At 65.5% G+C, this 57257-nt stretch carries 48 protein-coding genes, 3 tRNA genes and 2 pseudogenes (1 of these 53 running past the window's edge); 32 read left to right on the top strand and 21 right to left on the bottom strand.

The window, feature by feature from the left end; genetic code table 11:
- The 6 genes and pseudogenes from KHP60_RS12755 to KHP60_RS12730 all read left to right on the top strand — a co-directional run.
- On the top strand, window positions 1-838 hold the end of the coding sequence (locus tag KHP60_RS12755; protein WP_213564625.1) for a FecR domain-containing protein. The gene continues 2801 nt to the left of window position 1, outside the view; only the last 838 of its 3639 coding nucleotides appear in the window; its start codon lies beyond the left edge, outside the window; it ends in the stop codon at window positions 836-838.
- A 66-nt stretch (window positions 839-904) separates the two neighbouring features.
- Window positions 905-2818, top strand: a complete 1914-nt coding sequence (locus KHP60_RS12750; protein ID WP_213564624.1) for a CHASE2 domain-containing protein — start codon at window positions 905-907, stop codon at window positions 2816-2818.
- A gap of 201 nt (window positions 2819-3019) precedes the next feature.
- Complete coding sequence (locus tag KHP60_RS12745) at window positions 3020-3907, top strand: cation diffusion facilitator family transporter (RefSeq protein ID WP_213564622.1); 888 nt, start codon at window positions 3020-3022, stop codon at window positions 3905-3907.
- A gap of 215 nt (window positions 3908-4122) precedes the next feature.
- Window positions 4123-5166, top strand: a complete 1044-nt coding sequence (trpS, locus tag KHP60_RS12740) for a tryptophan--tRNA ligase (RefSeq protein ID WP_213564620.1) — start codon at window positions 4123-4125, stop codon at window positions 5164-5166.
- 346 nt (window positions 5167-5512) lie between these two features.
- Window positions 5513-7289, top strand: a pseudogene (locus KHP60_RS25840) (methyl-accepting chemotaxis protein).
- 278 nt (window positions 7290-7567) lie between these two features.
- Complete coding sequence (locus KHP60_RS12730) at window positions 7568-9259, top strand: methyl-accepting chemotaxis protein (RefSeq protein ID WP_213564618.1); 1692 nt, start codon at window positions 7568-7570, stop codon at window positions 9257-9259.
- Window positions 9260-9757: 498 nt separating this feature from the next.
- Here the strand turns inward: KHP60_RS12730 and KHP60_RS12725 are convergent.
- From KHP60_RS12725 to hemC, 7 genes are all read right to left on the bottom strand, one after another.
- A tRNA-Gly gene (locus tag KHP60_RS12725) sits at window positions 9758-9832 on the bottom strand.
- Between the two features lie 25 nt (window positions 9833-9857).
- Window positions 9858-9933, bottom strand: a tRNA-Ala gene (locus tag KHP60_RS12720).
- Between the two features lie 41 nt (window positions 9934-9974).
- A tRNA-Thr gene (locus KHP60_RS12715) sits at window positions 9975-10050 on the bottom strand.
- An 81-nt stretch (window positions 10051-10131) separates the two neighbouring features.
- Entirely contained in the window at window positions 10132-11730 is a 1599-nt protein-coding gene (locus tag KHP60_RS12710; RefSeq protein WP_213564616.1) for a heme biosynthesis HemY N-terminal domain-containing protein, read from the bottom strand.
- 15 nt (window positions 11731-11745) lie between these two features.
- Entirely contained in the window at window positions 11746-13413 is a 1668-nt protein-coding gene (locus tag KHP60_RS25655) for a mitofilin family membrane protein (protein WP_213564614.1), read from the bottom strand.
- 209 nt (window positions 13414-13622) lie between these two features.
- Window positions 13623-14318 carry a uroporphyrinogen-III synthase gene (locus KHP60_RS12700; RefSeq protein WP_213564613.1) on the bottom strand — a complete coding sequence of 232 codons (696 nt, stop codon included), beginning with the start codon at window positions 14316-14318 and terminating at the stop codon, window positions 13623-13625.
- Window positions 14318-15244: a hydroxymethylbilane synthase gene (gene hemC, locus KHP60_RS12695; protein ID WP_213564611.1), complete on the bottom strand. Its 927-nt coding sequence runs from the start codon at window positions 15242-15244 to the stop codon at window positions 14318-14320. Before hemC ends, KHP60_RS12700 begins: the two co-directional genes overlap by 1 nt.
- A gap of 284 nt (window positions 15245-15528) precedes the next feature.
- Here hemC and tsaD point away from each other — a divergent pair, with 284 nt between their 5' ends.
- From tsaD to KHP60_RS12680, 3 genes are all read left to right on the top strand, one after another.
- Window positions 15529-16584, top strand: coding sequence for a tRNA (adenosine(37)-N6)-threonylcarbamoyltransferase complex transferase subunit TsaD (tsaD, locus tag KHP60_RS12690; protein ID WP_213564609.1), 1056 nt, complete (start codon window positions 15529-15531; stop codon window positions 16582-16584).
- Window positions 16585-16782: 198 nt separating this feature from the next.
- Window positions 16783-17778, top strand: coding sequence for an NAD(P)H-dependent glycerol-3-phosphate dehydrogenase (locus KHP60_RS12685; protein WP_213564607.1), 996 nt, complete (start codon window positions 16783-16785; stop codon window positions 17776-17778).
- Between the two features lie 69 nt (window positions 17779-17847).
- Window positions 17848-18261, top strand: a complete 414-nt coding sequence (locus tag KHP60_RS12680; protein ID WP_213564605.1) for an EVE domain-containing protein — start codon at window positions 17848-17850, stop codon at window positions 18259-18261.
- 263 nt (window positions 18262-18524) lie between these two features.
- Here the strand turns inward: KHP60_RS12680 and KHP60_RS12675 are convergent, their stop codons facing one another.
- Entirely contained in the window at window positions 18525-18680 is a 156-nt protein-coding gene (locus tag KHP60_RS12675; RefSeq protein ID WP_213564603.1) for a hypothetical protein, read from the bottom strand.
- Window positions 18681-18885: 205 nt separating this feature from the next.
- On the opposite strand from KHP60_RS12675, the gene KHP60_RS12670 reads away from it, so the two are divergent.
- The 4 genes from KHP60_RS12670 to KHP60_RS12655 all read left to right on the top strand — a co-directional run bounded on the left by KHP60_RS12670 (window position 18886) and on the right by KHP60_RS12655 (window position 22693).
- On the top strand, window positions 18886-19128 hold the full coding sequence (locus KHP60_RS12670) for a hypothetical protein (RefSeq protein ID WP_213564601.1): 243 nt from the start codon (window positions 18886-18888) through the stop codon (window positions 19126-19128).
- 549 nt (window positions 19129-19677) lie between these two features.
- On the top strand, window positions 19678-21636 hold the full coding sequence (gene acs, locus KHP60_RS12665) for an acetate--CoA ligase (protein ID WP_213564600.1): 1959 nt from the start codon (window positions 19678-19680) through the stop codon (window positions 21634-21636).
- A 202-nt stretch (window positions 21637-21838) separates the two neighbouring features.
- On the top strand, window positions 21839-22102 hold the full coding sequence (locus tag KHP60_RS12660; RefSeq protein ID WP_213564599.1) for a DUF6356 family protein: 264 nt from the start codon (window positions 21839-21841) through the stop codon (window positions 22100-22102).
- 84 nt (window positions 22103-22186) lie between these two features.
- Entirely contained in the window at window positions 22187-22693 is a 507-nt protein-coding gene (locus tag KHP60_RS12655) for a L,D-transpeptidase (RefSeq protein ID WP_213564598.1), read from the top strand.
- Window positions 22694-22875: 182 nt separating this feature from the next.
- Here the strand turns inward: KHP60_RS12655 and KHP60_RS12650 are convergent, their stop codons facing one another.
- The 4 genes from KHP60_RS12650 to KHP60_RS12635 all read right to left on the bottom strand — a co-directional run bounded on the left by KHP60_RS12650 (window position 22876) and on the right by KHP60_RS12635 (window position 25925).
- Window positions 22876-24189, bottom strand: a complete 1314-nt coding sequence (locus KHP60_RS12650) for a class I SAM-dependent methyltransferase (RefSeq protein ID WP_213564597.1) — start codon at window positions 24187-24189, stop codon at window positions 22876-22878.
- Between the two features lie 82 nt (window positions 24190-24271).
- On the bottom strand, window positions 24272-25165 hold the full coding sequence (locus KHP60_RS12645; RefSeq protein ID WP_213564596.1) for a sigma-70 family RNA polymerase sigma factor: 894 nt from the start codon (window positions 25163-25165) through the stop codon (window positions 24272-24274).
- Window positions 25152-25613, bottom strand: a complete 462-nt coding sequence (locus KHP60_RS12640) for a carboxymuconolactone decarboxylase family protein (RefSeq protein WP_213564595.1) — start codon at window positions 25611-25613, stop codon at window positions 25152-25154. Before KHP60_RS12640 ends, KHP60_RS12645 begins: the two co-directional genes overlap by 14 nt.
- A gap of 87 nt (window positions 25614-25700) precedes the next feature.
- Window positions 25701-25925 carry a DUF1674 domain-containing protein gene (locus KHP60_RS12635; RefSeq protein ID WP_249688744.1) on the bottom strand — a complete coding sequence of 75 codons (225 nt, stop codon included), beginning with the start codon at window positions 25923-25925 and terminating at the stop codon, window positions 25701-25703.
- 218 nt (window positions 25926-26143) lie between these two features.
- On the opposite strand from KHP60_RS12635, the gene htpX reads away from it, so the two are divergent.
- From htpX to KHP60_RS12605, 6 genes are all read left to right on the top strand, one after another.
- On the top strand, window positions 26144-27094 hold the full coding sequence (gene htpX, locus KHP60_RS12630; protein WP_213564592.1) for a zinc metalloprotease HtpX: 951 nt from the start codon (window positions 26144-26146) through the stop codon (window positions 27092-27094).
- Window positions 27095-27149: 55 nt separating this feature from the next.
- Entirely contained in the window at window positions 27150-28418 is a 1269-nt protein-coding gene (locus KHP60_RS12625; RefSeq protein ID WP_213564704.1) for a transcription antitermination factor NusB, read from the top strand.
- An 89-nt stretch (window positions 28419-28507) separates the two neighbouring features.
- Window positions 28508-30265, top strand: a complete 1758-nt coding sequence (locus KHP60_RS12620; RefSeq protein ID WP_213564591.1) for a heparinase II/III family protein — start codon at window positions 28508-28510, stop codon at window positions 30263-30265.
- 142 nt (window positions 30266-30407) lie between these two features.
- Entirely contained in the window at window positions 30408-30971 is a 564-nt protein-coding gene (locus KHP60_RS12615) for an AAA family ATPase (protein WP_213564589.1), read from the top strand.
- 126 nt (window positions 30972-31097) lie between these two features.
- Entirely contained in the window at window positions 31098-32690 is a 1593-nt protein-coding gene (gene purH, locus KHP60_RS12610; protein ID WP_213564588.1) for a bifunctional phosphoribosylaminoimidazolecarboxamide formyltransferase/IMP cyclohydrolase, read from the top strand.
- A gap of 222 nt (window positions 32691-32912) precedes the next feature.
- Window positions 32913-33233, top strand: coding sequence for a heavy metal-binding domain-containing protein (locus KHP60_RS12605; protein ID WP_009493654.1), 321 nt, complete (start codon window positions 32913-32915; stop codon window positions 33231-33233).
- Window positions 33234-33240: 7 nt separating this feature from the next.
- On the opposite strand, the gene KHP60_RS12600 is transcribed toward KHP60_RS12605, so the two are convergent.
- From KHP60_RS12600 to KHP60_RS12590, 3 genes are all read right to left on the bottom strand, one after another.
- Window positions 33241-34620: an MFS transporter gene (locus KHP60_RS12600; RefSeq protein ID WP_213564587.1), complete on the bottom strand. Its 1380-nt coding sequence runs from the start codon at window positions 34618-34620 to the stop codon at window positions 33241-33243.
- Window positions 34621-34841: 221 nt separating this feature from the next.
- Entirely contained in the window at window positions 34842-39665 is a 4824-nt protein-coding gene (locus KHP60_RS12595; RefSeq protein WP_213564586.1) for an NAD-glutamate dehydrogenase, read from the bottom strand.
- A 264-nt stretch (window positions 39666-39929) separates the two neighbouring features.
- Window positions 39930-40271 carry a helix-turn-helix domain-containing protein gene (locus tag KHP60_RS12590; protein ID WP_213564585.1) on the bottom strand — a complete coding sequence of 114 codons (342 nt, stop codon included), beginning with the start codon at window positions 40269-40271 and terminating at the stop codon, window positions 39930-39932.
- Between the two features lie 95 nt (window positions 40272-40366).
- On the opposite strand from KHP60_RS12590, the gene KHP60_RS12585 reads away from it, so the two are divergent.
- The 3 genes from KHP60_RS12585 to KHP60_RS12575 all read left to right on the top strand — a co-directional run bounded on the left by KHP60_RS12585 (window position 40367) and on the right by KHP60_RS12575 (window position 43397).
- Window positions 40367-41383 (top strand): zinc-binding alcohol dehydrogenase family protein, encoded by a 1017-nt coding sequence (locus tag KHP60_RS12585; protein WP_213564584.1) that lies wholly within the window; start codon window positions 40367-40369, stop codon window positions 41381-41383.
- A gap of 506 nt (window positions 41384-41889) precedes the next feature.
- The gene (locus KHP60_RS12580) at window positions 41890-42270 is read left to right on the top strand and encodes a DUF2794 domain-containing protein (protein WP_213564583.1); all 381 of its coding nucleotides are present in this window, start codon (window positions 41890-41892) and stop codon (window positions 42268-42270) included.
- A gap of 131 nt (window positions 42271-42401) precedes the next feature.
- Complete coding sequence (locus KHP60_RS12575; protein WP_311925027.1) at window positions 42402-43397, top strand: SDR family oxidoreductase; 996 nt, start codon at window positions 42402-42404, stop codon at window positions 43395-43397.
- Here KHP60_RS12575 and KHP60_RS12570 read toward each other — a convergent pair whose 3' ends face one another.
- Entirely contained in the window at window positions 43398-43931 is a 534-nt protein-coding gene (locus tag KHP60_RS12570; RefSeq protein ID WP_213564579.1) for a GNAT family N-acetyltransferase, read from the bottom strand. It lies immediately after the preceding gene.
- 113 nt (window positions 43932-44044) lie between these two features.
- Here KHP60_RS12570 and KHP60_RS12565 point away from each other — a divergent pair, with 113 nt between their 5' ends.
- Together KHP60_RS12565 and KHP60_RS12560 are read left to right on the top strand one after the other, a co-directional pair.
- Entirely contained in the window at window positions 44045-45550 is a 1506-nt protein-coding gene (locus KHP60_RS12565; protein ID WP_311925026.1) for an MFS transporter, read from the top strand.
- A 120-nt stretch (window positions 45551-45670) separates the two neighbouring features.
- Window positions 45671-45997, top strand: a complete 327-nt coding sequence (locus tag KHP60_RS12560) for a GYD domain-containing protein (protein ID WP_213564573.1) — start codon at window positions 45671-45673, stop codon at window positions 45995-45997.
- A gap of 80 nt (window positions 45998-46077) precedes the next feature.
- Here the strand turns inward: KHP60_RS12560 and KHP60_RS12555 are convergent, their stop codons facing one another.
- The 3 genes from KHP60_RS12555 to KHP60_RS12545 form a co-directional block, all read right to left on the bottom strand.
- Window positions 46078-46860 (bottom strand): Bax inhibitor-1/YccA family protein, encoded by a 783-nt coding sequence (locus KHP60_RS12555; protein WP_213564565.1) that lies wholly within the window; start codon window positions 46858-46860, stop codon window positions 46078-46080.
- A 233-nt stretch (window positions 46861-47093) separates the two neighbouring features.
- Entirely contained in the window at window positions 47094-49682 is a 2589-nt protein-coding gene (locus tag KHP60_RS12550; protein WP_213564558.1) for an ABC transporter permease, read from the bottom strand.
- Between the two features lie 13 nt (window positions 49683-49695).
- Complete coding sequence (locus tag KHP60_RS12545; protein ID WP_213564556.1) at window positions 49696-50388, bottom strand: ABC transporter ATP-binding protein; 693 nt, start codon at window positions 50386-50388, stop codon at window positions 49696-49698.
- A 72-nt stretch (window positions 50389-50460) separates the two neighbouring features.
- On the opposite strand from KHP60_RS12545, the gene KHP60_RS12540 reads away from it, so the two are divergent.
- The 7 genes from KHP60_RS12540 (at window position 50461) to KHP60_RS12510 (ending at window position 55612) form a co-directional block, all read left to right on the top strand.
- Window positions 50461-51123: an arylesterase gene (locus KHP60_RS12540; RefSeq protein WP_213564555.1), complete on the top strand. Its 663-nt coding sequence runs from the start codon at window positions 50461-50463 to the stop codon at window positions 51121-51123.
- Between the two features lie 63 nt (window positions 51124-51186).
- Window positions 51187-52230 carry an aldo/keto reductase gene (locus KHP60_RS12535; protein ID WP_213564554.1) on the top strand — a complete coding sequence of 348 codons (1044 nt, stop codon included), beginning with the start codon at window positions 51187-51189 and terminating at the stop codon, window positions 52228-52230.
- A gap of 178 nt (window positions 52231-52408) precedes the next feature.
- A complete protein-coding gene (thpR, locus tag KHP60_RS12530; RefSeq protein ID WP_213564546.1) occupies window positions 52409-52945 on the top strand; it encodes an RNA 2',3'-cyclic phosphodiesterase in 537 nt (178 codons plus the stop codon).
- A gap of 36 nt (window positions 52946-52981) precedes the next feature.
- The gene (locus KHP60_RS12525) at window positions 52982-53572 is read left to right on the top strand and encodes a histidine phosphatase family protein (protein ID WP_213564544.1); all 591 of its coding nucleotides are present in this window, start codon (window positions 52982-52984) and stop codon (window positions 53570-53572) included.
- 244 nt (window positions 53573-53816) lie between these two features.
- The gene (locus KHP60_RS12520; protein ID WP_213564543.1) at window positions 53817-54833 is read left to right on the top strand and encodes a YeiH family protein; all 1017 of its coding nucleotides are present in this window, start codon (window positions 53817-53819) and stop codon (window positions 54831-54833) included.
- Window positions 54834-54900: 67 nt separating this feature from the next.
- Window positions 54901-55203 (top strand): 4a-hydroxytetrahydrobiopterin dehydratase, encoded by a 303-nt coding sequence (locus tag KHP60_RS12515; protein WP_213564541.1) that lies wholly within the window; start codon window positions 54901-54903, stop codon window positions 55201-55203.
- A gap of 4 nt (window positions 55204-55207) precedes the next feature.
- The gene (locus KHP60_RS12510; protein ID WP_213564539.1) at window positions 55208-55612 is read left to right on the top strand and encodes a GFA family protein; all 405 of its coding nucleotides are present in this window, start codon (window positions 55208-55210) and stop codon (window positions 55610-55612) included.
- 7 nt (window positions 55613-55619) lie between these two features.
- Here the strand turns inward: KHP60_RS12510 and KHP60_RS12505 are convergent, their stop codons facing one another.
- Window positions 55620-56405 carry an SDR family NAD(P)-dependent oxidoreductase gene (locus KHP60_RS12505; protein ID WP_213564537.1) on the bottom strand — a complete coding sequence of 262 codons (786 nt, stop codon included), beginning with the start codon at window positions 56403-56405 and terminating at the stop codon, window positions 55620-55622.
- An 80-nt stretch (window positions 56406-56485) separates the two neighbouring features.
- On the opposite strand from KHP60_RS12505, the gene KHP60_RS12500 reads away from it, so the two are divergent.
- Window positions 56486-56872 carry a YkvA family protein gene (locus KHP60_RS12500; RefSeq protein ID WP_249688731.1) on the top strand — a complete coding sequence of 129 codons (387 nt, stop codon included), beginning with the start codon at window positions 56486-56488 and terminating at the stop codon, window positions 56870-56872.
- A 208-nt stretch (window positions 56873-57080) separates the two neighbouring features.
- Here KHP60_RS12500 and KHP60_RS12495 read toward each other — a convergent pair.
- Window positions 57081-57257 (bottom strand): annotated as a pseudogene (locus KHP60_RS12495) (IS630 family transposase); the annotation flags it as partial.

The raw sequence follows: 57257 nt of genomic DNA, 5'->3' as shown, positions 1-57257 counted from the left end.
CTTCCGCGGCGGTCGCGCCTATGCCGATGTTCTATGGCGCCCGAACGACTGGTTCGAGGCTCAGGCGGGCATCCATCGCACCTTCCTGGATGTGAAAAATGCCAAACCCGATGTTTGGGCATCGCCCCGCTTCGGCATCGGCATCTCGCCGCTGGAAGGACAATGGCTCCGCGCCGCTTACATCGAGAATGCCGATACTTTCCTCAGCTACACTCTCGCACCGACGACGACTGTCGGACTGATCCCGAACGATACGCCGGCAAGCGGACCGACGAAGAGCCTCGTGCTGCGCTGGGACGCGGAATGGACGCCCCATGTGTTCACGGCCCTGGAATATCAGCGCCAAACACTGAACGATCTCAACGTTCCAAGAATCAACACGTTGACCAGTTTCGAAGACATCGACCGGGCCCGTGCCGAATGGCTCGCCGCCACGGTCAATGTCTGGCTCGGTCACGGCATCGGCGTGTTCGGCACCGTTGGCGGAGCGACCTCGAAGATCCTGGCAACATCGGAAGATCGGGACGGACAGGGCGTGGGAGAGCCGGTGCCCTACATTCCGGAGCGCTTCGCCCGCCTCGGAGTGACCTTCGTCCATCCGAGCCGCCTGCGGTTCACCCTGACCCAGAATTTCATCGGCGAGCGTTCCGGCTCCTATGACAACGACCGCCTGGATTCCTACTGGACGACCGACGCGGCGCTGACCTGGGAGACACCGGACCGGCGCTTCCAGGTCGGGCTGACGGCGCTCAACCTGTTCGACCAGAGATATGATTTCGGGTTCGACATTCCGGCTCCGGGCCGCACCGTCGCGGCCAGCGTCAAGGCTCGGTTCTAGGTGAACGGAAAACAGACAACATCAACCGATCATGCCAGGGGGGAGCCTCTCTGGCGCCATTTCGCCATGGCCGGGCTCATTGCGGCTCTGCTGATGCCGGTTCTGTTCTTCCCGCCCTTTCGCCTCATCGAGGCGAGGCTCTACGATATCCTCTCGGTCATCTCACCGCCTCTGCCCGCGCAGCCGGGCGCCGTGGTCGTGGCCATCGACGAGCCGTCCATCGGCGAAATCGGCCAGCGCTGGCCTTGGTCCCGGGAGCTTCACGCCAAACTGGTCGAGAGCCTGCGGGCGGCGGGTGCGAAGGTGATCGTCTTCGACATCATCTTCGCCGACCCGACCGCGGAGGACGCGGATGCGGCTTTCACAAAGGTGCTCGGCCCGGACGTGGTGCTGGCCGCGGACGACGTGACCACTCCGCTGGCGCAGGGAATCCAGGTCACCCGGGTCAGCCCTCTCGAGCCGTTCCTGGAGGCCGGCGCGGCAGTCGGCGTGGCTTCCGTGCACCTCGACGGGGACGCTTATCTGCGCCGCATGCCGCCGGTGCAGGACAGCTTGGCCGCCGAAGCGCTTCGCCTGAAGGGTGAACCGCAAGCGGCCGCTCCGGATGGGGCCCTGATCCAATATTTCGGGCCGGCCCGCTCCTACCCGACCGTTTCCTACTACCAGGCCCTGGATCCGGAAGAATTTCTGCCGCCGGGATTTTTCAAGGATCAGACCGTGCTGGTGGGCCTGAGCCTGAAGCAGGCGACCTCTGCCGATATCGGCGCGCCCGATACCTTCCCGACACCCTATACATTGACCGAGGGCACGCTCATGGCGGGCGTGGAGGTCCAGGCCACGATCCTCGACAATCTCCGTCATAATCTCTACGTGCTGCCCGTGCCTCGGCTCGTCATGGTGCTTCTGGTGATCGCCGGCGCTTTTCTGGCCGCAGCCTTCTCCACTCATGGCGTCTCCTGGCGAACCGGGCTGGCAGCGGCCTTCCTGATCGCCTTCTTCTTCGTCGGAGCATGGGCCGTGCTGCGCCTCGGCCGTGTCTGGGTACCGCCGGCCCTGCCGGCAGCGACGGCGCTCGCCGTCTTCGGGACACGATTCGGGCTCGATTACGCGCGAGAGCGGCATCTGCGCCGCACCGTGTCGGAAGCTTTCTCGCGCTATCTCTCGCCGGATCTGGTGGCACAGCTTGCGCGCGATCCGGGCGCCCTGAAGCTCGGGGGCGAGCGCCGCAATCTCTCGATCCTGTTCTGCGACGTGCGCGGCTTCACGACTTTGTCGGAGACGCTGAAAGATGAGCCGGAGCGGCTGACCACCCTCATCAACCGCCTGCTCGATCCGCTCTCAGAAGCGGTGCTCGCGGAAGGCGGCACCATCGACAAGTATATCGGCGATTGCGTCATGGCGTTCTGGAACGCGCCGCTGCCGAGCCCGGACCATCCCCTTCGCGCCGCGCGCGCGGCCATGCGCATGCTGGAAGCGGTAGAAACGTTGAATGCCGAGCTGCGGCAGGAACAGGGCGAGGATGCACCTCGCTTTGCCATCGGCGTCGGCATCAACACCGGCGATTGCGTGGTCGGCAATGTGGGCTCGCGCTGGCGCTACGACTACTCGGTCCTCGGCGATACGGTGAACCTCGCTTCACGCCTGGAGAGTCTGTCGAAGGAATACGGTGTCTCCATCGTGCTCGGCCCCGCGACGGCGAAAGCGCTCCAGGAGCATTTCGTGCTGATCGAACTCGACCGCATCGCCGTGAAAGGACGCGCCGAGCAAACGGCCATCTTCACCATTCTGGCGCCCGCCACGCAGGGGCAGGATCCGGCGCTAGCGGAGCTGATGGAGCTGCATCCTACGGTTCTCGACAGCATCGGCGCGGGACAGCGGGTGGAAGCCCTCGAGCTTGTCCGGCATTGTCAGACGCTCGCTCCCTCCTTGTCGAAATACTATGGGAAGCTTCTGCTCAAGGCGACAGCCATCCCGGAATGACCGGCTCCCTGCCGAAGTCAGATCTCAGTGAAAGCAAACTGTTCATCCTGCGCGATCAGGCTTGACCTGGAAAGGGAATGTCTTTCCGCAAACGTGAATTTGCGAACGAATTGCAAGTAAAAACAAAGTCTTGCGCTTGAAGAAACACCGTCTATAAGGTCGCCTCGTTTCCCGCAGAGCCCTCTTGTTGCGCATCGCCCCATGGACAAGATTCAAAAACTTGCCCTCGGCAGCATATTCGTCGGAACCGTTGTTTTCGTCCTGAAATATGCCGCCTATTACATCACGGGCAGCATTGCGCTCTATTCGGATGCGCTGGAGAGCGTCATCAATGTGGTGACGGCGGTCGCAGCCTTCATGGCCGTGCGCCTGAGCGCCGCGCCGGCCGACGCAAACCATCCCTACGGACACCACAAGGTGGAATATTTTTCTGCCGTCCTTGAAGGCGTGCTGATCATCGTGGCCGCGTTGGCGATCCTGCGGGAAGCCTATTTCGGCTTCTTTGCTCCAAGGATCATCGACGCCCCCATGCAGGGGCTTGCCGTCAATGCGCTGGCCGGTGTGATCAATGCTGTTTGGTCTTGGCTCCTGATCAGCCGGGGGCGACGCCTGCGCTCGCCCGCGCTGGTGGCCGACGGTCGCCATCTCCTGACCGATGTGATGACGTCGGTGGGCGTCATCATCGGCCTCCTGCTCGTTCCCTTCACCGGATGGATCTGGCTCGACTCCGCTCTCGCGGCCTTCGTTGCCCTCAACATCCTCTGGTCCGGCTGGGGCCTGGTCAAGGAAAGCATCGGCGGCCTCATGGACGAGGCTCTGCCGGAGACGACGCTCGCCCGTGTCCGCGAGATCATCGCCGTGAACGCGGAAGGCGCCATCGAAGCCCACGACCTGCGCACGCGCCATGCGGGCCGGATGACCTTCATCGACTTTCATCTCGTGGTGCCGGGCCGCATGAGCGTGACCGACGCCCATGACATCTGCGATCGCCTGGAGCGGGCGCTCAAGGCCGATGTGGAGGACGCGCTCATCACGATCCATGTGGAGCCCGACAACAAGGCCAAGCACGCTGGAATTGTGGTTCTTTAGGGCGTCGGGTTCTTGCGCGAGCACGACTCTCGTGGCATTCCTGGGCGCATGAACGACCGCGCGACCCCGACCAGAACCCTTTGGTGGCGCTCCTGACAGGAGCGGCACGTCGTCATGTTTTTTCGCAACGAACGTAGCCGCCGTGTGCGGCAGACATCGTTCGTTTCTATCGACCCAAGTCCTTCGTCACGGCGGCTCTCATCTGGAGAAGCCCTATGTCCGTCGACATTGACCAGCGCCCCATCATTCTGACCGGAGACCGGACCACCGGTCCGCTTCATCTCGGCCATTATGCCGGATCCCTGAAGAACCGCGTCGCCCTTCAGCACAGCCACCGGCAGTATCTGCTGCTCGCCGATTGCCAGGCCCTCACCGACAATGCGTCCGACCCGGCCAAGGTGCGCCGGAACGTGCTGGAAGTCGCACTCGATTATCTCGCCGTCGGCATCGATCCGACGGAGACGACGATCTGCGTGCAGTCCGGTCTGCCGGCGCTGGCCGAACTCACCCTGCTCTATCTCAACTTCGTCACCGTCGCGCGGCTCGAACGCAACCCGACGATCAAGGACGAGATCCAGGTGCGCGGCTTCGGGCGCGACATTCCCGCGGGCTTCCTCTGCTATCCGGCAGCGCAGGCCGCCGACATCACGGGGTTCAAGGCGACTGTGGTGCCCGTGGGCGAGGATCAGGCGCCTCTGATCGAGCAGACCAATGAAGTCGTACGCCGCCTCAACCGGCAGATCGGCCGCGACGTTCTGCCCGAAGCACAGGCCCTGATCCCGTCCGTCGGGCGCCTGCCCGGCATCGACGGCAGGGCGAAAATGAGCAAGTCGCAGGGCAATGCCATTCCCCTCTCTGCCACCCCCGACGAGATCCGGGACGCCGTGCGCCGCATGTATACGGACCCCAACCATCTGCGCGCCGCCGATCCCGGCACGGTGGAGGGCAATGTCGTGTTCACCTATCTCGACGCCTTCGACGAGGACCGAACGACCCTCGAAGAGCTGAAAGCGCGTTACCGGCGCGGCGGCCTCGGCGATGTGGTCGTGAAACGTCGTCTGGAAGAGATTCTACAGGCTCTCCTCGCCCCGATCCGGGAGCGCCGCGCCGCTTTGGAAAAGGATCCCTGCCATGTCCTCGATCTTCTGCGTGCGGGCACCATGGCCGCTCGGGAGAAGACGCAGGCAACCCTGGACGACATCCGATCCGGCCTTGGATTGTTCTCCTTCGAGCAGCCTGAAAATCGGCTTGCGTCGTGACCTTAGGACCTGGCAGCCATCTGCGACCTTCGCCTCGCTTGAGCACCGCCCCAACCTCAAGGTTGGGGCGAATGGTTTCTGCGGCGGAATATCCTTCCGTCGCGCTGCGATAGGGCTTGTGGGAAGGAACCTCGCCACGCCTAAACATTAACAACAAGTAAATACTGAATATCAGGTTAATAGATATCTATAAATGGAGATCATTTTATTACAAAAATTTTGCCCTACTAAGTAATTCCCGTAATGTGCGGTGCAACATAGAACGATTATAAGCGAGGTACCTGTTGCAAGCGCGTCGTGGGGGCGCGCGCCTCCCGCGGCGATGCGGGCAGGTCATCGAAGGACCATGCGTTTTCTCAATAATTCGAAATTGATCGTCAAGCTGGCGATTCCCGCCATCATCTTTGTTGCCATCACCATCGGATTGGTTGCCATTGCGAAAACCGGCCTCGATGCATTGACGGCCGACACCACGGAACTGACCGATGTCGAGATGGCTCGTCTGACCAAGATCCTGCAGATCAATGCCGAGGTGAATGAAGCGAGCATCCAGGAAAAGAACCTGATCCTGTTTTCCTCGACGGAGCCAGACCGTCTCAAGAGTTCCGAGGGTGTCTATCACCAGTACAAGGGTTTGGCGTTGCAGCACATGGACGAGCTGACTGCCCTTTCCGGCACCGCAGAGCGCCGCGCCATCAACGAGAATCTGAAGACCCATCTCGTCAATTACTTCAATCTGATGGACAAGAGCGTCGCGTTCGGTGCGAAAGATGACGATTTCTCTGCCCTTCAGGTCTCGAATGGTGAAGGGCGCGATGTGCGCAGGAAGGTCCGTGATCTCTTGACCGAGCGCATCAACGCCAACCAGCAGGGTCTCGACAGCGCTGCAGAGGAAGCGGAAGCCATGGCGTCCAGCACCTCCACGACACTCATCGTATCGTCTGTCTTCGGCCTGACCCTCGCGATTGCTCTTCTCGGCTCGATCGTCGTGTTTGCCATCGCCCGTCCGCTGTCCGGTATGACCTCTGCGATGGGGCAGCTGGCGAATGGCGACCTGGCGGTCGAGGTGACGGGTGTGGAGCGCAAGGACGAGGTGGGCGCGCTCGCTCGCTCCCTGCAGGTGTTCAAGGACAATGCCGTCGAGGCCCGCCGCCTCGCCGCCGCCCAGGAAGCCGAGAACCAGGCCAAGATGCGCCGGGCTGAGGTTCTGGACCAGCTCACGAAGCGCTTCGAGCTGAACGTGTCGGCCCTGACCCAGGGGCTGTCCGCGGCGGCCACCGAGATGGAGGCCACGGCCCAGTCCATGACGTCGATCGCCGGCCAGACCACGCAGCAGTCGGTCACCGTCTCGTCGGCCGCCCAGCAGACCTCGGCCAACGTGCAGACGGTAGCGGCGNGGCCAGACCACGCAGCAGTCGGTCACCGTCTCGTCGGCCGCCCAGCAGACCTCGGCCAACGTGCAGACGGTAGCGGCGGCCACCGAGGAGCTGTCGATCTCGATCCGCGAGATCGCCAGCCAGGTGAGCCAGTCCTCGCAGATCGCCGAGCGGGCCGTGCAGGGCGCCCGGCGCACCGATGCGGCGGTGCAGGACCTGGCCGCCACCGCGGCCAAGATCGGCGACGTGGTGCAGCTGATCAACACCATCGCGGGCCAGACCAACCTCTTGGCCCTCAACGCCACCATCGAGGCGGCCCGCGCCGGCGAGGCCGGCAAGGGCTTTGCCGTGGTGGCCACCGAGGTCAAGGAGCTGGCGAGCCAGACGGCCAAGGCCACCGAGGAGATCTCGGCCCAGATCGGCTCGGTGCAGCAGGCGACGCAGCAGACGGTGGCGGCGATCCAGGAGATCGCCCGCACCATCACCGAGATGAGCCAGATCTCGACCTCGATTGCCGCCGCCAGGGAGGAGCAGGGTGCGGCCACGGCCGAGATCGCCCGTAACGTCCAGGAGGCGGCGCGCGGCACGGAAGCCGTGACCGGCAGCATCGGCGACGTGCAGCAGGGCGCCGGCGAGACCGGAGCGGCCGCCTCCCAGGTGCTCGGCGCCGCCCAGGAGCTCTCCCGCCACTCCCACGATCTCGGCCGCGAGGTCGAGACCTTCCTCCACGGCGTCAAGGCCGCGTAGGAGCGAAGCCTCGTCACGCCAAGGGACAATCGCCGGGAAGGGCCGCCGCAGACAGCGGCCCTTTTCCGTGGGCGCGCAAGGAATGCCGGGCGTCCGTCGCATGGCTCCCGAAGACGAGATGGGCCAAGGCGAATTTTGGTTCTTAGCCAGCACAGTATCGGCAGCCGCCGGCCAGCCTGGCACAAGCTACAGGAGCTAATTCCTGCGAACCTGAAATTGGCGCGTCGTAAGGACGCGCGCAGCGTGCGCGGGAATGCGGACAGGATAACGAGACGACAATGAATGTGCTCGACAACTTCAAGCTGATCACGAAACTCGCCATTCCGGTGGCATTGTTCATCGCCGTGACAATAGGACTGATCGTTTTCGCCAAATCCAGCCTCGATACGCTCGCGAGCGAGACTCAGCTGATCGTCGACAACCACGCGGCACGGCGCAGCACGGCGCTCAGCGCGAAAGCCAATGTCAATGACGCGGCCATCCAGGAGAAGAACCTGATCATCGAGACGCGGGTCGAGCAGATCCTGGCCTATGATACGCTGTTCAAGGGCGCGAAAGAGGCCGCCCTTAAGGACTTCGACAATCTCATCGCACTCTCCGATACGCCCGATGTCCGCCGTTCCAACGAGGAGCTGAAGAAGACCATCGAGGAATACTTTGCCGTCATGGGGCGCAGCATTGCCCACACGCAGCTGAACGAAAGCGACGAAGCTTTCAAGCTGTCGACCGGTGAGGGGCAGATTCTGCGCGACAAGGCGATGCATGCGCTCGATCAAAGAATCGATACAAGCATCCAGGCCCTCGATCGGGAGAAAGCCGAAGCCGCCGAACTTGCTTCCAGCACATCGACGCACCTGATCACCGCATCCGTCCTCGGCCTGACGATCGCCATCGGCCTGCTCGGAGCGATCATGATTTATGGTGTCGCGCGTCCGCTGAACGGCGTTGCCGATTCCATGAGTCACCTGGCGAACGGCGACCTGTCCGTGGACGTGACCGGCACGGAGCGCAAGGATGAGGTGGGCGCGCTCGCCCGCTCTCTGCAGGTGTTCAAGGACAATGCCGTCGAGGCCCGCCGCCTCGCCGCCGCCCAGGAGGCCGAGAACCAGGCCAAGATGCGCCGGGCTGAGGTTCTGGACCAGCTCACGAAGCGCTTCGACGCCACGGTGTCGGCCCTGACCCAGGGGCTGTCCTCGGCGGCCACCGAGATGGAGGCCACGGCCCAGACCATGACGGCCGGCGTGGAGCAGGCCGCCGATCAGCTGGTGACCGTCTCATCCGCCGCCCAGCAGACCTCCTCGAACGTGCAGACGGTGGCGGCCGCCACCGAGGAGCTGTCGATCTCGATCCGCGAGATCGCCAGCCAGGTGAGCCAGTCCTCGCAGGTGGCGGAACGGGCCGTGGCCGGGACCCAGCGCACCAGCGCCACGGTGCAGGACCTCGCGGCCAGCGCCGAGAAGATCGGCAATGTGGTGCAGCTGATCAACACCATCGCGGGCCAGACCAACCTGTTGGCCCTCAACGCCACCATCGAGGCGGCGCGCGCCGGCGAGGCCGGCAAGGGCTTTGCCGTGGTGGCCTCGGAGGTCAAGGACCTGGCCACCCAGACGGCCAAGGCTACCGAGGAGATCTCGGCCCAGATCGGCTCGGTGCAGCAGGCGACGCAGCAGACGGTGGCGGCGATCCAGGAGATCGCCCGCACCATCACCGAGATGAGCCAGATCTCGACCTCGATTGCCGCCGCCATGGAGGAGCAGGGTGCGGCCACGGCCGAGATCGCCCGCAACGTCCAGGAGGCGGCGCGCGGCACGGAACAGGTCACCGGCAACATCGTGGGCGTACAGCAGGCGGCCCAGGAAAACGGCGCCGCCGCCTCCCAGGTGCTGAGCGTCGCCGAGGAACTCGCCCGCCACTCCCACGATCTCGGCCGCGAGGTCGAGACCTTCCTCCACGGCGTCAAGGCGGCGTAACTGCGGCCTTTTCATTTGAAGCGGTTCACGGCTACCGGAGCCCGGCAATTGTCAGCCGGGCTTTTTTCTTTTCCGCTACGCTGAAACAAGCAGCGTTCGAGATCCTTTTATCTCTGACGGCGCGCGATCTCACTCCTGGAGAAAAGCCCGTCGCAGAGAGCGGAGCGGCATGCTTGTTCGAGCGGGTTCCTGACCGAAGCCGGCTCCGCAGCGTCGATGAACCGGGCACCCGCCCCGGCTTGAACGGATGGAGGCTCGCATAGCGATATCGCCTGGGCTGAAGACCCCCTCCGCGTCGAGACATTGAGCGTTGGAGACACCCTTCAGCTCGACAATTTACATCCTATGACCGGTTTATCCGGATGAACGTCAATGACGTGTGACCTCGAGTCACCACGGGCCCGTTCCACTAAATGGAACGGGCCCGTTTAATGACCGCGCGCAAAAACACGAAAGGCGCCCGAAGGCGCCTTGTCGATGAATTCCTCTTCAAGGAAATGGAGCGGGCGAAGGGATTCGAACCCTCGACCCCAACCTTGGCAAGGTTGTGCTCTACCCCTGAGCTACACCCGCACGCTCCGTCTCAGTCTTGGCAGGATGGTGGAGCCAGGCGGAATCGAACCGCCGACCTCTTGAATGCCATTCAAGCGCTCTCCCAACTGAGCTATGACCCCCTGCCATGCCTTCCAGCCTGACACTGCCGCCAGGAGTGGAATGGTGCCGCAAGAGGGATTCGAACCCCCGACCCCCTCATTACGAATGAGGTGCTCTACCAGCTGAGCTATTGCGGCATCGCAACTGTTGCGATCCGAGAGGCCGCCCTCTTAACCCCTCCCCCGCCGCTTGGCAAGGGAGGGAAGGGCCGGAAGGGCCTACCAGACCGAAAAAACGCTGCGGCGTGCGGACGCCTGTTCCTTCGGCTTCGGCACGTCGGGCGGCGTGGTTGGGAAGACGACGGGTTCGGGCTGGGGCACCGAAGCTTCCTCCCGCATCTCTTCCTTCACCGGCTCGGCAATGACGGTCTCGGCCCTGACCTCTGCCTCTGCCGGCAGAGGCTCGGTCACGGAAGCGGGTTCGCTGACGGGAGGCGCAGGAGCAGGCTCCTCCACTGCCGCAATGGGCAATGCCCTGACCTCGTCGTCGAGGTCCGCGGTCACGTCGTCATGAAGGGTGAGTTCGGGAGCGATCAGAACGTCCGGCGGCGCCTGCCAGACGAAGGCGTCGAGACGCCCGGTGACCGGCGAGATCGGCGCCCAGTGATCGGACACGACCCCGTCGGCAATCCATGCCGGATCCCGCGGCGCGCGGGTGGCGCGGGCGAGCCATTCACGCCCCTTGCCGGTGGAGCCGTGCTCCGCCTGCTCCAGGTCGGACATGAGCAGGCAGACCCGCATGCTCGGCCGGTCCTGCAGCAGGGGCTCCAGTGCATCGCGGGCCCGGTCGAACTCGCGCGACTCGAGGGCGGAACGCGCCACGGCGAGCCGGCCCTCCGGCGCGCCCTTGGAGAGGCGGGAGAGGGTTTCCGCCCGCTTGAGACGGTCGAGGCCCGAATCACCGGGGCGCAGGTTGAGATAGACCTCCGCCAGATCCGGATGCGGCAGACTTTGCCACGCGGTCTCCACCACCTTGGCCGCCTTGCGCAGATCACCCTTTCGCGAGAGCAGGCGGCCGGCAAGCGCCGCCGCCGGCACGAGATCGGGAGCGAGCTTCGCCGCATCCTGGGCGCTTCGGAGCGCGCCCTCCGGATCGCGGTCCACCCGCTCCAGGGCATCCGCGGTCAGAAGCACGGCACGGTGACGTCTGGCCGTCTTCTTGTCGAGGAGGCCGAGCGAGGTCCGCCGCTCGATGGTCTCGAGCGCTCCGCGCCAGTCCCGGTCGGCACAGCGCGCCTCGAGAATCGCGTCGCTCGCCCAGGCCGCGGCCGGCGCAAGGCGCACCGCCTCGGAGGCATATTGATGGGCCGATGCCGGATCGCCCCGGCGCCGGGCCTCGACGAAGAGGCCGCGCAGTCCGAGCACCCGGGTCTCGTCCTCGTCCATCATCTGCGTGAAGGCGGCTTCGGCAGCCTCCCGGTTGCCGGAAACCTGGGCGGCCTGCGCCTTGAGCAGCAGCGTCAGCGGCTCCCGGCCCAGCAGGCGCTCGGCCTCGTTGGCATAGCGCCGGGCCGCGATGGTATCGCCCGCGCCCACGGCCACCATGCCCCTGGAGACGGCCTGATAGCCGCGAGAGCGGCGGCGCGCCCGCGAGGCGAAGGTCAGGCGGGAGGGAAGCTGGATCAGGCCCGTGACCAGGGACCAGAGCACGGCCAGGGCGAGGGCCAAGCCGGCCAGCGCGATGGCGGCCACCGCCACCGACATCTGAATCTCGTAACCGCCGAAGGTGATCAGAACCGTCCCCGGCCGGTCGGCCAGCCAGACCGCGCCAAAGGCCGCGACGCAGAGAAGACCGATGAAAACAAGAGCGCGCCACATGCAGGGCTGATCCTTTTATTGCGTCGTACGGTTGAGGGTGGCGAGAGCGTCGGTGCTGATCGCCTGGGCGGCCTTGTGCGCCTCGGCGACGCCCCGGACCTGCCGACCCCAATCTTCGGAGACCCTCCGCGAGGGCTCCGGCAGGGCATCCCAGGCGGCGGCGGCTTCCACCACGTCGCCGCGCTCCAAGGCCTGCCTGATGCGGACGATAAGAGCCGGAACGCCGGTCGAGCCCGGTTCGTTCACCGGCTTGACCGTCACCACGCGGTCGGCCATGCGCAGGAGCCGGTCGGTCCAGCCCTCGGCCGGGCCGCGGCTCTCGCGCAGGATCGTCGTCTCGACCGGCTCGAAGCCTTGGGCGAGTTCGGTCGCCGTCGGAGCTCCCTGCTGGGCAAAGGGCTCAAGAGGCGCCACGCGGCCGGCATCGGCCCCGGCCTTCTTCACGCCGTCGAGCACTTCAGCATACGGCGCGCCGCTTTTCAGGGCATCGTCCAGGCGCCCGGCGAGGACGACCTTGGTTCCGATCTGGCCTGCCTCCTCGGCGTTCCGGGTGTTCTCCGCCGCCTGCTGGGAGAGCGTTGCAAGGCGCTGCTCCTGCTCGGTGAAACGGCGGTCGCTGTCCGTGAACCGACGCTCCGTCTCGGAAAAACGCCTTTCCGCCTCGCCGAACCGACGGTCCTGATCCGCAAAGCGCCGGTCCAGGTCCGCGATGCGGCGATCGAGCTCCTGCGTGACGTTTGCGGCGTTCGTCGCGTTCTGGGCATTCGCCCGGACCTGCTCCTCCAGGGCGGACAGACGGTTCGACAGGTCCGTGAGCGCGGCCTCGTTCTGCGGCGCCGGCTGCGGGACCTCAGGGGGCGGACGGTTCAAGGCCTCCTGAGCCTGACTGGCGGCCTGCTGGGCGGTGTTCTGAATCGCCTGGAGCTGCTGATCGAGCTCTCCACGGGCGGTTTCGAGCGCCTGGAGGCGGCCCTCCAGCGCCTGCGTGCCGGCCTGCGGCTGCCCGGAGGGAGCCGGCTGCTGCCTGAGCGCATTCACGCGCTGCTCCAGTTGCGCGAACCGCGGGTCGTCCTGCGCCGGAGAGCCCTGCCAGGCCTGCAATCCATAGAGGAGGCCGGCTCCGACGAGGCCCCCGAGCAAGCCCGAACCGATGAGGGCACCGGCTGAGCTGCGCCGCTCCTGAGCGGGGGGCGGTACGATGTCTTCGCGCGTCCGGGATGCGGAAGGCTCCTGGAAGGAGCTGTCAGACGAGACGGTATCCTGCCTACCAACCCGTTCGCCGGGCTCGTCGACGGAAGCCCCGATGGGAAGCGTGTCGGTGCCGATCCCGGAATCGAGGCTTGCTTCCGGCGAGGCCACCAGGTCCTCGGCCGGAGGCTCGCTGCCGCTGGCGATGGTCTCGTCGGGCCTCGCGTCCGCCGTCTCGCCTGCGGGAATCGTCTCCTGGGTGGGAGCCCCCGCAAGAGCGTCCTGCCCGACCGTGTCGTTTCCCGGAGCGTCGTTTCCCGGAGCGTCGTTTCCCGGAGTGTCGTTGCCCAGGGTATCCTGGGTCTCGGGGCCTGGGCCAGGGGCCGGGGCGACGCCGTCGTCGATCACGGTCGCTTTCAGGTCGATGGTCGCCGGCTCGCGCGAGGGCTTCTTGCGGGACGATTTCGGACGTCGAGGATCAGATGAGTCGGTCACGGGTCACTCTTGCACGGGTCGCCAGGGGGATTCGCCTGGCGCGAGATCTTCAAAGGGTCAGTGTGAAATGCAATTGAGGCAAGCTTGGGCGCAGCGTTTCGTTCCCTCCTGCGATACGATCGCAAATCGGACGGCCCCATCGGACCACGATCCCCTTCATATGGCAAAGCTCCCTATCGCCAAGGATCCTGACAAAGCGGCGACCGGCTTCATGGGGGCGGTTCGAGGAGCCTGAGAAGCGCATCCTCGGAAGGGTCTCCCGCCACAAGGGTTGCGGCGCCGGCCGCGGTGAGGGGCGCGGCCACGTCGGCCGAGAGGCAGAGGTGGAGAAAGGCTCTCAGGTGGGATGCCACGCCCGCCTCCTCCGCCAGCCGGACGACGAGATCCGCGCTCCGTCGTGAATAATGGAGCGCGGCGCCGATTTGGCCAGTGCGCAGGGCCGCGATGGCGGCCTCAGGCAGATGCTCGACGGCTTTCGCCTCATAGGCTTGCCATTGCAGCACGGTGAACCCGGCCGCGCGCAGGGACGCCGCCGGCTCCTCCTTGTGATGACGGGCCGTCACATGAAGAAGAGCAAGGCCGGGCTGCAATCGCCCGCGAATCAGCCGCGACAGAGACACCGCATCGCCCTCGGCCATGGTCACGTCGGCGAACCCTTGCGAGCGCACCGCCTCGGCCGTGCGCTCGCCGACAGTGAAGACGGGCTTCCCTCGATCCAGAGCCGCCAGGGCCTCCGCCGCATGGGCGCTGGTCACGATGAGAGCACCGTAGCGCGCGTCAGGCGCAGGATCGCCCGTCGGCACGATCCGGGTCACGGGCGCAAGGCAGGCCCGGTGGCCGAGCGCCGCCAGCCTCTCGGCCGTGCGCCGGGCATCCTGGGCTGAACGGGTGACGAGAACCCGCATCAGGCTTTCAAGAAGTCGGCCGGCATGCGGGCGCGCAGCTCCGAGCCGGCCTCGCGCCCGAGCGCCACCGCGTCGTCGGGCGAGCCGCGGCGAACGGCCTCCAGGCTCTCGGACCCGTCCGGGCGCAGCACGAGACCGCGGATTTCGAGCTCCCCGCCGATCAGCCGCGCGTGGCCCGCGATGGGCGTGCGGCAGGAGCCGTCGAGGATGGTGAGGAAGGCCCGTTCGGCGGCGAGCGCCTGGCCGGTCGGCCCGTCGAGGATGGGGTGAAGCGCTTGGCGCACCCGCTCGTCCTCGGCGCGGATCGCGACCGCGATGGCGCCCTGCCCCACGGCCGGGAGGAAGTCCTCCGTCTCGAGAACGGTCGTCACGTGATCGGTGAGCCCGAGGCGGCGCAGGCCCGCCATGGCGAGGAGTGTCGCGTCGACCTCGCCGCGCTCGAGCTTGGCGAGCCGCGTCTGCACGTTGCCGCGCAGGAGCGTCACCTGGAGATCCGGCCGCAACCGGCGCACCTGCGCCTGCCGCCGCAGGGAGGCGGAGCCCACGACGGCTCCTTGCGGCAGATCGTTCAGGCTCTCGAAGCGATGGCTGATGAAGGCATCGCGCACGTCCTCGCGGGGCAGGAAGCCGGCGATGACGATGCCCTCCGGCAGGGTCGTCGGCAGGTCCTTGGCGGAATGGACCGCAAGGTCGATGGAGCCTTCGAGCAGCGCGATGTCGAGTTCCTTGGTGAAGAGCCCCTTGCCGCCGGCCTCCGAGAGGGGCCGATCCTGGATGGCATCGCCCGTGGTCTTGATGACCGACAGGGGCAGGTGCTCCACGGTCCAGCCATGGGCGGCGACCAGCCTGTCTTGCGTCTCGTGAGCCTGCGCGAGGGCCAAGGGGCTGCCTCGCGTACCGATGACCAGGGTGGGGGAAGAGGCCATTCTGGCTGGGTTCTCCAATCAAAGGTTTCTGACGAAACTCACCTTCAGCCTTATCCTGAGGAGCGAAGCGTCTCGAAGGACGAGGCGCCTCCAGTACTCTCTGGATCCTCCTTCGAGACGGTCGCTTTCGCGACCTCCTCAGGATGAGGCCGGCGTTGTGTCAGACAAGCCAAAAACAATATTCGCCTTTGATCACGTTTGATCTTGTGCGGCGCGGCGGACTATAGGGGGAGGAGCGTCGGGCCGGAAGCCCGGACAACACCTTAATCGAGCGGCCGACGACCATGCGCATTCTAGGCATCGAGACCACCTGCGACGAGACCGCGGCCGCCGTGGTCGACGTCGGCTTCGACGGACGCGGTGAGATCCTCTCCAACGAGGTCCTGAGCCAGATCGCCGAACACGCCCGCTACGGCGGTGTCGTGCCGGAGATCGCGGCCCGCGCCCATGTGGAGGTGATCGACCGGCTCATCGCCCGCGCGCTGAAAAGCGCCAACTGCTCCGTGAAGGATCTCGACGGGATCGCCGTGGCAGCGGGCCCCGGCCTGATCGGCGGCGTGCTGGTGGGGCTCACCACGGCGAAAGCCATCGCGCTCGTCACCCGCAAGCCCCTGATGGCGGTGAACCATCTCGAGGCCCACGCGCTCACCGCGCGCCTCACCGACGGCATCGGCTTCCCGTACTTGCTTCTGCTCGCCTCCGGCGGGCACACCCAGCTCGTGGCCGTGCGCGGCGTCGGCGATTACGTGCGGCTCGGCACCACCATCGACGACGCCATCGGCGAGGCCTTCGACAAGGTCGCCAAGATGCTGGGCCTCCCCTATCCCGGCGGGCCGCATGTGGAGCAGGAGGCGGCCAAGGGCAATCCGGAGCGTTTCGCCTTCCCCCGTCCCATGCAGGGGCGGGCGGAACCCAATTTCTCGCTGTCCGGCCTCAAGACCGCTGTGCGGATCGAGGCGGAAAGGATCGCGCCGCTGACCGCCAGCGACGTCTCCGATCTCTGCGCCGGCTTCCAGGCCGCCATCGTGGACGTGGTGGTCGACCGCACCCGCGTGGGGCTGCGCGCCTTCCGGGAGATTGCGGGCCACCCGACGGCGCTGGTGGTGGCGGGCGGCGTGGCGGCGAACCAGGGCATGCGCCAGGGGCTTCAGCGGCTCGCCGTTGAATCCGGCCTCAAGCTCGTCGCGCCGCCGCTGCATCTGTGCGGCGACAACGGCGCCATGATCGCCTGGGCGGGCCTCGAGCGCATGCGCCTCGGCCTGATCGACGACATCGCGGCCCCGGCCCGCGCCCGCTGGCCGCTGGATACCAGCCGCGACGAGGCCGGAGCGAAGGCGTGACATGGTCGCCTTGAGAGATTCTCTCACCGACCTCCGGCTCCTCCCCCGTCATGGCCGGGCTTGTCCCGGCCATCCCGATTCCGTGAGGCGCCGTGCTTTTTGGATCGGGATCACCGGCACAGGGCCGGTGATGACGAAAGCGGGGAGTATCCGACCCGATCTTGAGGAGCGGCGAAGCACCGACCGGCAGTCTCCGACATGAAGGCACAGGTCCAAACCATCGGCATCGCCGGAGCGGGCGCCTGGGGAACGGCGCTCGCCAATGCAGCGGCTAGCGCGGGCAACGACGTGGTGCTCTGGATGCGCTCGTCCGAGCACGCCGCAACGCTCGCAGCGACGCGAAGCAACGAGCGCTTCCTGCCCGGCGTGAAACTCCATGATCGCATCCGTCCGACCGCCGCCCTGGACGATCTGGGTTCCGCGCGCGCCGTGCTTCTCGTCACGCCTGCGCAGACCACGCGGGAGATGAGCGCGGCGCTGGCCGCCGTCCTGCCGGCCGGGTCGCCGCTGGTCCTCTGCGCCAAGGGAATCGAGCGGGGGAGCGGCGCCTTTCTCTGCGACGTGGTGGAAGAAGTGCGTCCCGGCTCGCCCGTGGCCGTGCTCTCAGGGCCCAGCTTCGCCGACGACGTGGCGCGCGGCCTGCCCACCGCCGTGACGCTCGCCTGCCGGGACGCGGCTCTGGCCGAAGACCTCGCGACGACCCTCTCCGGCCCGACGCTTCGCGTCTATCACCGAGGCGACGTGCGCGGCGTCGAGATCGGCGGCGCGGCCAAGAACGTTCTCGCCATCGCCTGCGGGGCTGTGGCCGGAAAAGGCCTGGGCGAGAGCGCCAAGGCGGCGCTGATCGCCCGCGGCTTCGCCGAGCTCCTGCGCTTCGCCCGCGCCTATGGCGGCACGCCCGAGACCCTGATGGGGCTCTCGGGGCTCGGCGATCTGGTGCTCACCTGCTCCTCGGCCCATTCCCGCAACTTCGCCTTCGGCCAGCGCCTCGGCCAGGGGATGAGCGTCGCAGAGGCCGCCGGCGGCAAGCTGGTGGAGGGCGCCGCCACCGCCAGCGCCCTGGTGACGCTCGCGCGGGCGAAGAGCATCGACATGCCGATCGCGGAAGCCGTCGAGCAGGTCCTGTCCGGCGCATGGACCCTCGATCAGGCGGTCGATGCGCTCATGAACCGTCCCATCAAGTCCGAGCACTGAGCATGATCCGAAAAAGCGGATACCGGTTTTCCGGCATGATCATGCAGCACTAAAGAAGAGTACGCGTCGATGGCCTACTGGCTCTACAAATCCGAACCCTCCGTCTGGTCGTGGGATGCCCAAGTGGCGGAAGGCGACAAGGGCACCCACTGGAACGGCGTGCGCAACCACGTGGCCAAGCAGAACCTGATAGCCATGAAAAAGGGGGAACAGGGCTTCTTCTATCATTCCAACGAGGGCAAGGCGGTCGTCGGTGTCGTCGAGGTGATCAGGGAATACTACCCCGACCACACGGACGCGACGGGCAAGTTCGGTATGGTCGACATCAGGGCGGTGAAGCCGTTCCCCAAGCCCGTGACGCTGGACGACATCAAGAAGCAGCCCGGCCTCGAAAAGATGATCCTGGTCAATAATTCCCGCCTCTCGGTGCAGCCGGTGACGGACGAGGAATGGGCGATCGTGTGCCGGATGGGCGGGCTGTAACTTTCCTTGTCATTCCCGGAAGGCCGCGCAGCGGAGGGGAAGGGAATCCCTAGCAATCATGTGAGTGGATCCCCTTCCCTCGCCTGCGGCTCGCCGGGGATGACACCCACCACGTCATGGCCGGGCGTGTCCCGGCCATGACGTGGTGGGTGTCGCGCTCGTGAAAAGTGGATCCGGTTTTCGCGCACCTGACGATGCGCTCACCAAAGGAGGAAGCATCGGATCAATCCCAAAAGTGCAAGTCCACTTTTGGGTCCGATGCTCTAGAGGCGGGTGATGATGTAGCCCAGGAGAGCAAGCGCCACGACCCCGATGGTGGAAAGCAGCATCAGACTGAGCCGGGTCGTCCTGTGGTGACGGGTCAGGCGAGCCTCGATGCTCTCCAGCCTTAGGCGCGTTGTATGGTCACGATCGTTCATTCTGCGACGTGTAATCGATTGCACGGCGGCTGTCTTTGCAAGTTTGCAAGAAGGTTTTCCGACAACGCCAAGTCGGAGATGAGGCGGCGGGTGACCGTCCGGTGCATCCTGGAACCTGAAGGGCGAGGCGGTCAAAAGCCTCGAGTCGGCACGAACCTCTTGAACCTGTCTGGACCGGCAAGGGCTCAGGCTGTAGGGCTCGGCGATGGATAGGAACCTGCCTCCGACGAAGCCATGGGACACGGCCCAACTCGCCCGTTACGGAGCCATGCTCGGGACCCTGGGCGGCATGGTGGGGTACGTGTCTCACGCGTCCAACGATGGATGGTTCTTCCAGGATAGCCCGTTCATGCACGCTCTCACGGATGCAGGGCTCGGCGCCCTCGCCGGAAGCCTCCTGTTTGCCGCCGTCTCTGCCGCCTGCAACCGGCTCAGGCGGAGGCCGTAATTCTGATCATGCCCTTCATGGATCCGCCCGGCTTGATGAGGCGGATCGGATGAGGCGGCGGCTCCTCTTTGCCGGATAGCCGATGATTCCTCGCGATCAGGCGCAGACGAGACGGAACGTGCCGGATGGACGGGCTGTAAGACCGCGGTGTCGTTCCCGGCCGGAGGGCGGCGGAGGCGAAGGGAATCCATGATCCCAAGCGCGTGAGGGATCCCCTTCCCGCACTGCGTGCGCCGGGGATGACACCCACTCCGTCATGGCCGTCCCCGGACTTGTTCCGGGGATCAGTCCCGGCCATCCCGATCAGAAAAGCGCAGCGCCCCCAGCAATCGGGATCACCGGCACAAGGCCGGTGATGACGGAGGAGAAGCGCCCCGTCCCCGGGCCGATCCCGGGTTCTGCTCCGCAGCCCCGGGATGACGCTCTTCCCCTCATGGCCGCCAAAAACCATCAGCGACCAAAGTCCGATCCCGTCCCGCTTGCCCCGACCCTCTCTCTTTCCGTAAATCTAGACCTAAATCCATCAGGCAAGCGTCTGGGAGAAGCGCCATGGAAGAGAAGATCTACGACGTGCCGGCCGAGTGGACGCATCGCGCCTATCTGGATGATGCGGGCTACCTCGCCAAGTACGAGGCTTCGATCAGGGACCCGGAGGCCTTCTGGGCCGAGGAAGCCAAGCGCATCCACTGGTTCAAGGCCCCGACCCGGATCAAGAACACCAATTTCGGCCCCGACAACGTGGCGATCCGCTGGTTCGAGGACGGCGTCACCAACGTGGCCTATAACTGCGTCGACCGGCATCTCCACACCCGCGGCGACCAGGTCGCCATCATCTGGGAAGGCGACGACCCGTCCGAATCGAAGACGATCACCTACCGCGAGCTGCACGCGGAGGTCTGCCGCATGGCCAACATCATGCGCAACCGCGGCGTCGAGAAGGGCGACCGGGTAACGATCTACATGCCGATGATCCCGGAAGCCGCCTATGCCATGCTCGCCTGCGCGCGGCTGGGGGCGATCCATTCCGTGGTGTTCGGCGGCTTCTCGCCGGATTCCCTGGCGAGCCGCATCCAGGACGCCAAGTCCGCCTTCGTCATCACGGCGGACGAGGGCCTGCGCGGCGGCCGCAAAGTGCCGCTCAAGGTGAATGTGGACGCCGCCATCGAGCGCGTCGGCCCCGGCGTGGTCGACCACGTGCTGGTGGTGCGCCGCACGGGCTCGGCCGTCAACATGGTGCCGGGCCGCGACGTCTATTACGACGAAGCCGCCAGCATGGTGTCCGACGACTGCCCCTACGAGGAGATGAACGCCGAGGACCCGCTGTTCATCCTCTACACCTCGGGATCGACGGGAACGCCCAAGGGCGTGCTGCACACCACCGGCGGCTACCTCATCTTCGCGGCGATGACGCATCAATACGTGTTCGACTACCACGACGGCGACATCTACTGGTGCACCGCCGACGTGGGCTGGGTGACGGGCCATTCCTACATCCTCTACGGACCGCTGGCGAACGGCGCCACGACCTTGATGTTCGAGGGCGTGCCGACCTATCCGACCATCTCCCGCTTCTGGGAGGTGATCGACAAGCACCAGGTCAACATCTTCTACACCGCGCCGACCGCGATCCGCTCGCTGATGCAGGCCGGCGAGGAGCCGGTGAAGAAGACCTCGCGCAAGTCGCTTCGTCTGTTGGGTTCCGTTGGCGAGCCGATCAATCCGGAAGCCGGGGAATGGTACCATCGGGTGGTCGGCGACGACCGCTGCCCGATCGTCGACACCTGGTGGCAGACGGAGACCGGCGGCATCCTGATCACGCCGCTGCCCGGCGCCACCCGGCTCAAGCCCGGCTCCGCCACGCGGCCGTTCTTCGGCGTGAAGCCGCAGATCGTGGATGCGGACGGCAAGGTGCTGGAGGGCGCAACCGAGGGCAATCTGGTGATCGCCGATTCCTGGCCGGGCCAGATGCGCACGGTCTATGGCGATCACGAGCGCTTCGTGCAGACCTACTTCTCCACCTACCCTGGCAAGTATTTCACCGGCGACGGCTGCCGGCGCGATGCGGACGGGTACTACTGGATCACCGGGCGCGTCGACGACGTGATCAACGTGTCCGGCCATCGCATGGGCACGGCCGAGGTGGAATCCGCTCTGGTGGCGCATCCGAAGGTGTCGGAGGCCGCCGTGGTGGGCTACCCGCACGACATCAAGGGCCAGGGCATCTACGCCTATGTGACCCTCATGGCCGGCGAGGAGCCGTCCGAGGAGCTGCACAAGGAGCTCGTCGCCTGGGTGCGCAAGGAGATCGGCCCCATCGCGTCGCCCGACCTGATCCAGTTCGCCCCCAGCCTGCCGAAGACCCGCTCGGGCAAGATCATGCGCCGCATCCTGCGCAAGATCGCCGAGGACGAGTTCGGCTCGCTCGGCGACACCTCGACGCTGGCCGATCCCGGCGTGGTCGACGACCTCATCACCAACCGCCAGAACAAGCGCACGCAGGCGGCTTGAGCCGAACGCGATGCAAAGCATGGACAGGATGGCCGGGACGATCCCGGCCATCTTCTTTGCACGAAGCCATCGTGAAGCACGATTGACGGCGTCCGATGAACGCCCGTGACGTGCCAGGACGCACACCTTGGCCGGAGGAACGCCGTTGAGCTCCTCGTGCTCGAAGAGTAGGGTCGAGCCCGTTCTTCCAGGAGCCCGTTCCATGGCCTTGAAGCGTCTTTTCACCGATCATCCGGAATCCGCGGGTGAGAGCTATTTTGAGCACATGAACGTCGCCTTGAGCTTCGCCGGCCCTCTGCTCGTCGCGGGCCTGGCGGCCCTGGTCCACGCCTTCCTGCCCTTCCTCTTCCTCACGACCGCCAGCCGCACGGTGAAGCAGCTGCATGCGCGGATGCTGAACCGCCATCCGCACCCGGTTTCGCACGACGCCCGTGACCGGATGCTGGCCTGGGATCCGGTGATCTGAGCCTGCACCGGCAGGCCAGGCTGGAACCGTAGCCTTATCTCTCGCGTCTCACCCTCACGCATGTTCCGCAGGAGGGTTCGAGACATGGGCGCGCGCGCCGCATTCGCCATCGCCGCCGTCATCGCGGTCGTCGCCGCAAGCAGCGGCGCGTCCGCCCGGGAGGTCGTGCCCTTCGAGGGGCGCGTGTCGCCCGGCACCATCGTCATCAAGACGGCCGAGCGGCGGCTCTATTACGTGCGCGGCGACGGCACGGCCCTGCGCTACCGCGTGGCGGTGGGCAAGCCCGGCAAGCAATGGTTCGGCGAGGCGCGGATCGACGGCAAATACGTCAGGCCCGCCTGGGCGCCGCCGGCCGAGGTCAAGCGCGACAACCCGCGCCTGCCCGACGTGATCCCCGGCGGTGCCCCGAACAATCCCATGGGCGCCAGGGCGCTCACCCTCAATCTCGACGAATATGCCATCCACGGCACCAACCGCCCGGGCTCCATCGGCACCTACGCATCCTACGGCTGCATCCGCATGCTCAACGAGGACATCGTCCATCTCTACGATCAGGTGAGCGTGGGCACGCGGGTGGTGGTGGTGCCGTAGCCGGGGACGACGCTTAAGAGATCTAGCTTTGTACCTCTACAGCCTCATCCCGAGAGCCTGGCTCACCATACGCTTCCCTCGCTGTCATGGCCGGCCTTGTGCCGGCCATCCCGGTTGGAAGGGCGCGGCGCTCCACGGCCTTCCTCCAGGAGCCAGGCACTCAGGATGACGAGTGAGTTCGATTACAGCGGCTGATACAAATCCGCCCGCGTCGGCGGCAGGCCCGAAGGCCCGCGCGCGCGCTTCGACGCCAATGTCTGGTTCACGCCCACCGCCGCGCGCTCGAAGGCGAGCGAGCAGCCGGCGAGATAGAGCAGCCACATACGGGTCTTCTCCGGCCCGACGAGCGCCTCGGCCTCCTTGCGGCGGGCATTGAGGCTTTCCCACCAGAGCCTCGTCGTGCGCTGATAATGCTCGCGCCAGGCCTCCACGTCATGCACCTCGAAGCCGTGGCGTTCCAGGTTGGAAACGGACATGCCCAGGTGGTCGAGCTCACCGCCGGGGAAGATGTAGCGGGTGAGCGCCTTGTATTCGGGCTTGAGCTTCTGAAACGCCTTGTCGCTGCGCTTGGCGCGCCGTGCGATGGTGTGATGCAGATAAAGCCCGCGCGGGCGCAGCAGGCGATTCACGGCGCCGAAATAGGCCGGGTGGTTGGCGATTCCCACATGCTCGAACATGCCGATGGACGAGATCTTGTCGAACTCGCCTTCCATCTGGGTGAAGTCCTTCACCAGCACCTCGACCCGGTCCTGCAGCCCGAGGCGCTGCACCTTGTCCCGCGCCAGCGCGGCCTGCTCCTCGGCGAGCGTCACGCCGGTGGCCTTGACCCCGTAATGCTGCGCCGCGTGGCAGATGAGCGCCCCCCAGCCGCAGCCGATGTCGAGCAGGCGCTCGCCGGGTTTGAGCCGCAGCTTGCGGCAGATCATGTCGAGCTTGTCCCGTTGCGCGCGGGCGATGTCGTCGTGCCAGTCCGGCTGGAAGTACGCGCAGGTATAGACCATCTCCGGGTCGAGGAAGAGCCGGTAGAACTCGTTCGACACGTCGTAATGGTAGGCGACGTTCTGCTTGTTGGTCCGGGGCTTCCCGTCGCGGGCGTCCGGCTTGTCCTCGACCCGGGCGAGCGGGCGCGGCATGTCGGCGGGCGCGCGCAGGAAATGATACGCGGTCTTGAGAGCTTTCAGCTTGCTCAAGGCCTTCAGGCGCCTGCCGGCCTTCTGCGGGCGCTGGGAGGCGAGATCGAAGATGGTGCCGTTCTTGAGATCGATGAGCCCCGCCACATAGGCGTTGAGTGCCGTGTCCAGGTTCGGGCGGCGCAGGAGGGCGGCGATCACGCTCTCGCGCCGGATGACGAGACGCATGGCATAGGACGGCAGATCAGCCGGGATCGTCGAGCCGTCCCACAATTCGAAGCCGAACTGGAGATCGAGCGCCCGGTGAGCATCGCTCAACAGGTCCCGGAACATTCCCAGCCGCGCCGTCTCGCCCGCCCCAGCCATGCGCCCTCCCCTTTTGCGGCAAGGTAGCGGGAGGCCGGCGAGGGAACAACAGGTGCTTTCGCTCCTGATGGGTCTTCACCAATTAATTCGCCACGTCCGCTGCACCTGCGAGATCCGAGAGATGCCGGAGCTTTTCGGGATTGCGCACGATATAGACCCCGACGATGCGGCCATCCTCGATGTCGAGGGACGTGGTCTGCACCATGCCGTCCTTTTCGAGGGTGACGAAGCCGGGCAATCCGTTGATCAGCCCCTTGTAGAGAACGGGAGGCAATTGGCCTTCGTCCTTGCGCGCCACGCCCATGAAGAGGCCCGACACCCGGCGGAAACCGAAGAGCGGGTTGAGGGCCGCATTCCGGATGCCGCCGCCATCCGTGTAGGAGACGACGTTCTCCGCCAGGAGATTTCGCAGCGCCGTCAGGTCGCCGCTGCGCGAGGCGGCGAAGAATGCATCGGTCATCCGCTCGCCTTCATCCCGGTCGATGGCGTAGCGCGGCCGGTCCGCGCGGACGTTCTTTCGCGCGCGGGCCGCGAGCTGGCGGCAAGCGGCCGGGTCCCGGTCCAGGGTCGTGGCGACCTCGTCGAATCCGAGCCCGAAGACGTCGTGCAGGAGAAAGGCTGCGCGCTCGAGCGGCGAAAGCCGCTCCAGGGCCATCATCAGGCTCAGCGACAGATCCTCGCTCATGTCCTCCTGTTCCGCTTCCAGGACCGGCTCGGGCAGCCAGGGCCCGATATAGGTCTCGCGCTTGACCCGCGCCGATTTGAGGATGTCGAGGCACAGGCGCGTGACCGTCTTGGACAGGAAGGCGCCCGGTTCGCGGATGGCGGACCGGTCCGTCTGGTGCCAGCGGATATAGGTTTCCTGCACCACGTCCTCGGCTTCCGCGATGGAGCCGAGCATGCGGTAGGCCAGGCGGACCAGCCCCGGCCTGAGGGGCTGGAACCGGTCCGCCGCGTCGCCGTCAGGCGGCAGCACGGCTTGCCTCGACCGGATGGATCGAACGGAAGCCGATGGCCAGACGGTTCCAGGTGTTGATCGCGCCGATCATCAGGGTCAGATTGACCTGCTCGACGGGTGTGAAGTGCCGGCTCAGCTCCGCATAATCCTCGTCGGGAGCATGGGTCTCGGCCACCAGGGTCAGGGCTTCGGTCCACGCGAGCGCAGCCCGCTCGCGGTCATTGAACAGCGGCGATTCCCGCCAGGCGTTGAGGAGATAGATCCGCTCCTCGGTCTCGCCGCTCGCGCGGGCATCCTTGGTGTGCATGTGGAGGCAGAAGGCGCAGCCGTTGATCTGCGAGGCGCGGATCTTCACCAGCTCGAGCAGGTTGTGCTCCAGACCGCTGTTCTTCAGGGTCTTTTCCAGCTCCACCATCGGCTTCAGGGAACCGGGGGCGACTTCGAAGGGAATCAAACGGGCTTTCATCGTCTTGGTCCTCATGGATCGTGTTGCTCACGATGCTAAGACGAGGCAGCGATGCCAGATGTGACATGAGGCCGAAAAAAATGGTCTCTAAAAATCGCTCGTCAGGCCTTTCACCTCCCAATCCTCGTAGCGAACGGGCTCGAGGCCGCCGCGGCCCTGGAACTCCTTCTGCTTCGCGAGTTCGGCCGCGCGGGCATCGATCTCGAGCCGGCGCTGGGCGGCCTCCGCGAGAGCCCTTTGAGCCGCAGGGGACAGGGGCTTGCCGGGAGCCGCGCCTTCGACGGGGCCTTCGGGGGGAGTATTGTCGTTCATGCTCATGAGGTGCCTTATGCCAGATTTCCGCCCCGTTGGGAGGAAGCTCTTGAAAGTTCGCCCCACCGCATTCCGGCCCTGCCTCGTCATGGCCGGCCATGACGGGAAGGTCTCACGGCGAGCCGGACTTCGAGGAAGAACCCTTGGGAGGGAGCTGGACCGTTCCCACATAGGGTTCAACGGATGGATTTCGTGTTGACCACGAGGTGGAGACCCCGATGAACACCGTCAAGACCGGAATGCTGCTGGCGGGCCTGATGGCCCTGTTCGGCGTCGTCGGCTATTTCCTGGGCGGCGGCACCGGCATGATGATCGCGTTGGGTCTGGGCCTCGCGACGAATGTCTTCGCCTATTGGAACTCGGACCGGCTGGCGCTCGCCGCCCATCACGCGGTGGAGGTGGACGAGCGCACGGCGCCCGAGCTGGTCCATATGGTGCGCGATCTTGCAGGGCGCGCCGGCCTTCCCATGCCGCGGGTCTATCTCATCGACAATCCGCAACCCAATGCGTTCGCCACCGGGCGCAACCCGGAGAATGCGGCGGTCGCCGCCACCACGGGCCTCCTCCACATGCTCTCCCCTGACGAGGTGGCGGGGGTGATGGCGCACGAGCTCGCCCATATCAGGAACCGCGACACCCTGATCATGACGGTGAGCGCGACCATTGCCGGCGCCATCGCGACGCTGGCCCAGTTCGGCTTCCTCTTCGGCGGCCGGGGCGAGAACCGGCCGAACCCGATCGTGATGATCGGCACGGCGCTGCTGGCACCCCTGGCCGCCATGATCATCCAGATGGCGATCAGCCGTTCGCGGGAATACGACGCCGACCGGATGGGGGCACAGATCTCCGGCCAGCCGCTGGCGCTCGCCTCGGCGCTCGCCCGCATCGCGGGCGGCGTGGCGCATATTCCGAACCCCGATGCGGAGCGCCGCCCCGCGACCGCCTCGCTCTTCATCATCAACCCGCTCTCCGGGCAAGGCGTGGACAATCTGTTCTCCACTCATCCCGCGACGGAAAACCGGATTGCGGCCCTGCACGCTTTGGCGCAGGAGATGGGCACGCCGGCGCAGCCCGCCGGCTCCTTCGCGCAGAGTTCATCGAGTCCCTGGGGTTCCACCGGGGGCTCAATCGGAGGCTCGACCGGCACCCGCCGCGGGCCCTGGGGATAACGTTTTGAATCAATCGGACGAACAGGCAGGCCTCGGGCCCCGCCGCCTTGCCTGGATGGCGGTGACGGAAGCCATGAAGCGGCGCGTGCCGCTCGACGACGTGATGGAGGAATTGGCCCAGACGGAAAATCTGTCCGGCCGCGACGAGGCGCTCGCCCGCGCCATCGCCATCGTGACCTTCCGGCGCCTGGGCACCCTCGGACGGGCCTTGAACGAGCGGCTCAACAAGCCGCCGAAGGACGAGCGCCTGATGCATCTGCTGGCCACCGGCGCGGCGCAGATCCTGTTTCTCGACGTGCCCGACCATGCCGTCGTCGACAGCGCCGTGCAGCTTGCCCAGAACGATCCCAAGCTCCATCACGCCGGTGGCTTCATCAATGCCGTCCTGCGCCGCGTCGCCCGCGAGCGCGAGGAAATCCTGAGCCAGGACGATCCCTGGCTCGACACGCCGACCTGGCTGGAGGAGCGCTGGATCGCGCAATACGGCGAGCCGCTCGCCACGACCATCGCCGAGGCGCACCGCTCTTTGGCCTCCGTCGACCTGACGGTGAAAAGCGATCCGGCAGCCTGGGCGGAACGCCTCGGCGGGATTCTCCTGCCCACCGGCAGCGTCCGCCTGAAGGAGCGCACGGCCATCCGCGAGCTGCCCGGTTTCGAGGAGGGTGAATGGTGGGTTCAGGATGCCGCCGCCGCCCTGCCGGCCCGCCTGCTGCAGGCGAAGCCCGGCGAGCGCATCGCGGATCTCTGCGCCGCACCCGGGGGCAAGACCGCGCAACTCGCGGCGGCCGGCGCCGATGTGCTGGCCGTCGACCGTTCGGCCAAGCGGCTGCAGCGGCTCGAGGAGAACCTCTCCCGCCTCCACCTGAAGGCTGAGACCCGCGCCATCGACGCGGAGAAGCTCGACTCAGGCCCCTTCGACGCCATCCTGCTCGATGCCCCCTGCTCGGCCACCGGCACCATCCGCCGCCATCCCGACGTGGCCTGGACCAAGAGCGAGGAGGACATCCGCAAGCTTTCCGGATTGCAGGCCCGCCTGCTCGACAAGGCGGCAGGCCTCCTGAAAGTCGGCGGACGGCTGGTCTACTGCACCTGCTCGCTGGAAGCCGAGGAAGGCGAACGCCAGGCGGAGGGCTTCCTCGACCGCCATCCCGAATTCATCCGCATGCCCATCGCGCCCGACGAGATCGGCGGCGTCGCCGAGTGCATCACGCCAGAGGGCGATATCCGCACGCTGCCGAGCCAGCTGGCGCTTTCGGAGCATGATCGCAGCGGCCTCGACGGCTTCTTTGTCGCACGGTTTGTGCACAAGGGACCGCGATCATAGTGAATCCTCCCTTACCTGTTGTTAACCGGTCAGCAGGAACTCCTCACCTAAGTTGGCTGGGATTCAAGCGAACAAGGGGAGCGCCACGGGTGGATTTCGGGCCGGATCGCTGGCGTCTGTACAGGCTTGCCGCTCGCGAGGCAGGCCGCGCCATGCGCGAAAGCGCGGTCTGGAGCCTGTCCCGGCTCTCCAGCGCGCCGGTGCCGACGCGGCTTCTCTTCGCCCCCCAGGATCTGCGCACGGCCGATCCCACCATCGCGACCGACATCTATTCCGGCTTCTTCGCCTTTTCCGGCCGCGCCATCACCACCAGCGGGCGCTCCCCCTTCGCCTTCACGCCGCCGAGCCGCGCCTGGGGCGAGGCGCTCTACGGCTTCGGCTGGCTGCGGCACCTGCGGGCGGCCGGCACGGCGCTCGCCCAGGCCAATGCCCGCTCCCTGGTGGACGAGTTCGTCACATCGAAGCTCGGCGACAAGCGGATCGCCTGCAGCCCGGAGATCACGGCGCGCCGGCTCATGTCGTTCATCAGCCAGTCGCCGCTGATCCTGGAAGGCGCCGACCACGCCTTCTACCAGCGCTTCCTGAAGATCATCGGCCAGCATGTCCGCACCCTGGAGCGGCAGGTCCGCTCAGGCGCCCTGCCCTCCCAGCAGCTGATGGCCGCCATTGCGCTCTGTTATGCCGGCCTGTGCTGCGAGGGCCTCGAGCGGAACCTGAGGCGCGCGAGCCGCCTGCTCGCCCGCGAACTCGAATGGCAGATCCTGGCCGATGGCGGGCATGCGAGCCGCAATCCCCGCATCATCGTCGATCTCCTGTTCGATCTTCTGCCCCTGCGCCAGATGTTCGCCAGCCGAGAGGTCGACACGCCCGACGCCCTGCTCCACGCCATCGACCGGATGCTGCCGATGGTGCGGCTGTTCCGGCACGGGGACGGCACGCTGTCCCATTTCAACGGCATGGGCGTGACCGCGGCCGATCATCTGGCGACGCTGCTCACCTACGACGACATGCGCAGCCAGCCCATTCACCACGCGCCCCATTCGGGCTACGAACGGCTCGAGGCCGGACGCACGCTGCTCGTCGCCGACGTGGGCGCTCCGCCGCCGCGGCCCCTGTCCCAGGATGCCGGGGCCGGCTGCCTGTCCTTCGAGTTCTCGAGCGCCGCCCAGCGTATCGTGGTCAATTGCGGCACCCCCTACATCGCGGGCAATGCGATCATCCAGGCCTCGCGTTCGACGGTGGCGCATTCCACCGCCTCCATCGACGACGTCTCGTCCAGTCAGATCGTCGACAAGAAGGGGAGTTGGCTGCACCGCCGGATCTCCGCCTGGATCCTGCGCCGGGTCGGCCCCGTGGTCATCAGCGCGCCGGAGCGGGTGACGGCGGAGCGCAGCGAACGCGAGCACGCCCAGCTGCTGAGCGCCAGCCATGACGGATATAAAGCCCGTTTCGGCATCACCCACGAGCGGCGCTGGCAGCTTGCCCCCAAGGGCAACGTGCTGGAAGGCGAGGACAATTTCTGGAGCGAGGGCGGTCAGGCCGGGACCGTGCAGGCCATCATCCGCTTCCACCTGGCGCCCGGCATCAGGGCGAGCCGCGCGCAAGGCGGCCGCGTGGTGATGCTGGTGCTGCCCAACCGGGAGGCCTGGCAGTTCTCGGCCGCTCCGGTCGAGGCGGAGCTCGAGGACAGCGTATTCCTGGCGACCGCAGAAGGCATGCGGCGCACCGAGCAGATCGTACTGACGATCCGCCCGGGCGAGACCCCGACCGTGCGCTGGCGCTTCGAGCGCCTCGCCCGCACGTTCAGCTCCGAGCAGACTGCAGAGCCAGGACCGGAGCTGATCTGAAGATAGTCCTGTGAAAAGTGCTGCTTATGCACGTGTGGGATTTTTAGTCCCTTGTGCCGCAGATATTGAAACAGGGGTGGGCTGCATCTCTGATGAGGCCGTTCATGGGAATAGTCGCGACACCATAAACAGAAGAGGGTGAATGGAGCGGTTTGTCATCATTTCCGGCTGTTCAGGCGGTGGCAAATCTACCTTGCTTGCTGAGCTTGGCAGGCGTGGCCACCGCATGGTGGAGGAGCCTGGCCGACGAATCGTCAAACAAGAACTGCAAGAAGGTGGGACGGCGCTTCCCTGGAAAGACGAACGGGCATTTTCTCAACGTGCAGTCGCTATGGCCCTGGAAGATCGAGCAGCAGCAGCAACTCTGAATGGATGGGTGTTCTTTGACAGGAGCTTGGTGGATGCTGCGGCTTTTCTACAGCACCTGACGAACGAGCCGATTCTTACTTCACTCGCTCAGTCGCACCGCTACCACCAAACTGTGTTCCTGACGCCGCCATGGCCAGAAATATACGTCAATGATCCAGAGCGGCGTCACGACATGAAAGCAGCGGAGGCTGAGTATTCTCGCCTGCTGGAAGCCTACCCATCCCTTGGATACAAAGTTTCTATCTTGCCCAAGGTCAGTGTGTCAGAACGTGCTGATATTATCGAAAGGGCTCTAGCAGGTGGATTGCGCTGTTCAGGTCCTATGGAATGCCAGTGATCAGCGACAACGGATTTGCCGCCCACTGCGCAAGGGAGCAGCCTGAAACACAGTCCTCCCCGGTTCCCATCCCCGGCCCGCCGTGGTATCGCGCCCGCATCTTTTTCCTTGAATGGAGCGGCCGCCATGCCGAGCGACCTGAAGCGCGTATCCCGCGCTCTGCTTTCCGTATCCGACAAGACGGGGCTCGTGGACTTCGCGCGCGCGCTCTCCGAGCGCGGCATCGAGCTGGTGTCCACCGGCGGCACGCATAAGGCGCTCAGCGAGGCGGGCCTGCCCGTGAAGGACGTGAGCGAGCTCACGGGATTTCCGGAGATGATGGACGGGCGCGTGAAGACGCTGCATCCCGCCGTCCACGGCGGCCTGCTCGGCATCCGGGTCAATCCGGAGCACCAGGCGGCGATGCTCGCCCATGGCATCCAGCCCATCGACCTCCTGGTGGTGAACCTCTATCCGTTCGAGGCGACGGTCGCGGCCGGCAAGCCCTCTGACGATTGCATCGAGAACATCGACATCGGCGGCCCCGCCATGATCCGCGCGGCGGCCAAGAACCATGGCGACGTGGCCGTGGTGGTGGACGGCGGCGATTATGGCGCCGTTCTGGAAGATCTCACCAAGTACGACAGCTCCGTCACCCTGACCCTGCGCCGGCGCCTGGCCCAGAAGGCCTATGCCCGCACCGCTGCCTACGACGCGGCGATCTCCAACTGGTTCGCCGCCGAGCTCGGCGAAGAGACGCCACCCTTCCGCGCGCTCGGCGGCGCCATCGCGGAGGTCATGCGCTACGGCGAGAACCCGCATCAGAGCGCCGCCTTCTACCGCACGCCGGAGAACCGCCCGGGTGTCGCCACCGCGCGCCAGGTGCAGGGCAAGCAGCTCTCCTACAACAACATCAACGACACCGATGCGGCCTACGAGGCCGTGGCGGAGTTCGCGCCCGAGCGCTCAGCCGCCATCGTGATCGTCAAGCACGCCAACCCTTGCGGCGTCGCGGAGGGCACCTCCTTGCGCGAGGCGTACGAGAAGGCCCTGCGCTGCGATCCGGTCTCGGCCTTCGGCGGCATCGTGGCCATGAACCGGCCGCTCGACGCGGAGGCTGCCAAGGCCATCACCGAGATCTTCACGGAAGTGATCATCGCGCCCGACGCCACCGAGGAGGCGATCGCCATCGTGGCGGCCAAGAAGAACCTGCGCCTGCTGCTGGCCGGCGGCCTGCCCGATCCGCGCCAGGAGGGCCTGACCCTGCGCACGGTCGCGGGCGGCTTCCTGGCGCAGAACCGGGACAACGCCGTGGTCGACGCCATGGACTTGAAGGTGGTGACGAAACGCGCCCCCACCGACCGGGAGCTGGAGGACCTGCGCTTCGCCTTCCGCGTCGCCAAGCACGTGAAGTCGAACGCCATCGTCTACGCCAAGGATCTCGCGACGGTAGGCATTGGGGCCGGCCAGATGAGCCGCGTCGACTCCTCCCGCATCGCCGCTTGGAAGGCCGTCGAGGCCGCGAAGGCCGCGAACCTTCCCGAGACCCTCGCCAAGGGCTCGGTGGTGGCCTCCGACGCCTTCTTCCCCTTCGCGGACGGCCTGCTTGCCGCAGCGGAGGCCGGCGCCACCGCGGTGATCCAGCCCGGCGGCTCCATGCGCGACGACGAGGTCATCAAGGCGGCCGACGAGGCCGGCCTCGCCATGGTGTTCACGGGCCACCGGCACTTCCGGCACTGAGAATGATGCTGTCCGTCGCGGCTCATCCACCGTCATCACCGGCCTTGTGCCGGTGATCCCGATTGAGTGAAGCGCCGCGCCTCACCGCATCGGGATGGCCGGGACAGGCCCGGCCATGACGTGACACGGCGTGGAGGTCTCATCGAGACGCCCGCTCCCCCATCATGATGATGACATTTCTCCTCTCCCTTCCCATCTGAAGCGGAGCAGAAGGAGACATGCATGATCATCACCACCACGCCGAGCATCGAAGGCCGCCGCATCGCTTCCTATCGCGGCATCGTCTCGGGCGAGGCCATTCTCGGCGCCAACGTGTTCCGCGATTTCTTCGCCTCCATCCGCGACGTGGTCGGCGGACGCGCGGGATCCTACGAGCGCGTGCTGCGCGATGGACGCGACACCGCCCTCCAGGAGATGATCGAGGAGGCCCAGCGCCTCGGCGCCCATGCGATCGTCGGCGTCCACCTCGATTACGGCGCGCTCGGCAAGAACGAGGGCATGATGATGGTGTCGGTCAGCGGCACGGCCGTCACGCTGGAGTGAGCAGCGCTCACACCCGCTTCACGCCGCTCAGGAGCCAGAATCCGACAAGCAGGAACAGGATCAGCACCGCCGGTCCGGCGGCTTGCGTCTGGAACACGGCCGTTGCGACGGCCACGGCGAGCGGCGCGAGGAAGGACGTGACCTTGCCCGAGAGTGCCAGCAGGCCGAAATAGCGCCCGGCCTCGTGGGCCGGAACCAGCCGCGCGAGCAGGCTGCGCGAAGAGGCCTGCAGCGGTCCCGCCACGGCGCCGATGACGAGGCCGAGCAGCACGAACAGCTTTTCAGGCGCGGAGGCGTAGAGGCCGTCGTCGGCCGCAGGCGGCGCGGTCGGCACCACGAAGAGAATATGATCGCGCCCGAGCGAGAGAACGCCGACGCAGACGAGCGCGAGAATGGCGATCGATCCGAGGATCACCGGCTTTGCGCCGATGCGGTCGTCGAGCCGTCCGCCAGCCAGCGCGCCGAGCGTGCCGGTGACGGTGAGCAGGATGCCGAAGATGCCGAGCTCGATGGCCTGCCAGCCGAACACGCCTGCCCCGTAGATGCCGCCGAAGGCGAACAACGCCACCAGGGCATCCTGATAGACCATGTTGGCGACGAGAAAGCGCCCGACGCTCTCGTGTCGCCGCGCGTCGGCGATGGTGCCCCTCACCTGCTCGAACCCCTTTCGGGCCGCCTCCTTCAGGCTCATCCCCGAGCGCGGAACGTCCGGCGTGAAGAGGAAGAGCGGCAGCACGAAGACGAGGAACCACAGGGCCGAGAACGGTCCCGTGATGCGGTCGCCCTCGCGCGTCGCCGGATCGAGGCCGAACAGCGGGTGCAGGCCGAAGACCGTCTTCATCGTTACCGGGTCGGCGGCGAGAAAGCCGAGCACGATCACGAGCGACACGAGACCGCCCAGATAGCCCATCGCCCAGCCCGTGCCCGAGAGGCGGCCGTAGCGTTCCGGCGGCACGAGATGCGGGATCATGGCGTTGTTGAACACCGCCGCCACTTCCACCGCCACCGTACTGAGCGCAAAGCCCATGAGGGCAACCATGATGGCATGGGGCTGTTCCGGCGCGGCGTACCACAGCGCGAAGGATGCGATGAACAGCACGAGGCCGCAGGACGCGATCCAGGGTTTCTTCGGCCCCGTCGCATCGGCGATGGAGCCGAGCACCGGCGACAGGATGGCGAGCACGAGCCCTGCCGCTGCCGTCGCATAACCCCACAGGCTCTGACCCGTGACCGGATCGGGCGCGAGCGCGGAGGCGAAATAGGGCGCGAAGACGAAGGTAGTGACCAGGGTGAAGAAGGGCTGGCAGGCCCAATCGAACAGGAGCCAGCCGAGGATCGCGGGACGCGAGGCCTTGTGTGAGGGCGCAAGGGGATTGATGTCTCTCACTGGGCTTTGGCTTCCAGGCTGTTGCTGAATTATCGTCAACGCTCACCGTCTCTCGTCATCACCGGCCTTGTGCCGGTGATCCCACTTGGAAAAGTGCGGCGCTTCACAGGATCGGGATAGCCAGGACAGGCCCGGCTATGACGGAAAGGTCTTACTCAGCTTTGCACCCCGCCACTTCCCCCACTTCCAACTCCTCCCTGCAAGGGAGGAGAGTTTTGGCCTCAGGTCATCCGCGCGAGATCGCCGAGCAGGCTTGCCGCGACGGTGATCTTCGACAATGTCAGGCCCGACGAGACGATGCCGTCGACCGCACTTCTGATGCGGTTGACGTCGGCGCCGCGCTTCTCGCTCCAGGCCCGCACGGCCTCGATGCCGGAGACGTCCTGAGACGATACTTCCGCCGTCAGGCCGCGGTGGGCATAGGCGATGCTGTCGATGGCCCGATCGAGCGCCAGACGGTCGAAATAGTCGCTGACATTGATCTGCTGTGCCGCATTGATGAGCGCGCCGAGCCGGAACGAGGCCTCGAGCGCGAAATGGGTGCGGGCGATGTCGCTGACCGGCTTGCCGGTCTTCTGCGCCGTCTGCGCGATGTCGGGAGCCGCCACGAGATCGGGCAGCGACGCGATGCGGCGCGCCAGATCCTCCGGAGTGCCCTCATCCATCAGCGCCTTGGTGCGTTCGTGCCACGCTCCTTGCGCCTCGGGCGACAATGTCTCGGTGAGGCTGCGCTCGACCTCGGCGACTCCGGCCCGGTAGGTCCCGATGATCTCGTCGAGGGAGTGATTGACGAAATCCACGTTGCGGATGAACCAGACGATCCGGTTCATCAGGAGATCTTGCAGCTCACCGTAGAGATGCAGCTGCATCCTGCCCGGAACCACGCCGTCGAGGGCATCGATGGCGACATTCATCTCGGTGAGGCCGAAGGAATCGCGGGTGGCCGCATAGGCCGCCGCGATGGTGGGCGCATCGGCGCCGGTCTGGTCGACGAGGCGGGCCACCATGGTCGGTCCGCCCCGGTTGATGATCGCGTTGGCGAGCTGCGTCGCGATGATCTCGCGGCGCAGGCGATGGGTCGCGATCGCATCCGGAAAGCGCTCGCGCATCTCGGTCGGGAAATAGCGCTCCAGCTCCTTGCCGAGATACGGATCGTCCGGCACGGGGCTTTCCAGCAGCTCGTCGTGCAGGGAGAGCTTGGCATAGGCCAGAAGCACCGCGATTTCAGGCCGCGTCAGGGCCTCGCCACGGCGCCCGCGCTCGGCCAGCGTGCTGTCGTCCGGCAGATACTCGACAGACCGGTTGAGGCGTCCCTGCGCTTCCAGCATGTGCATGAGCCGGCGCGCGAAGCCGAGATCCGCGACGCCAAGCTGCTCGGAGAGCGAGATGGCCAGGCTCTGCAGGTAGTTGTTGCGCAGGACGAGAGCTGCGACATCCTCGGTCATGTCGGCCAGGAGCTCGTTGCGCTGTGCCTCGGTGAGGCGTCCGTCGCGCTCGGGCGTGGTCAGCGCGATCTTGATGTTCACCTCCACGTCGGAGGTGTTGACGCCTGCGGAGTTGTCGATGGCGTCCGTGTTGAGGCGGACGCCGCTCTGCGCCGCCTCGATGCGCCCGCGCTGGGTCACGCCGAGATTGGCGCCCTCCCCGACCACCTTGGCGCGCACCTCCGGACCACTGATGCGGATCGCGTCGTTGGCGCGATCGCCCACCTGCTCGTCGGTCTCGGTGGATGCGCGGATATAGGTGCCGATGCCGCCGAACCAGAGCAGGTCGACGCGGGCTTTCAGAATCGCGTTCATCACCTCGGCCGGGGTGGCCTGGGGCTTGTCGATGTCGAGAAGCGCGCGCATCTCGTCCGAGAGCGGAATCGATTTCGCATTGCGCGGGAACACGCCGCCGCCGGCCGAGATCAGCCCCTTGTCGTAGTCCTGCCAGCTGGAACGGGGCAGATTGAACAGCCGCTCGCGCTCCTTGAAGGAGCTTTCAGGATCCGGTTTCGGATCGATGAAGATGTCGCGGTGGTCGAAGGCCGCCACGAGCTTCAAGGCCCGCGACAGGAGCATGCCGTTGCCGAACACGTCGCCCGACATGTCGCCGACGCCCGCCACCGTCACCGGCGTGGTCTGGATGTCGACGTCCATCTCGCGGAAATGGCGCTTTACCGCCTCCCAGGCGCCGCGGGCGGTGATGCCCATTTTCTTGTGGTCGTAGCCCTGGCTGCCGCCGGACGCGAAGGCATCGCCGAGCCAATGGCCCTTCTCGATGGAGAGCGCGTTGGCGATGTCGGAGAAGGTGGCCGTGCCCTTGTCGGCCGCGACCACGAGATAAGGATCGTCGCCGTCGTGGCGCACGGTGTCGGCCGGCGGGACTACGCTGTCGCCGACGATGTTGTCGGTGAGCTGCAGGAGCGTGCGCACGAAGATGCGGTAGCTCTCGGTGCCCTCCGCCAGCCAGGCCTGCCGGTCGCTCGCGGGCGGGAGGTGCTTGGGCACGAAGCCGCCCTTGGCGCCCACCGGCACGATGACCGCATTCTTGACCTGCTGCGCCTTCACGAGGCCCAGCACTTCCGTGCGGAAATCCTGCGGACGATCGGACCAGCGCAGGCCGCCGCGCGCCACCTTGCCGAAACGCAGATGCACGCCTTCGACGCGGGGCGAATAGACGAAGATCTCGTAGAGAGGCTTCGGCAGGGCCAAGCCTTCCACCTTCGCGCATTCGAACTTGAACGCAATGGTCTGGCGCGGCAGGCCGTTGTCCTCGAGCTGGAAGAAGTTGGCGCGGATGGCGGCTTCGATCAGATTGACGAAGCGGCGCAGAATCCGGTCGTCATCGAGGCTCGTGACCTCTTTGAGCTGCTCCTCGATCTGCTCACGGATCGCGGCCTCCGCAGCGGCACGCCCGTCGTCCTTGCGCGGGTCGAAGCGCGCATAGAAGAGCCTGACGAGATCGGCGGCGATCGCGCCGTGACGAGCGAGCGTCTCGGCGATGTAGTCCTGCGCGTAAGTGACCTGGATCTGGCGCAAGTAGCGGCCGAGCGCCCGCACCATGGCGACATCGCGCCAGCCGAGACCCGCCTCGAGCACGAGGCGGTTGAAGCCGTCCGATTCGGCGAGGCCGCGGAAAAGCGCGAGCAGGGCCGCTTCGATCAGCGCCTGGATCTCGTCGATCTTGATCGCGCCACCTGAAGCGCGCTCCAGGGTCATGTCGTGGAGCCACACCCGGTCCGTCGCGCTGAAGGCGACCCGATAGGTACGCTCATTGACGACGCGGAAACCGAGATTTTCCAGGAGCGGCACGCGCTCCGACAGCGGCAGCGCCACGTTGAGCGAGAACACCTTCAGGTTCACGCGGGTCTCGTCATCGCCTTCACGGCGATAGAGATCGACGGCGCGGGGACGGGCCTCCGAGAGCTGCTCCAGGAGAGCGATGTCGGCGATGGCCTGCTCCGCCCCGAAGGCCTCGCGATAGGCCGCGCTGAAGGCTTCGGCATAGCGGGATGCCAGCGCCCGCGCCCGGGCGCCGCCGACGCTGCCGTCGAGCGCGTCGCGCAGGGCATCGCTCCAGGTGCGGACGATGGCGGCGATGCCCTTCTCCAGGGTCTCGCGCGGCACATCCGGGGTCTCGCCCTCGTCGCGACCGATGATGTAATGGGTGCGCGCGAGCGGCCCTTCCGGGTAATCCGGATAGGATGCGGAGACGCGCCCCTCATAAATGCCGGCCAGGAACTGGCCGATGCGCTGGCGTGCCTGGGTGTCGTAACGGTCCTTGGGCACGAAGACGAGCACCGAGACGAAGCGGTCGAACTCGTCGGTGCGGGCGAGCGCCCTCACCCGGGGACGCTCCGACAGGTTCATGATCTCGATGGCGAAGTGATAGAGCGTGTCCTCGTCGATCTGGAACAGCTCGTCGCGCGGATAACTTTCGAGCACGTTGAGGAGCGCGCGGCCGGCATAACTCGCCGGATCGAAGCCCGCACGGGCGACGACCTTCGCCACCTTGTGGCGCAGATAGGGCACTTCGGCGGTGGTGTTGGTGTAGGCGCTTGCCGTGAACAGGCCCACGATGCGCAACTCGCCGCGCAGATGTCCGCTGTCGTCGAACAGCTTGACGCCGACATAGTCGAGATGGGCGCGGCGGTGGACGCGGGATTTCACGTTCGCCTTGGTGATGATGAGCGCCTGCGGACGCGCTAGGAAGGCGCGGATTTCCGGCGTCATCCCGACCAGTTCACGGCCGCGACGGAGCACGCGCACGGATGGATCGCGGAGCAGACCGAGGCCCGAGCCCTCGACGGGATCGGCAGCAGTGTCGCCTGAGGGCAGACGGTATTCGCGAAGGCCCAGGAACGTGAAGTTGTCCCGCGACATCCAGTCGAGGAAGGCGACGGCCTCCTTCACCTCGTCTTCCGGCAGCGGCGGCGGATTGAGGCGGTAATTGTGGACGATCTCGGCGATCCGGGAGCGCATGCCCGGCCAGTCATGGACCGCAACGGAGACGTCCCTGTGGACGAGGCGCATGGCTTCGATCAGGCGGGTCCGGGTCTCGGGATCGTCAAGTCGGGGCAGATGGATATGGATGAAGCTTTCGCGCTTGACGCCGAGCCGCAGGGCGGCGGTGGCCTCGCCGACCAGGCGCACGAGAGCGCCGCCCGCATCCCGCTCCACGGCCAGGATCGGGTGGGCGACGAGCATCGGCTCATAACCCTGGTCCACGACCTCGGCGAGGGTCGAATCGAGCAGGAAGGGCATGTTGTCGTTGACGATCTCGAGCACCATCACGTCCTGGCGCCGGCCGTCACGCTCGATCTCGAAATCGAACAGGCGGATATCCGCGCCCTCGGCGGTGCGGGAGGCCTTGAGATGATCGAAGGCTTCCGCAGCGAGATCCGCCAGCGTCTGCGGCGAGTAGGGCGCCAGATCCTCGGGCGGGACACGCCCGTACAGATCGCGCACGAAGGTTGGCGGGATGGCCTTATGGCCTTTTTCCAGCACGGCGACGGCTTCCGCCGTCAATTCGCTTCCGCTGGTCGGTGTATCCAGCTTCATGCGCGCATCCTCTTAATATGTTTGGAGCTGTTTCCACTCCTGTGAAATCAGCTCTTCCCTCTGCCTTATCGCATTTTTCGGTGAACCGGATTCACTTCGCCGAAGAATGCTCATCTTTGAACTGGCGCATCGTGCGGAAAATTGGATCCACTTTTCCGCACGATGCGCTGGCCGCGGGAGCGTTGCCACAGTGTGGCAGGTTGCGCAACAAAAGCATAAGGTTCTGAACAAAGTTAGGTAAAGTTGCTGCATTGCACAGACACTTTACGCTGCCTTGGCCTCCTGGGACGACAGATTTACGTCGCCCCATTCCTTCATCGCCATGAGCACTGGCTCCAGAGAGCGGCCTCGGGCCGAGAGCGTATACTCGACCCGGGGCGGAACCTGGGCGTAGACGGTCCGGACGATGAGACCGTCAGCCTCCAGTTCGCGCAACTGGTGGGTGAGCATGCGCTGGGTGATGGACGGGATGAGCCGGCGCAACTCGTTAAAACGCAAGGTTCCGCGGAGGAGCTTGTAGAGCACGATGATCTTCCACTTGCCGTCGATCAGGCTCATCGTCCTTTCGACGGCGCAGCCTTGAACCCTCTGCACTTTCTGCGGCATCACGGTATCCTTTTCGACACTATGGGCTGTTTTTGTGCGTTCTTGCGGTTCGTAAGACTATGCTCAACTATCTCCCCGTCAACAGGAGACCTCCCATGCGCGCCGTCGGATACCAGCAATCCCTTCCGATTGATCAGGACGCTTCCCTCATCGATGTCGACCTGCCCCGTCCCGAGCCGGGCCCGCGCGACCTCCTCGTCGAGATCAAGGCGGTCTCCCTCAACCCTGTCGATACGAAGGTCCGCATGCGGGCTCAACCGGAGCCGGGCGGCGTGAAGGTCTTGGGCTTCGATGCGGCCGGGATCGTCAGAGGCGTCGGCAAGGACGTCTCCCTGTTCAAGGCAGGCGACGAGGTGTTCTATGCCGGCGCCATCACGCGGCAAGGCACCAATGCAGAGTTCCACGTGGTCGACGAGCGGCTGGTGGGCACAAAGCCGAAATCCCTCAAGTTCGAGGAGGCGGCAGCCCTCCCGCTCACCACGCTCACCGCCTGGGAAACCCTGTTCGACCGGCTCGAGGTCAAGCGTCCGGTGAAGGGCGCGGCGAACGCCATCCTGATCGTGGGCGCCGCCGGCGGCGTGGGCTCCATCGCGACTCAGCTCGCGCGCCAGCTCACAGATCTGACGGTGATCTCCACCGCCTCGCGGCCGGACACGCAGGCTTGGGTCAAGGAGCTCGGCGCCCATTATGCGATCGATCACAGCAAGCCTCTTGCCGCGCAGGTGGAGGCGCTGGGGATCGGCGCCCCGGCTTTCGTGTTCTCGATCACGCATACCGAGACCCATTTTGCGGAAATCGCGAAAACCATTGCGCCGCAAGGGCGCTTTGCCCTGATCGACGATCCGACGACGCCGCTCGACATCAGTCTGCTGAAGGGCAAGAGCGTCTCGATCCATTGGGAATCCATGTTCACGCGCTCCACGTTCCAGACCGCCGACATGGAGCGGCAGCACGAGATCCTGAACGAGGCCTCGCGCCTTGTGGATGCTGGCACGATCAAGACGACATTGGCTGAGGTCATGGGTGCGATCAACGCTGCGAGCCTCAAGCGCGCGCATGCCTTTATCGAGAGCGGCCGCGCGCGAGGCAAGATCGTTCTGTCAGGATTTTAGACACTCTCTCACGTCATCACCGGCCTCGTGCCGGTGATCCCGATCAGATAAAACGCTGCGCCGAAATGGATCGGGATGGTCGGGCCAAGCCCGGCCATGACGTGGAGAGGTCATGGATGATTGTTGAGCTCATCAGGCTCACAGATTCAGTCGGATGCGTTGAGCAAACGTTAACCGACAAAAAAGAGGGCTTTGCGATCTGGACCATCGCAAAGCCCTTTAAACAAAGGAAAAGGCTGCCTTGAAAGGCAGCCTTGTGTCTCGAGGGTGGCCCGGCCCTTCGCGCGACTCAGAGGGCTGGGGGGCTGACGTGTCCAAGCCGTTCAAAGAGCCGGGCCGTCGAGGCAACTTGAGTATTAACGGCATTCAGTGCGGCTCCATCACGGCGCGATTGAGGCAGGAATAAGATTTGCAAAAGAACCCGTGATTCATTGTGTGATCATGGGTTGATCCCATAGCCGCCGAAGCCCATCATCAGGATACGTTGACCAGCCATGGGAGGCTTCATGAGCGAAGGTGACATCGCAGAGCCGCTGCGCGGCGGCTCGATGCAGGGTTCGGCCCACATCGTTCCTTTCCCCGCCGCGCCGAAACAGGTGTCCTTCGACCGTGCCGAGTTGCAGGCCATACTCAATCTCTACGGCCGCATGGTGGCGGCCGGCGAATGGCGCGATTACGCGATCGATTTCATGCCCGACAAGGCCGTCTTCTCCATCTTCCGACGCACGTCCGAAATGCCCCTCTACAGGATTGAGAAAGACCCGAAACTTTCCAAGAAGCAGGGCGCCTATTCGGTTGTCGTCTCGACAGGCCTGATCCTCAAGCGCGGACATGAACTCGACCGCGTGCTGCGCGTGCTGGACAAACCGAAGGTTGTGTCGGCTTAGGACCGGTACAGGGGCCGCTCCGCTGGCTGGAACACCCTACTGCTCATCGCGTTGCAGGGATGATGTCGCAGAAGCCGAACCGGCTTCTGCGACGATGCGGCCCTATGACAGCGGCAACGACGAGGCACCTCATGACGCGCGACTTGGCCGGCCTCTCCGTCGTGATTACCGGCGCGTCGAGCGGCATCGGCCGCGCCGCGGCGCTCGCATTCGCCAAGCGTGGTGCCCACGTGGCGCTTGCAGCACGCCGGACAGAGTTGATCGAGGAAGTCGCCCGTGAGTGCCGGAATCTCGGCACGCAGGCCATCGCCGTGCCCACCGACGTAACCGACGCCGGAGCGGTCGAACATCTGGCCCAGGCGGCACGGCGCACCTTCGGCGCCATCGATGTCTGGATCAACAATGCGGGCACGGGGGTGTTCGGCCCCTATCCGGATGCGGATATCGCCCTCCACCGCCGCACGATCGAGGTGAACCTGCTCGGGTCCATGCACGGTGCCTATGCGGTCCTGCCTGTCTTCCTCGACCAAGGTCGCGGCATTCTCATCAACAACATTTCGCTCGGAGGCTGGGCGCCGAGCCCCTTTGCGGCCGCCTACACGGCCTCCAAGTTCGCCCTGCGGGGATTCTCGGCCAGCCTGCGGCAGGAGTTGGGGGATCATCCGGATATCCATGTCTGCGGCGTGTTCCCCGCCATCATCGATACGCCCGGCTTCGAGCATGGGGCGAACGTCTCGGGCCGGAAGATCAATCTGGGACCTCTGATCTACGCTCCTGAGGACGTGGCCGAAACCTTCGTTTCGCTCGTGCACCGGCCGCGCGACGAGGTGGCTGTTGGATGGCCGGCGCGGGCTGCACAGATCGCCTATGCGTTGGCTCCCCGCCGGACGGAGCGTCTCATGGGTGCGGCGATGCGTCGGGCGCTCGAACGCGCGTCCCCTGCGCCACGTACGCAAGGGGCGCTGCTGCAGCCCGTTCCGACAGGCAGGGGCGTGAGCGGCGGGTGGCGCGATCGCAAAGGTCTGCCCTTCTCGGCGCGCCAGACCAGCACCGCCATAGGGATCATGGCATTAGCAGGCTTGGCCCTGCTCCTTGGGACGAGAGCCGCGGCGCACACGCGGCGCTGATCAGATCGGGCGCGTCGGCGGTTCCTGCACGCCGCACCCGAGGGGCCGCTGCATCAGCACGGTGGAAAGCCAGCGCCCGTGCTTGTAGCCGATGCCCTTCAGGATGCCGACAGGCTCGAAGCCCATGCGCCGGTGCAGGCCGATGGAGCCCTTCGATTCCTCGTCGCCGATAACGGCCACCATGAGCCGGAAATCCCGTTTCTCGCATTCCTCGATCAGAGCGGCGAGCAGCAGGCGCCCGACGCCCTGCCCCTGGGCGGACGGCGCGACATAGATCGAATCCTCCACCGTCGAACGATAGGCCGGCCGCGTTCTGTAGGCGCCCGCATAGGCATAGCCGAGGATCGCACGGTCCTTTTCCGCCACCAGATGGGGATAGCCACCCTCCAGAATGGCGGCCCGGCGGCGCGCCATCTCCACCTCGTCGGGAGGGTCGAGCTCGAACGAGGCCGTGCCATGCGTCACCGCATGGGCATAGATGGCCGTGACGGCATCGAGGTCGGATTCGGACGAAGGGCGGACGAGAATGCTCATGGGATTTTTTTAAAGCACTTCCAGAGAAGGAGGGAATAGCATTCAGGATTGGGAAGACTGTCTTTTTATCGTCCTTCTGCCTAAACATGGAGCATCATTGGAAAGGCCTGCGCGTGAACGAGCTCAGCCCCAGCAAGCCGCAGCCATCCACCGCCTCCAGGACGCAGGCTTATGTGGTCTGGACTGCGATTCTGGCTTCCAGCATGGTTTTTGCCGATGGCGCCATCGTCACCGTCGCGATGCCGCAGATGCGCGAGAGCCTACAGGCTTCGCTGTCCGAGATGCAATGGATCACCAATGCCTATGCGCTGACCCTGTCAGCCTTTCTGCTCCTTGGTGGGGCAGCCGGCGACGCCTACGGTTTGCGACGGATATTCATGATCGGCATCGCCTGCTTCGGCCTCACCTCCCTATGGTGCGGCCTGTCGGGATCGGCCGGGATGCTGATTGCGGCCCGGGCCTTCCAGGGGATCGGCGGCGCCTTGCTAGTGCCGGGATCGCTCGCCCTGATCAGCGCTCATTTCCCCAAGGATGCGCGGGGCAAGGCCATCGGCACCTGGGCGGCAGCCTCCGGCATCGCCGCAGCCCTCGGGCCGATTCTCGGCGGCTGGCTCATCGATAACGGACCCTGGCAGGCAATCTTCTGGATCAACGTCCCCATTGCCGTGCTGGCGCTCTGGCTGTGCTGGCGGCATGTGCCGGAAAGCCCGGCGGCGGAGACCGTCATGGACTGGCTGGGTGCCGTCCTGGCGGTCGCCGGGCTCGGTCTCCTCGCCTATGGGCTGACGGCGCTGGGCGAATGGGACAGCCATCGGGCCATCGCGATCCTGCTGACCCTCGCCGGTGCGGCGGTCCTCGGCCTTTTCGTGCTGCACGAGAAGCGCTGTGCCGCGCCGATGATGCCCCTCGATCTGTTTCACGTGTCGGCTTTCGCCAACGTCAATGCGCTGACCCTGCTGCTCTATTTCGCCCTCAGCGGCGCCTTGTTCTTTCTGCCGGCGGCGCTGATCGAGGCCCATGGCTATTCGGCCGCCAAGGCAGGCTCCGTATTTCTGCCCTTCACCATCCTCATGGCCGTGCTCTCCCGGCGCGGCGGCGCCATGGCCGACCGGTTCGGCACCCGCATGCTCCTCACCGTGGGTCCCCTCATCACGGCCTTAAGCTTCGCGCTTCTGGCCCCTGCTGTCTTCCATGGCGGCTACTGGATCGCGGTGGTGCCGGTCATGGCCGTCATGGGGCTGGGCATGGGAATCACGGTCGCGCCGCTGTCGACGACGGTGATGAATGCCGCCCCCGACGAGCGCATCGGAGTGGCCTCGGGCGTCAACAACGCGATCTCCCGCGTCGCGGGCCTCATCGCCGTCGCCGGACTGGGCGTCGTGGCTACGTTCGGATTTCGGCAGGCTGCGCTGTGGGCATCGCCGGAGATGGCCGATCTCTTCGCGCAGGCGACCTTCGGCGCCTTCCCGCCGATGTCGGCCTCGCCATCCGACGGCGTAAAAGAAATCTACGCGGCGGCCATGATCGGCGGTTTCGGGCTGGTGACTCTGATCTGCGCCGCTGCGGCTGGTGCGAGTGCCTGTTTCGGCTACCGCTCGGCGCCTTCGGGACAGGCATAAGCCTGTTGTCTTTTGGCATCCGTCTATTTGACCAGCGCGCATGCGCAAATGACTCGCCGCATGTCCGGTTTGAGCGTTAACTGCATTCGCTGGGGCCAAACTCTAAGGACGAGGTGAGCCATGGCCATGTATCTTACGCGCTTCAGCTACACGCCCGAGACGTGGGCGCGCCTGATCGAAAGCCCCGAGGATCGACGCGCGGCGGCCCGTTCCTACATCGAGTCGGTCGGCGGAAAGCTGCACGGGTTCTGGTACGCCTTCGGCGAACACGATGGCTGGAATTTATGGGAGGCGCCGGACAACGTGTCGATGGCAGCCGTCGTGCTTGCCATCGGCGCGGGAGGCGCGCTCCGCTCGTGCGAAACGACGGTCCTCCTCAGCGTCGAGGAACTGATGGCAGCCCTCGGAAAGGCGAAGTCGGTCGGGTATCGCCCCCCAGGGGCGTAGCGGGTCGCCGGGCGACACTCGCCAAAAGAAAAGCCCCGGCTTTTCGGCCGGGGCTTCGTGATCGTTCGATCCGCTGGTCCTTACTCGTTGCGGTTGCCCACGAGAGCGAGGAGGAACTGGAACATGTTGATGAAGTCCAGGTAGAGCGTCAGGGCGCCGAACACGGAGGCCTTGCCGGCGGCCTCGGAGTCGAGGTTGCCGTACAGGTACATCTCCTTCAGCTTCTGCGTGTCGTAGGCGGTGAGGCCTGCGAAGATCAGAACGCCGATCACGGAAATGCCGAACTGCAGGGCGCTCGACGCGACGAAGATGTTCACGATCGAGGCCAGGATCAGGCCGACCAGACCCATGATCAGGAACGAGCCCATGCCCGACAGGCTGCGGCGGGTGGTGTAGCCCCACAGGGACAGCGCGCCGAAGGACGCGGCCGTGATGAAGAACACCTGCACGACGCTCGCACCGGTGTAGCGGATGAGAAGCGTCGAGAGCGAGGCGCCCATCACCGCCGCGAAGGCGAAGAAGGTGCCGCGCGCCGCAGCCGCAGACATCCGGTCCATGCGGAACGAGAAGAGGAAGATGAACGCCAGAGGCGCCAGCGCCACGACCCACATCAGGGGCGTGCCATACAGAATCCGACCAAACTCCGTCAGGCCGACCCCGCCCATGCGGGCAACAGCCTGCGACGGATCGCTGGTGACCGCCAGCATGTTCACGCCGAGTGCGACCAGGGCCGAGATGGCAAGGCCCAGAATCATGTTGTTGTAGACGCCGAGCATGAAGGTACGCAGGCCCTGGTCGACCTGTGCCTCCGTCCGGGCAAAGCCGGTGCCATAGGCGGATTGGTTTTGCTCATACGGTTGCATCGGAGCCCTTTCTCACGGTGTCCCGTTGATGTTCCCTCGAAAGGCTGGGAAGTCAGCCCTCGGCCGCCGCAAGTTTTCGACGGCACTTGAAATATGAGAGGGATGCCTCCATTCCGCAAGGGGGAGAGCCAAGCTTCAAACCTTCGTGAAGAAGAAGAACGAAGAGCAGAAATCACGCTGCTCTTCATCAGGGCAGGCCGCTTTTTTGTAACGCCCGGCCGACGGCCCGGACGTTAAAGACTTCTTAAGTATGAAGCCGGCTTTTGACTTAAGATCCGCCAAGTTCCCATCAGGCCTAATCCGACGCTCACGAGAACGGCGAGCAGAGATGCCAGCACGGCTCCCGAGAGATCTAACGTAAAGCTTAGGTTCATGATTCGGGTGATGATGAAATAGGACGCGATCGTGCCGGCCAACAGGCCGAACACGGCCGTTGCCAGGCCCAGCAGTCCATACTCGAGCGCATAGGCCGAAATCAGCCGGACCCGGGTGGCGCCGAGCGTCTTCAGCACCACCGCATCGTAGAGTCGCGCCCGGTGGCCGGCCGCCAGGGCGCCGGCGAGAACCAGAAGGCTCGCGACGAGCGCGATGGAACTCGCGCCGCGGATCGCCATGACGAGCTGCGAGACCACGTCGTTCACCGCCTCCAGGGCATCCTTCACCCGAACGCTCGTGACCATGGGATAGGCCTGGGCGGAGCTTCTCAGGATGCGGGCATCGAGCGCGGCATCCGAACCGTTCGGGAAGGTGACGGTGGCCAGATGCGTGTGCGGCGCGCCGGCGAAGGCATTGGGAGAGAACACCATGACGAAGTTGATCCCCATCGAGCGCCATTCGATCTCGCGCAGGTTGGCGATCGTGGCGCTGATGTTGCGACCGAGCACGTTGACGGTGATCTCGTCGCCGATCTTGAGGCTCAAGCCCTCCGCGATCTTGCGGTCGAAGGAGACGAGCGGCCTGCCCCGGTAGTCTTCCGGCCACCATTCGCCCTGCACCACCTTCGAGCCCTCCGGGGGCGCCTTGGCGTAGGTGATTCCGCGGTCGCCCTCCAGCACCCAGGATACGTCCTCAGGCGCCTTGACCTCAGAGACGGGCCGCCCGCCGAGCGTCACGAGACGCCCGCGCATCATCGGCACTCTCTCGATATGGGCCTCCGAGGCCTGGTTCTTGAGGAAACCCTCGAAGGCATCCGCCTGCTGGTTGGGAATGTCGAGGAAGAAGAAGCTGGGTGCCCGCTCCGGCAGGCTCTGCGTCAGCTGGCGGGTCAGGTTGGTATCGATGAGCGCCAGGGTGACCAGCAACGTGATTCCCAGCCCCAGGGACAGCACCAGGGAGGGGGTGAGCGCACCGGGCCGATGGATGTTGGCCAGCGCAAGCCGCGGCGGGGTGCTGCGAGGACGCGGCAGGCGGCGGGCAAGCGCCATGATTCCCAGCGCCACGAGGCGCAGGAGCAGGAAGGACCCGGCGGCCGCGCCCACGAACATCAGGGCAATGCGACGGTCGTAGGCTGCGAGCAACGCCAGTCCGACGAGGGCGGCGACGGACAGCACGAGGGCGATCAGGTAGCGCTTGCGCGGCCAGCGCCGCTCCGGGTCGATCTGGTCCCGGAAGAGACCGGAGACCGGTACATCATGGGCCCGCCCCAAGGGCGCCAGCGCGAAAACGAGGGCCGTGAGGATGCCGTAGAGCAGTGCAATGCCGAGTTCGCTCCAGGCCAGAGTCGGCTGGATCGGGATCGGCAGCAGATGGCCGAACAGCCCGGTGACCACGAACGGCAGGACGGCACCGAAGGCCAGACCGATGCCGATGCCGACCAGCGCGATCAGCATCACCTGCATCAGGTAGAGCAGCACCACCTGCCCACCGGGAGCCCCGAGGCTCTTCAAGGTGGCAATCGAGGCGCGCTTGCGGTCGACGAAGCCGCGCACCGCATTGGCAACGCCGACGCCGCCTACGAGAAGCGCGGTCAAGCCGACGAGGGTGAGGAACTGGGTGAAGCGCTCGATATTGCGGGCAAATCGCGGATCGGCATTGAGGCGCGTGCGGATGTTCCAGCCGGCCTCCGGCAGGACGCGTTTCACCTCCGCCTCGATCTGGGTCAGGCCTTCTTCCGTGGACACATTGGGCGGCAGGATCAGCCGGTAGGTCCAGCGCACGAGGCTTCCCGGCTGGACGAGGCCGGTCGCCTTCAGGGCGTCCTGCGAGAGCAGGAGACGCGGCCCGAAGCCGATGCCGTCGGCGATCTTGTCGGGTTCGGAGACGAGGCGCGCCCGCAATTCCACGTTGGCTGCTCCGACCGTTACCCGATCGCCCACCTTCAGGTCGAGGCGGGCGAGAAGTGCCGCATCGACGGCAGCCCCGAAGGCGCCGTTGCGCTCGGAGAAGAGGTCGGCAGGAGAAAGCTGCGGATCGGTTTCGAGGGCGCCGACAGTCGGGTAGCCTCCATCGACGGCCTTCATCTCCACCAGCCCTGAGCCCTTCTCGCCGGCCACCGCCATGGCCCGCATGGTGGCGACGACATTGACCCGGCCCTTCGACTCGAGGAACGCCCGCTCAGGCGCACCCGCCTCCCGCTGGAGCAGGGAGAAAGCCATGTCGCCGCCGAGAATCCGCCGGCCCTCGCGGGAGATCCCCTCCGTCAGCGAACGGGACAAGGACGAGACGCTGGCGATGGCCGCAACGCCGAGCGCGATGCAGGCGAGGAAGATGCCGAACCCTCTCAAGCCCCCGCGCAATTCCCGGAAGGCGAGGCGCAGCAGGAGGGGCAGGCGCGACGCGGATGCCGGACGTCGCTGCGGCGTGGCGGGAAGGGAGCCGTGCATGACCTTTGCCCCCTTACGCCACGACCGAGGCCGCGCCGGCCTCCACCTGCCCCGAGCGCAGACGCACCATGCGGTCGCAGAGGCGGGCGAGATTGAGATCGTGGGTCACGAGAACGAGGGTCGCACCCCGGTCGCGCTTCAAGGCGAAGAGCAGATCGATGATGGACCCGCCCGTGTTCTCGTCGAGATTGCCGGTGGGTTCGTCCGCAACGAGAATGGCAGGATTGGGCACGATGGCGCGGGCAATCGCCACGCGCTGCTGCTCGCCGCCCGAAAGCTGCGCCGGGTAATGATGAAGGCGATGGCCCAGGCCGACCGCCTGCAATTCCGCCTCGGCCCGCTCGAAGGCATTGCTTTCGCCGGCGAGTTCCAGCGGAAGTGCCACGTTCTCCAGCGCCGTCATGGTGGGAACCAGATGGAAGGACTGGAACACGATGCCGATCCGCCGGCCGCGGAAACGGGCCAGCGCATCCTCGTCCAGGCCCGACAGGTCGGTGCCGTCGACGATTACCTTCCCCGAATCGGGCCGCTCGAGACCGGCCATGGTCATGAGCAGGGTCGACTTGCCCGAGCCCGAAGGGCCGATCAGGCCCACCGCCTCGCCCTTGTCGACTTCGAGAGAAATTCCCTTGAGGATATGCACCCGTGCGGCCCCGCGCCCGAGGCTCAAATCGACATCGTGCAGCGCGATGGCCTTGTCCTGCATACCCATTCACCCGATGTGTTGGAAACTTGGAAGTTACCCGGTTCTAGTCCGGTAGACATGGGAAGCCTATCGATGAAGCGCCAATCCGGCCCATTCATGACGATCATTTTTGCGTGTGCGGCGGCCCTTGCCGCCATGGTCGCCCCCCTCCCCGCAGCTCACGCTCAAAGCAAATCGATTCGCCTCGTCGCACTGGGCGACAGCCTGAGCGCCGGTTACAACCTGCCGCAGGAGGCCGCTTTTCCGGTGGCGCTGGAACGTGCCCTCAAGGCCAAGGGCTACAAGGTGGAGGTCGCCAATGCGGGCGTCTCCGGCGACACCTCCTCCGGCGGCCTCGACCGGCTCGACTGGTCCGTGCCCGACGGCACCGACGGGGTGATCCTGGAACTCGGCGCCAACGACATGCTGCGTGGCCTCGACCCGGCCGGAACCCGCAGGAACATCGAGGCCATCGTCGAGCGCCTGAAAAGCCGCAACATTCCGGTCCTGCTCGCGGGCATGTACGCCTCGCGCAATCTCGGCCCGGATTATGTGCAGAAATTCGACAGCATCTATCCGGACATTGCGAAGAAGCACGACCTTGTGCTCTATCCCTTCTTCCTGGATGGCGTCGCCGGCGACCGGTCCCTCAACCTGCCCGATGGCCTGCACCCGACAGCCAAGGGCGTCGAGATCATCGTCGAGCGCATCCTGCCCAGCGTCGAGAGCTTTCTCGCCCGTCTTTCCCAGCGCTGATCGTCTTCAGCGCCTCATTCTTGCCTGAACGCGGCGGATCATGTCCCCGCGAGGAGCTTACCCATGGAATATCGCTGCCTCGGCCGCACGGACCTCAATGTCAGCCTCATCTGCCTCGGCACCATGACCTGGGGCCAGCAGAACACCGAGGCGGACGGCCATGCGCAGATGGATTATGCCCTCGACAAGGGCATCAACTTCTTCGACACGGCCGAGCTTTACTCGATCCCACCCCGCCCGGAGACGCAAGGATCCACCGAGCGGATCATCGGCTCCTGGTTCAAGGCGCGGGGCAGCCGTGACAAGGTGGTCCTCGCCACGAAGGTGATCGGCCGCTCCGACAGCACCTGGTTTAGGGACGACGGCTCCAAGGGTGAGCTTTCGCGCGCCCAGATCGAGGAAGCGGTGAACAAGAGCCTGAAGCGGCTCCAGACCGACTATATCGACCTCTACCAGATTCACTGGCCCGACCGCCCCATGCCCTGGGGCTCGAACCCGACGATCTTCCGTCATCAGGAAGGACAATCACACCCCATTGCCGAGACGGTCGAGATCATGACAGACCTGGTGAAGGCCGGAAAGATCCGCCATTTCGGCCTCTCCAACGAGAGCGCCTGGGGCACCATGACCTTCCTCAAGCATGCGGACGCCAAGGGCCAGGCCCGCGTGCAGTCGGTGCAGAACGCCTACAACCTCCTCAACCGCACCTATGAGGTCGCGCTGGCGGAGGTCACCATGCACGAGAATGTCAGCCTGCTCGCCTACTCGCCGCTGGCGCAAGGGTATCTGACAGGCAAGTACCTCGACGGTGCCCGCCCGGCTGGAGCGCGCACGACCCTGTTCAGCCGCGGCCAGCGCTACGAGAACCCGACCGCCGAGGCCGCCATCCGCAAATACATCGCGCTCGCGAAGGAATTCGGCCTGGATCCGGCCCAGATGGCGCTGGCCTTAGTCAATTCCCGCCCCTTCCTCACGTCGAACATCATTGGCGCGACCTCCATGGAGCAGCTGAAGACGGATATCGCGTCGATCGACGTGACGATCACGCCGGAGCTGGAGGAGCGCATCAACGCGATCCATGTCGAGCACTGCAATCCGTGCCCATAGTCTCCTCTCACGTCATGGCCGGGCTTGTCCCGGCCATCCCGATCCTGTGAAGCGCGGCGCCACTCGCATCGGGATCACCGGCACAAGGCCGGTGATGACGTAGGGGGGCTCCTGCCACGGGGAACAAACCCTCTCACCAATCGTCTGACTCGCACCAGCAAGCCTCGGGAGGTGCCACATGCCCCGCCTGTTCACCGGCATCGAGATCCCCCCCGAGATCGCCCTGGCCCTGTCGACGTTCCGCGGCGGCCTTCCCGGAGCGCGCTGGATCGATCCGGAAAATTATCACCTGACCCTGCGCTTCATCGGCGATATCGACGAGCGCATGGCCGATGACGTCACTTCGATCCTCGGCGAGAGGCGCCAACGCGCTCCTCTCACCATCACCATCGACGGACTCGACACCTTCGGCGGCGGCAAGCCCCGCGCCGTCTTCGCCCGCACCTCCGGCAACGGCGCGTTGAACGAGTTGCAGGCGGAGCAGGAACGCCTTCTGCGCCAAGTCGGCCTGCCCCCGGAGACGCGCAAGTTCACGCCGCATGTGACCCTGGCGCGCCTGCGCAACGTCTCGCCCATCGACGTCGCAGACTACATCGCGACTCGAGGTCATTTCGAAAAACTGAACTTCACGGCCGATCGCTTCGTCTTGTACTCCTCCCGGAACTCCGTGGGCGGCGGACCTTACGTCATCGAGGCGGCTTATCCGTTGAGCTAGCTCGACGCATGGGTGTGGGCAGGTTACATCGCGCCCATGGCTTCCCTCGTCTTCATCACCCATCCCGAAGTGGTCATCGACCCCGACCAGCCCATTCCCGAATGGCCCCTGAACGCCACCGGGCGCGCCCGCATGGAGCGTTTCGCCGGGCTGCTCGCCGGCAGGGACGTGTCCGCAATCCATGCCAGCACCGAACGCAAGGCCATGGACGGCGCCGCCATCGTGGCGGAGCGCCTCGGCCTGTCCTATCGTACCGACGAGGATCTGGGCGAGAACGACCGTTCCGCTACGGGCTACATCGCACCGCCGGAATTCTGGGACGTGGTGCGCGAGTTCTTCGGCCACCCGCATGAGAGCATCCGCGGCTGGGAGCGCGCCGTCGACGCGCAGACGCGTATCGTGAATGCCGTCGGCCGGATCCTGCGCGAGGACGAGACCACCGGCGACATCGTCGTGGTCTCTCACGGCGCCGTCGGATGCCTGCTCACGGCCCATCTGCAGAAGGTGGAGATCGGCAAGGAAAGCCGCCCACAACATCCCGGCGGCGGCTGCTTCATCGTCATCGACCGTGATTCGTTCACGCTGACGCAGGATTGGCGCGCCATCGAGGACGGGTTTGCGGATTGAGGAAAGACCGAAACCCCAGTGTCATCCTCAGAGTCATGGCCGGGCTTGTCCCGGCCATCCCGGTTGGAAGAGCGCTGCACCTCAGACAATCGGGATCACCGGCACGAGGCCGGTGATGACGTGGAGAGGGTCAGATTCCTTCCCGGCCAGCGGCCGCCGGGGATGACAAGGTGAGTTTCGCGCTTGCATCCTGCCGGCCTTGGGACTAGCCCCGGAGCCAGAGCCCGAAGCAGAACGACTTTCCATGATCCGCAACCGCATCGCGCAGTTGGCGCCCGGCATAGCCCTGTGCGCGGCGATCGCGCTTGCGGCGATGGGGCTGCAATGGGTCGAGGAGCACTGGGCCGGTCGGCCATGGCTGGAGGCGCTCGTCATCGCGATCCTGCTCGGCACTATCGTCAGGACCCTATGGACGCCGGACAGGCGCTGGGTTCCCGGGATCGGCTTTTCCGCCCGGACCCTGCTCGAGGTCGCCGTCATGCTTTTGGGGGCCTCGATCAGCTTTCAGGCGGTTCTCGATGCGGGACTTAGCCTCATCATCGGCATTGCCGTCGTGGTGGTGTTGGCCATCGGGGCGAGCTACGGGCTCGGTCGATGGCTCGGGCTGCCGAAGCGCATGGCGGTGTTGATCGCCTGCGGCAACTCGATCTGCGGCAACTCGGCGATTGCCGCCGTGGCGCCGGTCATCGGGGCCAAGCCGGAGGACGTGGCTTCCTCCATTGCGTTCACGGCCATTCTCGGCGTGATCGTCGTGCTCGCCCTGCCCCTGCTGGTGCCGCTCCTCGGCCTGTCGATGACGCAATACGGCGTACTCGCGGGGCTCACGGTCTATGCGGTGCCTCAGGTTCTGGCCGCCACCGTGCCGGTGAGCCTCGTCAGCACGCAGCTCGGCACCCTGGTGAAGCTCGTGCGCGTGCTGATGCTGGGGCCGGTAGTGATCACGCTGTCGCTCGTCGCAGGCCGCAGCACGAAAGACGCGAAGCCGAGCCTGTCCTGGAACCGCCTCGTGCCCTGGTTCATCGTCGGCTTCCTGGGCCTCGCAGTGCTGCGCTCGCTCGGCGTCATTCCCGATGCGATCCTGCAGATCATCGTTCCGGCGGCGACGCTCCTGACCATCATCTCCATGGCGGCACTGGGCCTCGGCGTCGATCTCAAGGTTCTCAAAAGCGTCGGCGCGCGGGTGACGCTCGCCGTGACGCTCTCGCTCCTGGTGCTGATCGCGATCAGCTTGAGCCTCATTCGGCTCCTCAACATCGCATGAGGCCTTGAAACATCGCCCCTGCGCTTCATCACTAAGGCAGGTCTCCTCCTCACGATGAAATGCGCTCATGCCCCGCCTGACCGAATCCGAACGTTCCGAACTCCTGCCCGCCCTCGATGGCTGGGCGCTCGTCGAAGGCCGCGACGCCATCCACAAGCGCTTCGTCTTCGACGATTTCAACGCGGCCTTCGGCTGGATGACCCGCGTCGCGCTCGCGGCCGAGGCCATGAACCACCATCCCGAATGGGCGAACACCTACAACAAGGTCGAGGTGACCCTCGCCACCCATGACGCCAAGGGCCTGACGCGCCGCGACATCGAACTGGCCCAGCGCATGGACCAGATGGCGGCGGGCCTGGCGAAGAGGTGAAGTCGTGGCGGGAGCACCCATCCGCACGGGCGGCTGTGCCTGCGGGCAGCTGACCTTCGAGGCCCGGGGCGAGCCGAAGCGCGTGGGGCTCTGCCATTGCATGACCTGCCGCAAGATCAGCGGCGGTCCCTTCAACGCCTACGTGATCTTCGCCCTCGATCAGGTGACGATCTCGGGCGACTTTCGGGGCTGGTCCGCCACGCCGGAATCCGAGCGCTGCTTCTGCCCGACTTGCGGCTCGCAGGTGTTCGACCGGGATTCCGACACCGAGATCGAGATCAAGCTCGGCGCCTTCGATGAGCCGAATCTTTTCTCCCCGACCTACGAGGCCTGGGCCAAGCGCCGCGAATCCTGGCTCTGCACACCCGATCTCGAGAGCTATCCCGAGAACCGGGGCAAAGGATCGTAAGCGCCTCCTATTTCGGCTGCATTCGCAACGCGCCGTCGAGGCGGATGCCTTCGCCGTTGAGCATGTCGTTCTCGATGATCGCTTTCACCAGCGTGGCATATTCCTCCGGACGGCCGAGGCGCGAGGGGAACGGCACATTGGCTTCGAGCGCCTTGCGGTAATCCTCCGCGATCCCCTCGAAGAGCGGCGTGTGGAACAGGCCGGGCATGATCGTCATCACGCGGATGCCGAAGCCGGACAGGTCGCGGGCAACGGGAAGCGTCAGGCCCAGCACGCCGCCCTTGGAGGCGGCATAGGCCGCCTGTCCGATCTGCCCGTCCTGCGCGGCCACCGATGAGGTGTTGACGATGACGCCGCGCCCGCCGTCAGGCGTCACCGGATCGAGCCCGGCCATGGCCGTGGCGCATTTCGCGATCATGGCATAGGTGCCGATCAGGTTGATTTCGACCGCGCGGCGGAAGCTTGCCACGTCGTGGGGGATCAGTTCGCCTGTTTCGCGTTTCTTGGAGACCGTGCGCTTGCCCGGCGCGATGCCGGCGCAGTTGACGAGGATGCGTTCGATGCCGTTGGCCGCGCGGGCCGTGGCAAGCGCCGAATCGATCGAACCCTCGTCCGTGACGTCGGCCTTGCAGAACACTGCACCGATTTCCCGCGCAACCACCTCGCCGCGCTCGGCGTTCATATCGAGGATGGCGACCTTCGCGCCGCCGGAGGCGAGCATGCGCGCCGTCGCCTCGCCGAGGCCCGAGGCTCCTCCGGTGACGATCGCTGCCATCATTTTGTCGAGCTTCATCGCTTTTCTCCCACTTTCCGGAGACGTCTTAAGCTATCCTCGACGGGACGGGAACGCAGACCATGGAAGGAGCAGATTGCATGAGCGAACCCTTCACGAAGCCTTTTACCAGGGCCGAGATGGAGGCCATACGCAGGGAGACCCGTGACGAAGAGGGCCTGAAGCGTCGGTTCTGGGACAAGCTGAAGCGAGTTGCCGGCAAGATTCCCTTTGCCGAAGACCTCGTGGCTGCCTTCTTCTGCGCCACGGACCCTTCGACGCCGAGCCGCGTCAAGCTGATTCTCTTCGGTGCGATTGCCTATTTCGTGTTTCCGACCGATGCGATCACCGATCTTCTACCTTTGTTTGGCTTTGCCGATGACGCAGCCGTACTCGCTGCAGCCATCACCCAGGTGGCTGGTTCCATTACGGAAGAGCACAAGGAAAAGGCGCGGAATGCTCTGAAGGAGGCGTCCGTTGCAGGATAACCGTGGACGCTAGGATTATATTCAGCAGGAAGAATATTGACTTATTGAAATGTTATTATAAATATCGTAGAGATATCTCGTTCGCAAAAAAGTTATTTCGTTTCCTCTGACTTTTAAAGACGAATAAGCTTTTCATGACCACCTTAGGGCCGCTTCGGCGGCCCTTTTTCTTCGCCTGCATTCCGGCTCAAACTAGAGCACCGGTCATTCAGACGAATCCGTATCCGGCTGCGGTGAAGTAGTTACGGCATGCCTCGGGCTCGACGAGATCACAGATGTCGCCGATGGCCCGCCAGAGCGCCTCGACGGTCCGGGCTTCGGCTTTGCGCAAATGTGCTTTGATCTGTGAGAAGACCTGCTCAATCGGGTTCAAATCCGGACTGTA

The sequence above is a fragment of the Microvirga sp. 3-52 genome, assembly GCF_018383585.1.
Taxonomy (GTDB): domain Bacteria; phylum Pseudomonadota; class Alphaproteobacteria; order Rhizobiales; family Beijerinckiaceae; genus Microvirga.
Note: the sequence above shows the minus strand (reverse complement) of the source record. Positions and strands in the feature narration are given on the sequence as shown.

What these genes read in the sequence shown, in the direction of transcription:
- KHP60_RS12750 (WP_213564624.1), top strand. Translation starts at nt 905, where the DNA reads ATGGCCGGGCTCATTGCGGCTCTGCTGATGCCGGTTCTGTTCTTCCCG.
- KHP60_RS12745 (WP_213564622.1), top strand. Translation starts at nt 3,020, where the DNA reads ATGGACAAGATTCAAAAACTTGCCCTCGGCAGCATATTCGTCGGAACC.
- trpS (WP_213564620.1), top strand. Translation starts at nt 4,123, where the DNA reads ATGTCCGTCGACATTGACCAGCGCCCCATCATTCTGACCGGAGACCGG.
- KHP60_RS12730 (WP_213564618.1), top strand. Translation starts at nt 7,568, where the DNA reads ATGAATGTGCTCGACAACTTCAAGCTGATCACGAAACTCGCCATTCCG.
- KHP60_RS12710 (WP_213564616.1), bottom strand. Translation starts at nt 11,730, where the DNA reads ATGTGGCGCGCTCTTGTTTTCATCGGTCTTCTCTGCGTCGCGGCCTTT.
- KHP60_RS12700 (WP_213564613.1), bottom strand. Translation starts at nt 14,318, where the DNA reads ATGCGGGTTCTCGTCACCCGTTCAGCCCAGGATGCCCGGCGCACGGCC.
- hemC (WP_213564611.1), bottom strand. Translation starts at nt 15,244, where the DNA reads ATGGCCTCTTCCCCCACCCTGGTCATCGGTACGCGAGGCAGCCCCTTG.
- tsaD (WP_213564609.1), top strand. Translation starts at nt 15,529, where the DNA reads ATGCGCATTCTAGGCATCGAGACCACCTGCGACGAGACCGCGGCCGCC.
- KHP60_RS12685 (WP_213564607.1), top strand. Translation starts at nt 16,783, where the DNA reads ATGAAGGCACAGGTCCAAACCATCGGCATCGCCGGAGCGGGCGCCTGG.
- KHP60_RS12680 (WP_213564605.1), top strand. Translation starts at nt 17,848, where the DNA reads ATGGCCTACTGGCTCTACAAATCCGAACCCTCCGTCTGGTCGTGGGAT.
- KHP60_RS12675 (WP_213564603.1), bottom strand. Translation starts at nt 18,680, where the DNA reads ATGAACGATCGTGACCATACAACGCGCCTAAGGCTGGAGAGCATCGAG.
- KHP60_RS12670 (WP_213564601.1), top strand. Translation starts at nt 18,886, where the DNA reads ATGGATAGGAACCTGCCTCCGACGAAGCCATGGGACACGGCCCAACTC.
- acs (WP_213564600.1), top strand. Translation starts at nt 19,678, where the DNA reads ATGGAAGAGAAGATCTACGACGTGCCGGCCGAGTGGACGCATCGCGCC.
- KHP60_RS12660 (WP_213564599.1), top strand. Translation starts at nt 21,839, where the DNA reads ATGGCCTTGAAGCGTCTTTTCACCGATCATCCGGAATCCGCGGGTGAG.
- KHP60_RS12655 (WP_213564598.1), top strand. Translation starts at nt 22,187, where the DNA reads ATGGGCGCGCGCGCCGCATTCGCCATCGCCGCCGTCATCGCGGTCGTC.
- KHP60_RS12650 (WP_213564597.1), bottom strand. Translation starts at nt 24,189, where the DNA reads ATGGCTGGGGCGGGCGAGACGGCGCGGCTGGGAATGTTCCGGGACCTG.
- KHP60_RS12640 (WP_213564595.1), bottom strand. Translation starts at nt 25,613, where the DNA reads ATGAAAGCCCGTTTGATTCCCTTCGAAGTCGCCCCCGGTTCCCTGAAG.
- KHP60_RS12635 (WP_249688744.1), bottom strand. Translation starts at nt 25,925, where the DNA reads ATGAACGACAATACTCCCCCCGAAGGCCCCGTCGAAGGCGCGGCTCCC.
- htpX (WP_213564592.1), top strand. Translation starts at nt 26,144, where the DNA reads ATGAACACCGTCAAGACCGGAATGCTGCTGGCGGGCCTGATGGCCCTG.
- KHP60_RS12625 (WP_213564704.1), top strand. Translation starts at nt 27,150, where the DNA reads ATGGCGGTGACGGAAGCCATGAAGCGGCGCGTGCCGCTCGACGACGTG.
- KHP60_RS12615 (WP_213564589.1), top strand. Translation starts at nt 30,408, where the DNA reads ATGGAGCGGTTTGTCATCATTTCCGGCTGTTCAGGCGGTGGCAAATCT.
- purH (WP_213564588.1), top strand. Translation starts at nt 31,098, where the DNA reads ATGCCGAGCGACCTGAAGCGCGTATCCCGCGCTCTGCTTTCCGTATCC.
- KHP60_RS12605 (WP_009493654.1), top strand. Translation starts at nt 32,913, where the DNA reads ATGATCATCACCACCACGCCGAGCATCGAAGGCCGCCGCATCGCTTCC.
- KHP60_RS12595 (WP_213564586.1), bottom strand. Translation starts at nt 39,665, where the DNA reads ATGAAGCTGGATACACCGACCAGCGGAAGCGAATTGACGGCGGAAGCC.
- KHP60_RS12590 (WP_213564585.1), bottom strand. Translation starts at nt 40,271, where the DNA reads ATGCCGCAGAAAGTGCAGAGGGTTCAAGGCTGCGCCGTCGAAAGGACG.
- KHP60_RS12585 (WP_213564584.1), top strand. Translation starts at nt 40,367, where the DNA reads ATGCGCGCCGTCGGATACCAGCAATCCCTTCCGATTGATCAGGACGCT.
- KHP60_RS12580 (WP_213564583.1), top strand. Translation starts at nt 41,890, where the DNA reads ATGAGCGAAGGTGACATCGCAGAGCCGCTGCGCGGCGGCTCGATGCAG.
- KHP60_RS12575 (WP_311925027.1), top strand. Translation starts at nt 42,402, where the DNA reads ATGACGCGCGACTTGGCCGGCCTCTCCGTCGTGATTACCGGCGCGTCG.
- KHP60_RS12570 (WP_213564579.1), bottom strand. Translation starts at nt 43,931, where the DNA reads ATGAGCATTCTCGTCCGCCCTTCGTCCGAATCCGACCTCGATGCCGTC.
- KHP60_RS12560 (WP_213564573.1), top strand. Translation starts at nt 45,671, where the DNA reads ATGGCCATGTATCTTACGCGCTTCAGCTACACGCCCGAGACGTGGGCG.
- KHP60_RS12555 (WP_213564565.1), bottom strand. Translation starts at nt 46,860, where the DNA reads ATGCAACCGTATGAGCAAAACCAATCCGCCTATGGCACCGGCTTTGCC.
- KHP60_RS12550 (WP_213564558.1), bottom strand. Translation starts at nt 49,682, where the DNA reads ATGCACGGCTCCCTTCCCGCCACGCCGCAGCGACGTCCGGCATCCGCG.
- KHP60_RS12545 (WP_213564556.1), bottom strand. Translation starts at nt 50,388, where the DNA reads ATGCAGGACAAGGCCATCGCGCTGCACGATGTCGATTTGAGCCTCGGG.
- KHP60_RS12540 (WP_213564555.1), top strand. Translation starts at nt 50,461, where the DNA reads ATGAAGCGCCAATCCGGCCCATTCATGACGATCATTTTTGCGTGTGCG.
- KHP60_RS12535 (WP_213564554.1), top strand. Translation starts at nt 51,187, where the DNA reads ATGGAATATCGCTGCCTCGGCCGCACGGACCTCAATGTCAGCCTCATC.
- thpR (WP_213564546.1), top strand. Translation starts at nt 52,409, where the DNA reads ATGCCCCGCCTGTTCACCGGCATCGAGATCCCCCCCGAGATCGCCCTG.
- KHP60_RS12525 (WP_213564544.1), top strand. Translation starts at nt 52,982, where the DNA reads ATGGCTTCCCTCGTCTTCATCACCCATCCCGAAGTGGTCATCGACCCC.
- KHP60_RS12520 (WP_213564543.1), top strand. Translation starts at nt 53,817, where the DNA reads ATGATCCGCAACCGCATCGCGCAGTTGGCGCCCGGCATAGCCCTGTGC.
- KHP60_RS12515 (WP_213564541.1), top strand. Translation starts at nt 54,901, where the DNA reads ATGCCCCGCCTGACCGAATCCGAACGTTCCGAACTCCTGCCCGCCCTC.
- KHP60_RS12505 (WP_213564537.1), bottom strand. Translation starts at nt 56,405, where the DNA reads ATGAAGCTCGACAAAATGATGGCAGCGATCGTCACCGGAGGAGCCTCG.
- KHP60_RS12500 (WP_249688731.1), top strand. Translation starts at nt 56,486, where the DNA reads ATGAGCGAACCCTTCACGAAGCCTTTTACCAGGGCCGAGATGGAGGCC.